Source organism: Photobacterium galatheae (assembly GCF_000695255.1).
GTDB classification, from domain to species: Bacteria; Pseudomonadota; Gammaproteobacteria; order Enterobacterales; family Vibrionaceae; genus Photobacterium; species Photobacterium galatheae.
Genome location: NZ_JMIB01000009.1, coordinates 1 through 57,671, shown reverse-complemented (window position 1 = coordinate 57,671; position 57,671 = coordinate 1). Strand labels below are relative to the sequence as shown.

Below are 57,671 nucleotides of genomic sequence, written 5' to 3'. Positions count from 1 at the left end.
AAATTAAATGAAATCTTTGCAGTGGATCAGTTGCTCTCTGCGCGCACGGATAATGCTGCAAGAAGTGCTGCCTTTGTGCAGTCTTACGCCAGAAGAGACTGGTTTGCCGCGGATGCGCGTTTTCAGCAGTTTGAACAACAATATCTGGCAGACATGAAGGTGATTGTCTCCAGTCCGCTGGATGGGAGCCTGAAACAGCCGGGCATTGATTTTCTGAACGACCGATACCAGCAAGCGAAATCTCAGCTGGAGATGAACCGGGTTCGTGCAAATTCACACCTGTATAAAAAGTATATGGATACGCTCAATCTTTATGTTGGTCAGTGTAAAGATGAAGCGAACTACCAAAAATATAATTGCGCGTTATTGAAGACATTGATCGGGCTTGATTTAAATACGATCAGTCAGATGACACTTGAACAGCAGCGTTATTTATATACGCAATTAGTGAGAGTTCCTCAGGCGCCATATACGGAGATAAGCCAGTGAATAAGTTAATAAGATACGGACTATTTTTATTCTATGTCTTGAGCTGTCTCTCGATTCCTCAGGCATTGGCTGAAACGTCAAAGGTTGAGGATGGCGATGATATCATTCGATTGGTTCTGGGTGATCGGACACCGCTGACTTATCAGCCATTTACCGTCGCTGAAGTGAAAGGCATGGCAGATGAAGATCCGGATGATGCTGTCTCTGTCATCACAGAAGGCGGAGTCACCTATTTATTATTTGATTTAAGTATCAAGGGGGATGACCCGCTTGAAGTTGAAGTTAAAGAGCCATTTAAAATTGAAATCAATGAATATGTGAAAACGGCAAATCAGCTGGAGCAGCAGATTACACCTTACGGTTATTCATTGCGGGATGAAAGTTTTGAGCAGTTGCCGGTTGATATTTATGCGCTGTTTAACGACCCGGAAACCATGAGAAAACGTTTGCTGGAGGCTCTTGAGCTCTACGCAAAAGAAGAACTGTTGCGCCGTTTAGATGCGATTGATCCGGGCCAGTGTCCACAGATTGATGTGGATAAACTGGTCACCAAAATCAACCTGCGGGCAGATGACATTGCCGACAAACATGGTTTAAAAATCGATCATAAATACCGGCTGAACAGCGGTGATTTGACCAAGTTTGATGACTATATCCGAGGTATCAACAATACCAGTAAGATCCTCTGCGCGCTGGGCTATAACCTGCCAGGCGCAATGGGACTGAAAGTTGTTGATGAGAATGGCGTGGCGAAAATTGATGAAGACAGCATCCTGGCCATACTCGGCAACGGTTCTGATCTTCAGGCGATTGTCAGTTATCTGGAGTCCAAAATATCAGATGCTTTCCAGGGACTGGGTTTGCCAATCCCCGGCAGTGACAGCATTTTATCCTGGGCGCCTTTACAGGAGGCGATGAGCTGGGCATCTGAATTGCTGGAAATCGATGACTTTGAAGTGAAGCTGAAGATGCCGTCACCTGAATTCATCAAAGCAAAGATCAGCGAACTGGGTTTAGATCTGCCACAAAATCTGGATATGCCTGATTTTCCCGTCATTAGCTTCAATAAGTCTTTTGAACCGCCTACGCGTGAAGATTTAGTGCTGAAGAAACGTAAAGACTGGAATGGGTTTGATCTGGGCAACCGCAAAGTGATTGGTGCACAGGCGAAAGCTTACTATGAAATTCGTGGTTCGGAAGAGGTTCAGTGGGGGGTAGCCGTTGGACGTGCCGATGTATTTTTGCTGGGGCAGACGAAAAACGCGATTGGCGCTTATGCACAGGCTGAGGCCGGTCCGAACTTGCTGGAGTTCAACACCGATATTCAAGTTTTAGGGATGCAGCTTGCCAAATTTAACCAGCGCAAAACCACGGATGTTCTGAAATATGAAAAAGAGCTGTTAGGCTCTGGGGATGGCTATAGCTATAACTATGCTTACACTCAGCAATTTGCAATTGGCCCCATTCCTGTTTATGTCTCGATCGGTGTTTATGCCAGTGCCAATGCGAAGTTCGGTGCGGGCCTGACATTTACTCAGGTTTATGCTGAGCTGGTTCCGATGGCAAAAGCCGGTGCTTTTGGTGAAGGAGCTGTAGGCGTGAAGAAAGTACTTTCTGTCGGGGTGAAGGGCGATGTTGATGTGTTGAATCTCAGTGCGCCACTTCGTGGTAAAGCCGGTCTGTTTTTCGCTCAGAATGGTGAACCTTTCTTAAAACTTGCACTGACTTCAGATGCCTTCGTTCGGGCGCTGAATGGGAAAATCAGCGCCTTCGTTGAGTATCCCTGGCTGAGTATTTGTAAGAAGAAGATCCTGGGTGTCAAAATTCCATACCCGTGTATTAAGGCGAAGAAAAAATCGAAGACTTTATTCAGTTATGGCGGATATGTCTGGAATAAGTCGATTATGAACTGGGGACTGACATACGGTTACCAGGGGGTTCATATCAGCGGCTCCATGTTGGATCAAACCGATCGGAAAGAGGCGGCTGCCCTGCAAGGGAAGGTTGATTTGTATCAGCGTCATCTGGCTCTGGAAGACTATAGCCAGAAAACGGAAGCCCGAATCAATGAGGTCTTTAATCTGGTCAAAAATACCTTAACTGAAGAAGCAACGACCTTGCTGCCGCAAAAGGATGCTGCGTTGAGAGTTCAGTTTAAAAACGCGCAAGACAATATTGAACAATATGAGTCCTGGCTGTTGTCATCGATTGAAAACAGTACTCAGCGAACCATAGTGGCTGAGCAAAAGAGCAGGGTCACCAAGGAATGGTTGGCAGAATCCAGTGTCGATACGTCACCTGCTGTTTCTTCGGAACAACAGGCAGCGCAAAATGATGCCGCAGTGCTGAGAAGCCTGCATGGATTCTTGTTTTAGTTGTCATTGTTCATTCTGAAAATGTAGGTAACACATGAAAAACAGAGCTGCCGTACTGATTTTGAGTACCATGATTCTTGCAGGCATCATTTTGCTTGTGTTGTTCAAGATAAAAGGTGACCCGTATGTGATTCAATATGAGCCCGGCAGCTCTTATCACTATGAGGTGAACTATCAGAACCATGCGACTGGCGTCACGAATCTTGTGGGGCAAGGGCGTTCTTATCGGCCCGACTTAAAGGTGAACTACAGCTATACCGGGCAGATGTTTATCGATGTGCTTGAGGAAACGGATCAGGGGTATACGCTGGCATTCAGATTTCAGCCTGAATCATTTCTTGCTGAGATGAATGGCCGTACCAGCAGCCGCTGGCCGCAGGATATGGTTGTTTATGCCAATCTGAATCGCGATGGTTTATTCAATGAATTGAAGTTTCCGGAGGCAGACTACGAAGAATTTTCGCCGCTGTTAAAAGACATGATTGCGCAGTTCCAGATTTCACTGTCCAATCAGGGTAAATCTAACTGGCAAACCATCGAGGCAGATTTCTCATCTGCCTATGATGTGTATTATGACATTGGCAAGGCGCTAATTCCGGGCTGGGACATCCATGTGAACAAATCTTATCGTCCCAGAAATGCTTTATTGCGCTTAGAGCAGGCGGTTGACATTGATGTCAGTCGTTTCTCAAAGCGCATCAACCAAATTGCAATGGACAGAAAGAAAGAAACATTTTCGGCCGGCGGGAAGCTGGCGGAAGAAGCAGCACACTTCTCGGCGGTGTTTCTGTCTGTTGCTGAGGTGTCTGAAATTGACCGTCAAATAGACACTGCGCTCATCCGCGATACGCTCAATGGCGATTATCAACGGAAGTTGCTGGAAAATCAGATGTATGTGCAGACAGTAGGGACCGAAAATGTCACTACCTTGAGTACCCGGCTCCGGCAGGTATCGTCGCTGGATAACCGGGGCAAGGCGAACCTGTTCTATCAGTTAAGGGCATGGCTTGCGCTGGACCCTTCCCGTCTGGAACAGGTGAAACTTTGGCTGAGCCTTTATCAGGCTGATCATCCCGCTTTTCAGATGCTGAGTACCTTACTGGTCTCGATTGGAAGTCCTGAAGCACAGAATATTTTGCTGGATGTGATGGCTTCATCTTCACCAGAAAAGCAAAAAGCCATCATGCTGAAAATGATTTTTCTGGATTATCCGACACTGGAAAGTGAAACGGCTGTGCGTGATCTGGCCAACTCACTTCCTTCTGAAGAGGAAAGGCTGCAAGCCCAGTTAGTACTGGGAGGCATGGCCCGCTTTTTACAGGATGATGATCGCGCGAGAAGTCTGGCCATTTTTGATGAAGTGAAAGGGCGGCTCACCACAAGCAGTGATGCACAGCATATTGAAGATGCGTTGAGTGTGATCGGAAATATGGGGTTGGCGGAGCAAACGGAAGTTGTCACTGGGTATTTAACGCATGAAAACAAACAGGTACGCTATTCTGCTTTGGATGCGCTGCGTTTCGTGAATACACCGGCGGCGCAGGGCGTATTGTTGAAGCATCTTTCGGATGATGATGGCCGGATGAGAGAAATCTCTTCAACCAGCCTGAGCTTCACAACACCAGGTCCTGAATTTGTCGATGTCTACAGAGACAGACTGAAGGTTGAAAACAATGAGTATGTGATCCGGCAGGTCATTGATAATCTGGGCCAGATGTCTGTGCAGTATCCAGAGGCGATTCAGGTCCTGAAAGATTATATTCCCCGCATTGGTGTGACGAGTCTGAAAAACTATGCTGAAAGTGTATTAAACAATGTTCAATCAAATGATGAATAAGTTCAGAGACTAATTTTTTATCGTATTTCAAGGAGGAGTCAGTGATGAGACTTGTATTGTTTTTTGTGTTCTTTTTAGCCCCATCTGCATGGGCTGGTTGTAACAACATTGCTTGTTATGGTGTCGGAAAGGAAGTATTGACGAAGACTTACTTATCAGCCAGTGGTCATATTTATATTGGCGCTCCAGCTGAAAAAAGCAAACTGAATTGTCAGCTATTTCAAGGGAAATACATGACTTTGAAAATGAATCACCTGTTATATAAGGAGATTTATTCAACCATTTTGACAGGAATTGCAGCACAGAAACATTTGCAGATTCGAATTGTTGAAGGCTCACCTGTGTGTGAAGTCTCTTATGTCACGATGAATTCTTAATGATGTATCTTTGGTGAAATATGAAATACATGATTCTGATGCTGTTTCTATTCAGTTCGACAACCTGGGCAGCATGTTCTCCAAATCAATGTCATGGTATTGGCAAAGATGTTTTGGTTTCAGTTTATCCTAGTGGTACGGGTCATATTTATTTGGAAGCTCCGGCGGATAAAGGGAAATTGAACTGTCAGTTAGTCGAAGGTCATTACATGACGCTGAAGAATACGCATCCAGTTTTTGAAGCCATGTATTCGACAATACTGACAGCGCTGTCGACGCAGAAGAAACTGACGGTTCGTATTGTTGAAAATTCTGAAGGTTGTGAAGTGATGTATGTTCGTATGTTTACGTAATTGGAGATCATCGTGAAAAAAGTCATGAAAGTTGCAATAGCATTCGTGTTTTCTTTGTCAGCCTGTTTTGCAAATGCTGCCAGCCACTACATTTCTGGAAAAATCACCAATATTACTGCCATCGAAGGTGCGCTGTTAATTATGGTAGATAACGGTAATATTCCTGACCACTGCAAAGGCACGCCCTATAACTGGCTCAAAATAAAGCAGGAAAACACCACCATGGTTTCTGTGGTGCTGACGCAGTGGGCTTCGAACAATCGGACGGCTACGGTATACACATCAGGGATTGAAAACGCTGGAAGCTATTGCCTGGTCACTCAAGTCGATCCTTTAGGATAAAAAGTAAGGGTTATATATCAATGAAGAAATTATTCACCACTGTGTTGGTATCTTGTTTGTTTACTTCAGCCGCCTATGCAGGCTATGTGAAAGGTACGGTCACCCGGCTGATTGTCCGGGATGATGGGCTGCATTATGTTCATATTGACGGCCAGATGAAGGATCGTCCTGCATGTGCTCAAAATCATACTTACTGGATGATTAAAGATGAAAACAGCGCTTACGGTAAGTCGCAGTACAGTATGTTGCTGGCGGCGAAAGCCAGTGGAAAAGTGGTAACTGTTGCAGGGACGGGAACTTGCACGCGCTGGAAAGATGGTGAAGATATCGAATACGTTTCGATGGATTAAATCGACGTAAAATGATGAAGCCCGTATATTCACGGGCTTTTTGATCAGTTCAGGTAAATATCTTTTACTTTAAACCAATCTCCTTCGCAGCCTTCAATTGTGACCATTACTCGAAGGTTGGCTGTTTTTGCTGCCAGGATTGCTGATTTAATGACATTGTCTGCCATTTTAAGCCCGGCCCATCCATTGGCGTTCGGGCATTGATTATCCCCTTTGGCTTTTGGAAATCCATCTTGCAATTTTAAAGCGATTGCTCCTTCAGGATTGACGTATACGGTGCTAATTATCCCACGATCTTGAGAATAGGTTGCAGCAAAAGTATTCAGGCTAAATAGTGCGCATAAAATAAGGGGGAGTTTTTTCATGAAGTTATCCTGTAGTTTCAATCCGTTTATGTCAGGTCAACGTTTTGGATGTTTATGGTAATCATCCATACTTACCAGAACTAAGGCAGATAAACACCAATAATATTGCCTTGGTTTTGTGGGTTACAGCCCTCATAACGAATGATAACGGGTTTACTGGCTGTTTGGGCAGTTAATAAAATAGACGTAATGGCATCATATTTCGGATGGGTTGGAGATAAATAGTATCTGGTATTTGAACAGCCGTGTGCCTTGAGATCGACATAAGTGTTGCCCTGTAAATCATAGACGTGAAGGTTTTTTGGGACTGCTGTTGGTGTGGTCATGGGTTCAGCAGAGACTTTGAAAGCACTCAACAGAAGCATTGTCATCAATGCGATTCTTTTCATGATAATTTTCTCAAAATAAATTTTTAAAAATGAATAATTTGAATATTATTATTCATATGAAGAGGGTGTATGAGGAATAAATTATATCAGGTGGCATGATAAAAAGAATGACGGATGTTCCATTTATCTTTTTACCTAAATGTTCATGTGGTGTGATTCAATGAGTGTTTCCTGTGTTTGAAACATCGAATGTCAGTCTGTATTTCACCCAGAAATAGGGCCAGCCTCGAATGTATTATTGCCTGAATAATGAAAGAAATTCGCATCATGAATTTTGTGATTCTGATCAACGATGCGCCATCCCATACCACAGTATGTCAAAGGCTGCCTGCTGATAGGTGGGATCTTTGGCCAGTTCGGGTTGTTCAGTGAACAGGCTGACGGTAGATAAAAACTGGCTGTGGCAGGTATTGAGGATTAATGCCTGCGGCCAGTCGGCCAGAATTCCGGCTTTTTGTCCCTGCTTAATGAGCTGTGGCAATAAGGGCAGGGCCAGACTGAGCATGGCATGTTGCTGGCTGAGAGGATATTGGGGATCGTTCGCGAGCTGGCGCAGAAACTGAAACTTCTGTGGATGGCTCAGCCCCCAGCGAATGGCAGCCTGCCAGAGGTGAATCATCTGCTCACGGAGGGGAAGGTTTGGGTCTGGTGGCGTCATTGCCTGTGCCATTTCTTCTTTAATGTTCAGATGCAGCGCTTCGACCAGTGCTTGCTTGCTGGCAAAGTGATGGAACAGAGTACCATTAGCAACCCCGGCCGCTTTGGCAATCTTTGCGGTTGCGGTGGCCTGAATGCCTTGTTGGATGAATAAGTTCAGGGCGGCGTCTAGCAGTTGCTGTTTCTTGGTCAGGCTCATGTGGTGCTTGTCATCGGAATGCTGGCTCAATGGAAGAGCCAGCATAATACAGGTTCAGCGCAGGAAGAAAGCCATCATGGCTTTTTGCAACATGGTTTTCCAGCCGGTGTAGGGGGGCGTGACCAGTTTCGCCGTATTGATTTTCCCCCGGGTCAGCACAGTTTTCGCTTTCGAAAAAGTCAGAAAACCTTCTTTGCCATGATAGTGGCCCATACCAGAGGGACCGATCCCGCCAAAAGGCGCATCATCGGCCGCGACATGAAAGACGGTGTCATTGATGGCCATGCCACCGGCATGAATGTTGTTTTTGACCTGTGCCTGGAGGGCTGCGTCGTCTGTCATCAGATAGAGTGCCAGCGGGCGAGGCCGTTGCTGAATATACGAAAGCGCTTCATCCAGGCTGTTGTAGGTGATCACAGGGAGCAGTGGGCCGAAGATCTCTTGCTGCATCAGGGTCAGGTTGTGATCCGGATTCAGCAGCAAATGCGGCACCATGCGGTGTGCTGTGTCGTCCATTGATTCCGGGTGAGCCGGTTCGATGGGAACACCGTGCTGACGGGCTTCTTCCAGCCACTGGCTCAGACGTTCAAACTGGCGTTGATTGACGACAGAGGTGAAATCCGGACTGTGAACCCCTTGTGGGTACATGGTCGTAAACTGTTGCTTAAATTCCGCGATGAAGTCCTGTGCTTTGTCTTCGGGAACCAAGACATAGTCGGGTGCCACGCAGATCTGGCCGGCATTGAGGCACTTGCCGAAAATCGTTCGCTGCACCGCTTGTGTGATCTCAGCATCCGGCGCGATCAGGGTGGGAGATTTGCCACCCAGCTCCAGTGTGACCGGGGTGAGATTCTCGGCAGCCGCACGCATGACATGGTGTCCGACAGCAGTGGAGCCAGTGAACAGCAGGTGATCAAAAGGCAGTCGGGTAAAGGCAGCTGCCACATCGGCTTCCCCTTCAATCACGGCTACCTGGCTGTCTTCAAACAGGCTGGCCAGCAGAGAGCAGAGGAGCTTGTTGGTGATTGGGGTAAATTCGCTGAGTTTGAGCATCGCCCGGTTCCCGGCAGCCAGCGCGGTAATCAGCGGGCCGAGACTGAGCATGACCGGGAAGTTCCAGGGCACGACAATGCCGACCACCCCTAACGGTTGGTAAACCACTTCCACTTTGGCTGGCATCAGCAGGAGTCCGGCATGGCGGCGCGACGGTCTCATCCATTTTTTCAGACGCTTGAGGGTATAGTTGATTTGCATCACGCAAGGCAGGATGTCGCTGATGAGTGTGTCCTGATGGCTGCGGTGACCGTAATCTTGCGCTAAAGCCTCGCACAGCGCTTCTTTGTTCTTTAGTAGCGCAGTTTTGAGTTGTTTGAGGGTGGTGACCCGGCTGGCATAGTCTGGCATCGGTTGAGCCAGAGAAGCATTGCGCTGGTGATTGAAAATGTGCTGCAGCGTGAAGATAGGCTGACTTTCCTTTGAAGCGGTGGCTGCGGTCATCGTGATCTCCTGTGGGCACAGGCCCTGTTTCATCTGGCTGTATTCGATGTGTTTGTTCCGGTCGGTATTTGAAATCAGGAAAAACAGACTGACTAGTCGGTTAAATGTAGGGAGCTTTACCAGAAAGCGCAAGAAGTGAACAAAAATAAGCGCAAAAAATTAGCGGGTATGACCACTTTTTTCGGCCTGAAAGACGTGCAGAAAGGTCTCGAAATAGTGCTGTAAGGCTTGGGCATCTTCATGTGCTTTCAGTAAGTTCAGCAGAGCAATCCCGGTTTCACAGGTACACAGATTGCCTGATTGCTGGTTGCGGCGCAGCGCATAAGCTGAAAGTTGATCCGGGGTCAGCCTCAGCCGGGGTAACGTGGCCAGCCAGGGGCTTTTTCGCAACATTTTCCGCGCTTCCTGCCAGGTTGCATCCAGCAGAATGAAGAGCGGTGTTTTGCCTGTGACGGGATAAAAATCGCAGGCCGGGTGCTGGTCATCGGCAGGAAATAATAACCATGGCTGAAACTGCGGATCGGCGATTTGCTTCAGCAGCTCCTGAGGTGGTTCGGTACGCGACCAGCAGATTCGCTGACAATCGGGCAGGCTGCGTGCCATGAGTACACCGGTATTGCTGTCTTTGTCGAACTCTTTACTGTGGGTCAGCAGGACAAAACGCGCCTGACAATGGAGCTTTGGCTCTGCATGGCAGATACAGTTGTAACGGAAACCGCAGCGCGGGCAGGTGTCTGGAGATTCAATAGTCATGGTGAGTGATCGCTTGTGTTATTCTGACGTTATGGTACTGCCCTGATTCAATAAAATCACTCAACAGGATGCGCTATGGCTTACTGGCTATTTAAAACAGAACCGGACACGTTTTCTATCGATACCCTCAAGCAGATGAATGTTGCCTGCTGGGAGGGGGTGCGGAATTATCAGGCCCGCAATATGATGCGCGATGAGGTGAAAGTCGGGGATGAGGTCTTTATCTATCACTCATCGTGTAAGGATATCGGTGTGGTCGGGATTGCAAAAGTTGTTCGGGAAGCCTATCCGGATCACTTTCAGTTTGATCCGGATAGCCCGTATTTCGACCCGAAATCGGATCCGGCGAATCCGCGCTGGGTGATGGTGGATATTGAATATGTTCGCCATCTGCGTCTGGTCTCGCTGAAGAGAATCAAAGCCAATGATGCCCTGCATGAAATGCCTTTGGTGCAGCGAGGCAACCGCCTCAGCATCATGCCGGTGACGGCGCAGCAGTGGCAGGAAATTCTGCGGATGACCGGGCAGTTTTAGGTTTCCAGCAAAAAAACGCCGTCAGAGGGGGAATGCTGGCGGCGTTTGTATAGAGGCTTTGTCGCTAGATTACAGCAGATTGTCTGCCAGATAATGCGCCACGGCTTCGTCGGCACAGGAGCCGATGACCCCGTTTTCTGGCAGGGCGGCCATCACTTTATGGTGGGCGGTGCCCATCACCAGACCTTTCCCCGCCATAGTCAGCATTTCCACATCGTTCATGCCGTCCCCAAAAGCGATACAGTCTTTCAGTTCATAGCCTTTGGCCAGCGCTACGGCTGCCAGTGCATGGCCTTTCGACACACCCATATCCATCACTTCCAGACACCAGGGAGTCGAGAAGGCAATATTGGCGCGGTCACCGAATGCGGCCCTGAATCTGTCTTCCAGCACCACCAGTTTGTCGTGATCTTTATCGTCACGGGTAAAGAAAACCTTGGCAACCCCTTCCAGCGGCGGATTGTCGACGTCAAACAACTGATAAGTGAAAGCTTTGTGGAAATCGCGCAGGTACGGATCTTCCACATTCAGCAGCCAATCATCATTCCGGTAAAGGTGAATGCGCAGATCGGGCTCGTCTCTGGTGAGGGCCATCAGTGCCAGAATGATGTCTGGCTGGACGTCCTGGCGGAAGACTTCCTCTCCGTCACAGGTATGGACCCGGGCACCGTTCGACGTGATCATGTAGGCTGGAATCCCTAACTGCTCACGCATTTCGGCCACATCGACATGATGGCGGCCGGTCGCAAAGACAAAATCTGTTCCCTGATGATGAAGCTGCTGAAGCACCTCTTTGGTGAAAGGGGCAATCTGGTGGTCCGGGGTCAGCAGTGTACCGTCGAGATCGGAAGCAACAATTTTATACATGGCACGTCTCTGTTTGATGGTGTCCGGCTTCGCACACGCGCAGCCGGTTGATTGATATCAGCAGTGTAAACCAGAATGAGCGGCAGAAAAGAGGCTAATCTGCGGCTGTGCTTTTTTCCGCTATTTTTGTCGTGCTGTGTCTGGATATCGATTGGCTCAGATCATCATCCCGCCTGGCTGTTGGCTGCCAGCGGTGGTTCTGCGTTGCCCATACTTTCGTGGGTAAAATGCGTCAGAATGGCTTCAATAGCGGGGCTTCTGAAGCGATCCTGTTCGAACAGAACTTCGTGTCGTGCCCCCTGAATCACTTTGAGATGGCAGTGGCCGCCGCCTTGCTGGACACGCTGACAGAAAACATTTTGCGCCCGGTTATCAACGATGGTGTCTTCGCTGTTTTGCAGCAGCAAAATCGGGCAGTGAATTTGACTCGCCAGTTCGACCGTCTGTCGTGCTGCTGCCAGTGCTTGCCAGACCCAGCGGGAGCTTGGCCCGCCGAGTTTGAAATTCGGATTTTCTTCGTAGAGCTGCCGGAACCAGTCATAACGACATCGACTCTGGCTGAGCGGGTTATCGGCAAAAGGCTTGGGGTAATAAGGCACCTGACCCGGTGCGTAGCTGGGCTGGCGTTGTAACTGCTCCGCCACCCGAGCCAGCGGTGAAGCGATCGGCTTCATCCAGTGGCTGATCTTGATGCCGTGCATCGGGGCGCTCAGGGCTGCAGCATCAAAAAAATCCGGATGTTGCGCCAGATACAGACTGACGACAGTGCCACCCATGGAATGACCCAGAATGAAATGCTGACGGTAGCCGGCTGGTTTGACGACGGTCTCGACAAAAGTGTGCAAATCGGCCACATAATCGGAAAACTCTTCGACATGGCCCAGCTGAGTATCCGGGGTCATCCGGCCTGAACAGCCCTGACCGCGGTGATCCAGGGTAAACACATCGTAGCCTTGTCGGGTCAGCTCCCAGCACAGCTCCTGATATTTGTGGAAGGTTTCAATGCGGCCGTTGACCAGCACAATGGCTTTGTCTGGGTTGAATCCGGTCAGGCTCATCCAGGCAATGGGCACGCCTGAGACCCCTTCAAATTGTCCCTGATGCCTTTGCGCCCAGCATTCTGCCACCGGGCCTGCCATGTTCTCGGAGAAGTTGGGTTCCATGCTAAATACCTCATGGTTGAGGGAAAATTTTTTACCTTGCGTCATGGGAAGCGTGTCCAACATTTATTAGCTATGCCTGGCGGCATATAGGAATTCGTAATATGTTCCAGTATAACGTAAAGTGTTGATGGTTTTGGATGCGACATCCAAACGGATGTCTTTCTATTCTTGTTATTGTCATCCATCTGGCAGGGTCATGACTATTTCGGATATGTACGCCTACGTAGCTCGTCAGCCGATTCTGAACCGCCAGCAGCGCACGGTGGGATATGAGCTGTTGTTCCGTGACGGGGAGCAGAATGCATTTCCCCAGATCGAAGCGAACACGGCGACCAGTCGGTTGCTGGTGGAAAATTATATGGCTGTTGGTGATGATCTGGCGACGGCCAGTCAGCGAACCTTTATTAATTTTCCCCACGACAGCCTGATCAAACTGATGCCTTTGTTGCTGCCAAGGCAGAAAGTCGTGATTGAAGTGCTGGAAACCTGTACCCCGGACGACGAATTGCTGGCGGCAGTCCGTCATCTGCACAAACAGGGTTACACCATCGCACTGGATGATTTCGAACTGGAGCCTGCCTGGCAGCGTTTTATGCCGTTTGTTCATCTGATTAAGCTGGATTTCATTAAGCTGGGCTGCGAGCAGGCATGTGCATTTGTCGCCAGTCAGAAAAGCCGGCGACTGAAGTTTCTTGCTGAGAAGGTGGAAACCCGGGAAGAGTTCGAAGCAGCAAAAACTGCAGGTTTTCATTTGTTCCAGGGTTACTACTTCAGTAAGCCCGAATTACTGAAAAACCGGCAGGTGACTCCGGAAACACTGACGACACTGCGATTGCTGCGGGAGATCAGCCGCACACCGGTGGATTTCAAGCGAGTCGAGCGAATTATTACCAGCGATGTCTCACTGTCTTATCTGCTGCTGCGTTATGTGAATTCGGCAGCGCATCGCACGCTGTCGCCCATTGGCAATTTTAAACAGGCACTGGTGTATCTGGGAGAAGAGAAAATCAAACTCTTTGTGTCTGTGGTGGCAGCCGCGCATGCGTCGATCCGCAAACCCCGAGAACTGTATATTTTGTCGTTGCAACGGGCGCGGATGTGTGAGGAACTGGCGCGGGGCAGCGGGATCAGCCTCAACAGCGATCAGGCTTTTCTGGCCGGTATTTTTTCTCTGCTGGATGCGTTGCTGGACAAACCTCTGCCGAAGCTTTTGGAATTGTTACCATTGTCGGAAGAAGTCCACAGTGCGCTGCTGTATCGGGAAGGAGATCTGGGAGACATTCTGAACCTGCTGGATGCGTATGATAATGCGGACTGGGAGATGACGGCCCGTTATTGCGAGAAGCTGGGTGTGAAAGAAACGCAGGTCGCGAATGTATACCATCAAACACTGCACTGGCTGACCAGTTACCAGATCCCTTATCAGAAATAGTCTCCGGTCTCACCGGAAATGAGGAAAAAATAAACCGGGCACTTGGCCCGGTTTGTTGTTTCTGGGAGATTAACCGCCGACGGTGTAATAGGTCGCAGCACCCGGACCAACCGGGATCCCCAGGACGAAGACCCAGATGTAGAACATCAGGCTCCAGCCCACGATGAAGACCATGGAGTACGGCAGCATGGTGGCAATCAGAGTGCCCAGCCCCAGATTCTTCTGGTAGCGGGTGGCAACGGCCAGAATCATGCCGAAGTAGCTCATCATCGGGGTAATGATGTTGGTCACTGAGTCACCAATCCGGTAGGCCGCCTGAATAGTTTCCGGCGCGTAGCCGACCAGCATCAGCATCGGAACGAAAATAGGCGCCGTGACAGCCCACTGCGCTGAGGCAGAACCGATCATCAGGTTGATGAAGCCACACATCAGGATAAAGGCAAAGAACAGCATCGGGCCGGTCAGTCCAATCGACTGCAGGAAGTCTGCACCAGCAACGGCAAAGACCTGACCAAAATTGGTCCACTTGAAGAAAGCAACAAACTGAGCCGCGAAGAACACCAGCACGATGTACATGCCCATGGAGGACATCGACTTCGACATCGCATCGATGACGTCGCGATCGGTTTTCATGGTGCCGACGACTTTACCGTAGGCAAAGCCTGGAATGGCAAAGAAGACAAAAATGAACGCCACAATGCCTTTCAGGAACGGCGAACCGGCGATCAGGCCAGTTTCCGGGTGACGTAAAATGCCGTTTTCCGGCACGATGGTCAGTGCCAGCAGGGCAGAAACAGCCAGTGCTGCCAGACCGGCGATTTTCAGTCCCTTTTTCTCCAGTGCTGTCAGCTTGCCCATCTTGTCCTGACCCAGATCGTCGCTGGCTTCCTCGGCATTGTAGCTGCCCAGTTTCGGCTCAACGATTTTCTCGGTTACAAAGGCACCCATGAGGGTGATCGCGAAGGTGGACGCGAACATAAAGTACCAGTTGACCTCCGGACCCACTTCATAGGTCGGATCGATCATCTGTGCGGCTGTTTGGGTGATCCCGGACAGTAACGGGTCTACGGTGCCCAGCAGCAGGTTGGCACTATAGCCCCCGGAGACACCGGCAAAAGCAGCTGCCAGACCGGCCAGCGGGTGACGGCCCAGCGAGTGGAACAGCATCGCGGCCAGTGGGATCAGGACGACATAGCCTAATTCTGATGCGGTGTTCGAGATGATACCAGCGAAGACGACCACCAGGGTCACCATGCGGCGGGACGCACCCATAACCAGACCACGCATTGCAGCAGAAAGTAAGCCAGAATGTTCTGCAATGGCGACACCCAGCATGGCAACCAACACGGTGCCCAGTGGGGCGAAGCCAGTGAAATTTTTCACCAGATTGGCCACAATCATTTGCAGACCGTCCGCATTGAACAGGCTGACTACATAAATCATACCATCAGCGGAGCGGCCCGGTGCACCTTCAGGACGCGGATCAGGAACTGACACACCGAAGTAGCCGGCAATTCCTGAAGCGACCAGAATCGCCAGGCTGAACAGGGCAAACAAAGTGATCGGGTGAGGCAGCAGGTTACCCAGCCATTCAACCGTGTCTAAAAAGCGCGTAAACAGCGTTTTTTTTGGATTTACTTGATTTTGTGAAGCACTTGAATGCATCACGACCTCCTTATTCGTCGTGTACCCGTCAATGGGTCTCTTGTTGTCGGGGCGGGAGGTTACGCTATTGTTAATAGACTCAACAAAACAAAAGTGTGTCAAAATATTTCATTTGTATAATTTATGACTAATGAATCATTTGTTTATTGGTTTTTTATTCCTTATTTTGTGTGAATTTTGAATCAATTTGCTTTCTTCTATGTGTGTTGTTGTCTATTTGTAACGAAGTCAAGACGATTCAGGACGGGAGATCATTGTGATGTATGAAGAACAAAATGATATTTTTTGTGATATAGATCACCATTCTGGGTTGAAACTAATAAAACACCATTCAAGTTAGCATTCTGTTAACATTAAAGCAGGCGCAGGTGCCTAATCTGGATCAAAAGTATCGAATGGGCGATGGGCCATCGCAAAGGGGATCTATGCGGGAAAAGGTTATCTTCATTGATCTATTGCGCTGTGTTGCGGCAACAGCGGTGGTGGTGATTCATGTGCTCGGCCCCTATCGTGAATTACTGGGTCAGATCCCGGACCATGCCTGGATGACGGCTGTCAGCTATAACAGCTTCAGTCGCTGGGCTGTACCTGTCTTTATTATGATCACCGGGGCACTGATGTTGAGTGATACCCGGCCATTTGACTTGAGCTATTATCTGAGACGTCGGTTGGGCAAGGTGCTGGTGCCTTTTCTGGTCTGGTCGCTGTTTTACGCTTTCTTGTCGGGTGCAACGCCAGAGGGTTATCACACAGAGACCGCGCTGCATACCCTGGCTGAGATGCCGGCGCACGAAACCTATTACCATCTGGGCTTCTTTTATTACTTTATTCCGCTGTATCTGGTGATCCCCTTTTTTCAGGCATGGGTGAAGCGGGCTGATCCCACTGCCATCAAAGGTGTGACTTTACTGTGGATGACGGTGACAGGCTTGTTTCTGCTCCATATTGATGGCCCCTGGAGCCATCAGTTGGTGCTCTATAGTGGTTATTTGCTGCTGGGGTACAGCCTTTTCTGTTTTTCATGGCCGACGTTGACCTGGTTGTTGCCGCTGGGCATTGCTGCGTTATTACTGACGGATTATATGGTGATCAGCCACAGCTTTTTGCTGGGGGAATATACGGTTGGCCGCTGGCTGTCTTATAAGACGCTGAATACTGTGGTGATAGCCGCCATGGTATTTTCATTGTGTCGTTATCTGGCTGATCGGCTGAGTGAGCAGACACTCGCAAGGCTGGCTTTTGTCAGCCGTTACAGCCTGGGGATTTATCTGCTGCATCCGTTGTTTCTGTGGCCGGTCAGAGCGTTTGATTTGTATTTTATCCACCCGGCATTGATGATTCCTTTCTGGACGTTGATCGCGGGTGGTTTGGCGTTGCTGGCCAGCTGGTGGCTCAGTCGAAGTCGCTTCACGGCCTGGCTGGTGCCCTGAAGGTCATGGCAGTTCAGCGTTTCAGCGCAAAATGGATAAACTGCCGGCCCCGATAGGTCAGGGTACCGCAGTCCCCGGGAGTCAGGGCATGATAAAAATGTACCCCGACCTGAAATTCACGCTTCGGGCCGCCACTGAGGGGCTGAACATAGAGCCAGTATTGCTCGCTGTCATCTCCTGGCTGGTGTTCATCGGCGGATAAGCTCTGCTTATCAAGGATCTGTACGTCAATTTGTTTGTCGGTGGCATGACGGCTTGTCCAGTGGCGGCGGTAGATAAAGATAAAGCTGGCAATTGCCAGACACAGTAATACAGCCAGGATCAGAAACGGAAAAAATGGCATGTCGGACTCCTTCATTCTCAGGGGGCATTATGCTTGAGTCATGGTTCGATTGTCAGTGACGGCGTCCGGTGTTTGTGACCGGCATGCTGACCCAGTGGTTTGCAACGGGCTGATCTGCCTGTAAGGTTAAAAAAGAAGGTTTGTGTAGGGAGTAGGGGCTGGTGACGGATATTGAGCTAGTGGTGAGCCGCAGCCGTCGGCTTGAATATTTACTAAAACATCATTACCACGCGGAAGGAAAAGGCCTGCATCAGTTGATCACCAGCTGTGAAGAGCGACTGCCGCACGAGATTATTCCCTCGTTGCGTTATGTTGCGACCATCCGTAATAAAGTGGTGCACGAAGATGGGTTTGTTCTGGATGATAGCCGGGGTTTTCGTAAAGCCTGCCGTGCATGTGAAAAAGAGCTGACTCCTCGGAGTGGCCGCCGTGTTTGGGCTGTTGTTTTATTTTTGGTGGTTGGGATGACAGCACTGGCGCTATGGTTTTACTCCAGCAACTGGCATCTGATCAAACTTCGCCTTTAATGGTAAAGGGAATGTAGTGTCAGTCTGGAACAAAAAAAGGTGCCTGTGGCACCTTTTTTTGTTTGGTAATCTTTGGTTATTGCTTATTAAAGCACAGGCAGCAACATGAGACCGGCGACGACGGCGATCATGACAAGCCCTTGTTTTTGAGAGGAAGATAACATAGAGGTAGGCTCCTTACTGTTGCTGCTGAGTTGATGAATTCAAGAATAGCACTTTTTTTACGGTTTGATCAAAGTGAAGGTGTGATATTTAGCAATAAATTTACTTTTAGTGGCCATAAAATCCCTTTATTGACCGAGCTAAACTATGAAAAATGACCTGAGTAAAAAGCAATCAAAAATGAAGTTGCTTTTGTTTTGTTGCATAACTAACTGATTTATATTTCATTTTATGTTCTCGCTTGTTTTTTTGAAGTGTTGTTTTTCAGGTTTTTTGTTTTTATCGTTTGGTTTTTGATGGTGTCGCATTTTGGATGGTTTTCTGTAGTTTAGGGATTGTTGATGAACGCTGGTATACACTGGCTGTGCCTTTTGCATACGCTTTCTGTCTTCGGGGACGCATTTTCTTGTAAATTCTATGGTAACCGTGACAAAAATAAGCGCTCGTCTTCGTGTAATGTTTTTTAGGGGAAGTTTACTAATAAGTGATTGTTTTATATTTGTTTTAATTTTTATTTTGAACGTAATTTCTTTCTTGAATTGCCGTGCTTTATGGATGGTAGAGGTACATTTTTTCAGTGAGTTCCTGCAGGCTGATTTTGTCGTCATGACATCAAATCAAAGTGGTACAACCCCGTACTGTTTATGAAGCGGGGGAGAACGAGTCACGCCAGATTAATCCTGAGAAGAATGAGTTATGTGAAAGTGTGATAGATCACAGAGGTGAGAATTGGCCGGGTGAAAGCGCTTTCCGGGCTAGACAATCTTATCGGGCTTTTTACACTGTCACAGCTTTGATAACTCTGGTGGACATATGTGGGTCTGGTTAGCCGTCTCTTTTTCAGCTTTGCTGCATATCAATGCCGCTTATCGCGGTCCTCAGTGGCAGTTTTATCTCTTTAAACCGTTGACCATCGTCCTTTTGCTGGCAACGGCATTTCAGTTTGGCAGCGGTGATTTCTATCAGCAGGTCATTGTTGCCGGGCTGGTGTGTTCTGTGGTGGGCGATATCTTTCTGATGCTGCCCAAAGACAGGTTTGTTGCCGGTTTGGCGAGTTTCCTGCTGGCGCACGTCGTGTATTCTTTTGCATTCTGGGGCGAACTGGCAGCCCCGATTGTCTGGTGGCTGCCGGCGTTGCTGGGCGGTGCCGGGATTATTGTGTATCTGTTGCTGTTGCCCTCACTGGGTCGACTGGCGATTCCTGTGGCGGTTTATGTCGCCGTCATTCTGCAAATGACCTGGGCGGCGGGAGAATACTGGCTTACCACGCGGACGGGTGCCGGACTGGCAGCTTTTGCCGGAGCGCTGATGTTTCTGGTGTCTGATACTTTGCTGGCGCTGGATCGTTTTCGGGGTAATTTCCGGGCGGCGACAGGGAGTATTATGACCACTTATTATCTGTCCCAGTCATTGTTGGTCATCAGCGTTTTGCTACGCTAATCCTGAACAGCAGAAGGAGAGGGTATGGCATTCACCTGGCAGTCGATTTACCGTGCTGGCAACAGTCTGGAAGCACATACGCTCAAAGGTTTGCTGGAACATGCCGGCTTGCGTGTTCGATTGACGGGTGAAAACCTCGGTTCAGCGGCGGGTGAGCTACCGGCCGATGTGGTGGAAGTGATGCTTTGGGTTCCGGCGGAAGAAACGGCTCAGGCGCAACAGTTGATCGCCAGTTATGAAAAGGGAAATCTGCAGGGATGGCGATGCCGGGGGTGCGGAGAACTGAATGAAGGTCCGTTTGACTGGTGCTGGCAGTGCGGGGCGGACAGGCCAGATGACTGAAGCGTGATGACAGCTTTTCAAGCTTGAGATAACTTGATGCCAGTGAAGAGAAGCAGGGTGCCCGGATGGCACCCTGTGTGCTTTTTACATCATGTGCTTGCGGCGGATATCCAGCAGGGCAAAGATCCCAAAGGCCAGAATAGACCACTTTTCCCATCGCCCTAAGGTCAGCTTATCGCCGAAGGCACCGAGGAAAATCAGCATTTGCAGGCCATGCATCGCCAGCAGAAACGCCGTCATAATATAAAGTGCAATCGCAGCCACGCCTGGGAACGGATAGAACAGGTTGAGCAGTAGAACGGCCCAGACAAAGCCAATGGCAATTTTAGCCAGTAGAATCAGCGTTTTCATAGTTCCTCTCTTTGATACAAGCGGTAGCTGACCTGACCTGCCGTTTTCTCTTTCAGCAGTTGCCAGTGCTCCGGGGTGTCAGGTAATCCGAGCTCTTTCTCGGCTTCCAGATAAATCAGGGCTTCAGGGGCCAGCCAACCATTGGTTTCGAGCAGGCGGAAGACATCCGTCAGCATGTCACGGCGAAAAGGCGGGTCGATAAACACCAGATCAAACGCGGTGCCGGGTTGGGCCAGAAACGTCAGGCTATCGGTCTGGTGGAGCATGGCCTGCGTGGTGCCCAGCGTGTCCAGATTGCGCTTCAGTTGCCCGGCGGCTTTGCTATCCAGTTCCAGCAGTGTCAGGTGGTCGGCACCGCGGGACAGCGCTTCCAGCCCCAGGCTGCCGCTGCCGGCAAACAGATCCAGGCATCTGGCACCGTGGATGTCCGGTGCCAGCCAGTTGAAAACTGTTTCTTTGACACGGTCGGTGGTAGGGCGTAGCCCGGCGACATCATGGACTGGCAGTTTACGCCCCCGCCAGCGGCCACTGATGATACGTACAAAGCCTCCCGGGCTGGGTTTGTTAGCCTTGTGTCCGGATTGTGTCTTACGTCTTGTCATACATTTCTTCGACCGTAGAGAAAGTGATAGTATACATGGGCCTGATTATCTTTGTGTTTGTGAACTGTAACAGCAAATGCAAGCCCAAAGATAAACAGGCCACTTGTTTTCAGGCCGCAAATTGTACCAATCAATTTCCAGGATTTGCCAATGGCAGAAAAAAAGAAGCGCGGATTATTTTCATGGCTGGGGTTTGGCGCGGAAGAGCAAACCGAGCAACAGGAACAACAAAAACAGCAGCAAGATGCTACTGAGGCAGAGCAAGCTCAGGACGTTGCGACAGCGCCTGAGGCCCAGGAGGTCGTCGCTCCGGATGCGGAGGCGGTAGAAGAAGCGCCGGCACCACGCGAGGAAGCCCCGGAATTGCCGGAGCAGAGTGCGCATCTGGATGTGGAAGCCGAAGCGCTGCGCCATCCGGTGACGGAAGATGAAACTCCGGTTGAGGCTGTGGTTGAGGAACAGCCGGAAGCGCAGCCAGAAGCGGAGATTCCTGTCGTTGTTTCAGAACCCGCGGTGCAGGAAAAACCTCAGCGCGAAGGTTTCTTCAGTCGTTTGATGAAAGGATTGAAGAAAACCCGGAATCAACTGGGTTCGGGGTTCTTCGGTCTGTTCCGTGGCAAGCAGATTGATGATGATCTGTTTGAAGAACTGGAAGAGCAGTTGCTGGTGGCCGATGTCGGGATGGATACGACGCTTAAAATCATCGAAAACCTGACAGAAAAAGCGGATCGCAAGCAACTGAAAGATGGAGAGGCACTGTACGGCCTGCTGAAAGATGAGCTGAGCGACATGCTGGCGAAAGTCGAGCAGCCGCTGGTGATTGATACCAGCCGTCAGCCTTATGTCATTTTGATGGTCGGTGTGAACGGCGTGGGTAAAACCACCACGATCGGTAAGCTGGCGAAGCAATTCCAGAGCCAGGGATTATCTGTCATGCTGGCTGCCGGTGATACTTTCCGTGCAGCTGCCGTTGAACAGCTGCAGGTGTGGGGGGAGCGAAACAACGTCCCTGTAGTCGCGCAGCACACCGGTGCAGACAGTGCTTCCGTGATCTACGATGCCATTGAGTCTGCCAAGGCTCGCAAAGTGGATGTGGTGATTGCAGATACCGCGGGCCGTTTGCAAAACAAAGGCAATCTGATGGAAGAGTTACGTAAGATTGTTCGGGTGATGCAGAAAATCGATCCGCAGGCGCCGCATGAAATCATGCTGACCGTTGATGCCGGTACGGGTCAGAATGCGATCAGTCAGGCCAAGTTGTTCAGCGAAGTGGCACCAGTCTCTGGTATTACACTGACCAAGCTGGATGGGACAGCCAAAGGTGGGGTAATTTTCGCCATTGCCGATCAGTTCAACATTCCGATTCGTTACATTGGAATTGGGGAAGGCATTGAAGATTTGCGTCCATTTGCCGCCCAGGAATTTATTGAGGCACTGTTTAGCGACGAGGAATAAGTGTGATTCAGTTTCAGCAGGTCAGTAAAGCATATCGGGGTGGCCGACAAGCCCTGCAAAAAGTGAATTTTCATCTGGGTAAAGGTGAGATGGCCTTTCTGACCGGTCATTCCGGAGCGGGAAAGAGCACGTTGTTGAAACTGATTGCAGCAATAGAGCGGCCAAGTGATGGCCGCATTTTCTTTAATGAACATGACATCACCCGAATTGACAGTCATCAGATCCCTTTTCTGCGACGTCATATCGGGATGATTTTTCAGGATCACCGACTGCTGATGGACAGAACTGTGTTTGAGAATGTCGCACTGCCGCTGCAGATCGCACAGTCTCCAGCCGGGGATGTGAAACGCCGGGTGTCTGCGGCGCTGGATAAAGTCGGCCTGCTGGATAAGGCGCAATGTCTGCCGATCCAGCTTTCCGGGGGGGAACAGCAGCGCGTGGGGATTGCCCGTGCCGTGGTGAATAAGCCGCTGGTGGTGCTGGCAGATGAACCGACCGGTAACCTGGATGCAGATTTGTCTCAGCAAATGATGGCCCTGTTCGCCGAATTTAACCGAGTGGGCGTCAGCGTACTGATGGCCACTCATGACACGTCTTTGCTGAGCCGACACGCTTACCGTCGTCTGGATCTGCACAACGGTATGATGCGCGAGGTCGCTTATGGCGCGTGAATCCCAAAGCTGGCTGGCGATGCAACGGCAGGTTTGTAAGCAGGCACTCACCGATATGTGGCGTCGTCCGCTGGGGAATGTCCTGACTCTGGCCGTATTGACCGTGGCTCTGACGTTGCCGACTTGTTTTTACATCGCAGCGAAAAATATCAGTCTGGTCAGTCAGGCGTGGCAAAACCCGACACAGTTGACCGTGTATCTGGCTTCCGGCACTGGTGACCGTGAAGCCCGCCAGCTGCTTGAGCGGGTTTCTGGCTGGCAGGAAGTGGCTCAGACAGACTATATTTCTCCTCAGCAGGGGCTGGAGGAATTTCGAAACCATGCCGGCTTTGCCAAGGCATTAAGTTTGCTGGATGAAAATCCGCTGCCTGCCGTTCTGGTGATAAAACCGGCCGCACAGTGGCAGACCAGTGAAGCGGCTGCCGGGCTGGCAGATAAGCTCAGAGCGCAGGCGGGTGTGGATGATGTCAGACTCGACAGTGACTGGCTCCAGCGGCTGGAGGCAATCAAGCAACTGAGTGTGACGCTGGCGATGTTGATGGCCGGGTTGATGTTGCTGGCCGTGTTCCTGATTGTGGGTAATACGCTGCGGCTGCAATTGCAAAACCAGAAAGAGGCGGTGCAGGTGATGAAGCTGGTTGGCGCAACCAATACCTACATTCTGAGGCCGTTTTTGTATACGGGCGCTTGGTATGGCTTACTGGCATCGGCCTTGGCGTTAGTGCTCACTACGCTGGTATGCTTGATGATTGAAAGTGCAGTGGATAAACTGGCACTGTTATATGGCAGTGATTTTCACTTGACGGGTCTGGCCTGGGACGAAGGCCTGTTGCTGCTCATGCTGTCGTCACTGCTTGGGGTGCTGGCAGCACGCCTCAGTGCTGGGAGGCACTTAAAAGAAATTGAACCAATCTGATGTAACGCACTCTATCTAGAGGATGTGCGCTTGCATTTTGCGCAGTATTACAGGCATTATTGTCGGTCAGGCAGCATAATCACTGCCTGATTTACGTGAAAGTCCAGAGTAAAAGGCTCTGGCAATGAATCCACAGGGGTTGCTTGAATGACAAAAGAGATGACTTCATTAGCTTTAGTTTCTGCCGACAGTCTGGAAGGTTATATCCAGTCTGTGAACAGCTATCCGATGCTGACAGCCGAGCAGGAACGTGAGTTAGCTGAGCGTCTGCATTATGAAGGCGATATCGAGGCTGCACGCGGTCTGGTATTGTCCCACCTGCGTTTTGTAGTCCATGTCGCCCGCGGTTATTCCGGTTATGGTTTGCCGATGGCTGATCTGGTGCAGGAAGGCAATATTGGTCTGATGAAGGCCGTGAAGCGTTTTAACCCGGAAGTCGGGGTGCGCTTGGTGTCTTTTGCTGTTCACTGGATTAAAGCTGAGATTCATGAATATGTGCTGCGGAACTGGCGGATTGTCAAAGTGGCGACGACCAAGGCTCAGCGCAAACTCTTCTTCAACCTGCGTAAAGCCAAAAAGCGTCTGGGCTGGTTCAATAATGAAGAAGTCGAAATGGTGGCAGAACAGCTGGGTGTAGAGACCAGCGAAGTGCGCGAGATGGAATCTCGTCTTGCCGCGCAGGATGCAACGTTCGATATGCCCGTCGACGAAGACGAACGCGACAGCAGCTATGCGGCACCGGTGTATTTCCTGGAAGATAAATCTTCTGATGTGGCACTCAGTTATGAGGAAAATAACTGGGAAAGCCATGCGAATAACCGTTTGTCACTGGCACTGTCAAATCTGGATGATCGAAGCCAGCATATTGTCCGTTCCCGCTGGCTGGATGATGACAAAGCAACATTGCAGGATTTGGCGGATCATTATGGTGTTTCGGCTGAGCGTATTCGTCAGCTGGAGAAAAATGCCATGCGTAAATTGAAAGAGGCTGTGGGCGAAGCCCTGTAAAGATCCAGAAAGCGTCCTGATCTTGAGGGCTCAGGATCTTCACGGTCACAGGAATTTCTATCCACAGTGTTATTGAATGAAAAAACCGGCTGCTGGCCGGTTTTTTTGTGCCTGGAGTCAAGTGAGACGGCGGTTTGCTGATCTCGGGAATGGCATGCGGTTGCACACTCAAAAAATTATCCACAGTGTTTGCCATGATCCTTACTACATCTAGTGGATCTTCTTTGCTCCCAACACATTATCAACGCTATTCACAGTTTTTTCCACAGATGGCGAAAGGATGATCAGTCAAAGTGAAGCATGAAAAACGGGTCGGGCTAAATATTGAGTTTTTAAGGCATATTCAGCCTTGTCAGGGAGCCGCGATCACGGCGGATTTTTTCAAAGCTGTGAGTAACTGAGTGAGGTATACTGGCGAACAGCCATTTGGCTGAGGTTTCTCCGGGAAATGAATCGGGTTGACCTTGTCTAATTTTGATCGATCCCCGCAAAGGATCGTGCATTTTTCTGGTGAACAGCGGCGTGATCCTGGCTGTTGCCGATGATAAACACTGAATGAGGCTTTCATGGAGCAGTTTGAACATATTTCTGTTGAGCAGGCGTACTCTTTAATTCAGCAGCCGGAGAGCCGTGCTGTGCTGGTGGATATTCGCGACCCTCAGTCCCATGCGTTATCCCGTCCTGATGCAGCCTTTCACCTGACGAATGATTCCATTGTTCAGTTCATGGACGAAGTCGATTTCGATCAGCCCGTGATCGTCATGTGCTACCATGGGATTAGTTCACAGGGTGCTGCGCAGTATCTGATCAATCAAGGGTATGAGACGGTCTACAGTATGGATGGCGGATTTGAGGCCTGGCGTCGTGAATCATACCCTTGTGTGGGGCAGTGATCAGATCCTGAGTTTCGGTTTACCGAGCCCCTGAAACCTGAAGGTTGAAATGGGAGTCGGAGATGCTGCGAATTGCCGTTCATGATGATCCGATGATAGCGCTGGCTTTTATTGATTATATGGCTATGCGTGGTATCGAACTGGTCCTCGCGGTGGAACCCGGTGACCATTTTGTCATTTTTCTGGCTGATCAACGGTATCAGGCGGACACTGAATCGGAATGGCAGCAGTTTCTCTCTCACCCGGGTGATCCCAAGTATCGGGCAGCTTTTGAGCAAGCGGCTCAGCGGAAGACCTTCAAGGTGTGGTACAACAGCCCCAGCTTGCTGTCGATGCTCAAGCAGGGTGCCGGGCCGGTCAGCCTGAGTGTGATGATCGTGGCCATCGCGATTTATATCGGTTGGATTTTCGGCTGGCAGCGGTTCTTATTTGACTGGCTGCATTTTCCGCTGATGCAGGGGGATACATGGGAGCTGTGGCGCTATGTATCGCACAGCCTGCTGCATTTCTCATTGCTTCATCTTGTCTTTAACTGTCTGTGGTGGTGGATCCTGGGCGGGCAGTTAGAGCGGCACAGTGGCAGCGGTAAGCTGTTGGAAATCTTTCTTCTGTCAGCGCTGGTCTCTGGTCTGGCGCAGTTCTGGGTTGGCGGCCCTAACTTTGGTGGTCTGTCCGGGGTTGTGTACGCACTAATGGGCTATCTCTGGTGGCTGGGATGGCTGGCACCGTCACGGGGACTCAATATCCCAAACGGCATTGTTGTGTTCATGTTGGTGTGGCTGATCCTGGGATTTGCAGACATCCTCGGTATCAAAATCGCGAATATGGCGCATTTATTCGGGTTAGTGACCGGCTGTTTCCTGGCATTTGTGGATGCACGTCTGCGGCACCCTGAGAAAAAAGCACATTGAGCTTTGCGTCAGGAGTGGGATCCCCTCTCTGGCAAGATGCAGCATTGCCCAGTAAGATGAGCAGCCATGGATACCGGGCCATTACGGTTATTTGATCTTCGTTTATCAGGAGCAGTTACAGCAGTGAAGCAAAGCAAACGTCATCAGGAGATCGTCGATCTCGTGAAAACCCAGGGCTATGTCAGTACTGACGATCTGGTTGCCCGCTTTCATGTCAGCCCGCAGACCATCCGCCGTGATCTGAATGAACTGGCAGAAGAGAATAAAATTCGCCGTCATCATGGTGGCGCAACAGTGCCTTCCAGTTCGGTGAATACCTCTTATACGACCCGAAAAGTCATGCAATTGGCTGAGAAAGACCGCATTGCTCAGGCAATGGCCAGACATATTCCAGACGGTGCGACCCTGTTCATTGATATTGGGACAACCCCGGAAGCGGTGGCGCGTGCACTGCTGAACCATACCGATTTGAGGGTGGTGACAAACAACCTGAATGTTGCCGGTATCCTGACCGGTAAGGATGACTGCCGGGTGATTCTGGCCGGTGGCGAGGTACGCAACCGTGATGGTGGGATTGTCGGTGAAGCCACACTGGATTTTATCTCACAGTTCCGGCTCGATTTTGGGATCATTGGGATCAGCGGGATTGAGCTGGACGGCTCCTTACTGGACTTTGACTATCATGAAGTTCGGGTCAAGCAAGCGATTATCGAAAATAGCCGCTGTGTCATGCTGGGTGTGGATCATACCAAATTCGGTCGAAACGCCATGGTGAACCTCGGTGATATCAGCCAGATCGACATGCTGTTCACCAATAAAACGCCCCCAGAACCCCTGGCAAAGCGGATGGCAGAACTGGAAACACATCTAGAAATTGTTTCTGACTGAGGACTTTTCATTTGAGCGTTTTCGCTCATTTATGTCCTGACTGATTATCAATTTAGCCCGGAATACGCATAAAGCTGCCAAAAAGGCAGCTTTTTTTGTGCGTATGATCATATTGGTGTCATGTTTCGAGCATAAAAAGGATGATGTTCGCGCTGGATTTGTCTATATTGAGCGATATCGAACATAAAATCGAAATGATGACTTTCGAATGCATGTCCTAATATAAAGCAGAGAGGAATGCAGACGAGTCGGTCAACGAAGGGTACAGGTGAAAGGCATGACAGCAGCAAATGAGATTCTGGATATCATCGTCGTCGGCGGTGGAATTAATGGTGCCGGTATCGCGGCCGATGCGGCAGGACGTGGTCTTAAGGTAGCATTGTTCGAAGCAGAGGACTTTGCTTCGGCAACGTCATCGGCCAGCTCTAAACTGATCCACGGTGGTTTACGTTATCTGGAGCATTACGAGTTCCGCCTGGTGGGCGAAGCCCTGGCTGAGCGTGAAGTCTTGCTGCGAAAAATCCCGCATATTGCGAAGCCAATGCGATTCCGTCTGCCGCATCGTCCTCACCTGCGACCAGCCTGGATGATTCGCGCCGGCCTGTTCCTTTACGATCACTTGGGCAAGCGCACGACACTGCCGGGCAGTGCAGGGCTGCGTTTTGGCAATGACTCTGCACTGGTGCCGGAAATTACCCGTGGTTTTGAATATTCTGACTGCTGGGTGGACGACGCCCGCCTGGTGGTACTCAATGCCATGGAAACCGCAGCCCGTGGGGGGGAAGTTCGGAATCGTTGCCGGGTTGAAAAAGCCGAACGGGATGGCGATATCTGGCAGGTGACGGTGCTTGACGGCCTGACGGGGGAGCGGTTTGTACGCCGGTCTCATGCGCTGGTCAATGCAGCTGGCCCTTGGGTGAAAACCTTCTATGACACCAGCCTGGATACCCCATCACCGCGCAATATCCGTCTGATCAAAGGCTCACACATTGTTGTGCCCCGTGTGCATGATGAACCGCAGGCTTACATTTTGCAGAACGAAGACCAGCGTATTGTGTTCGTGATCCCTTATCTGGACCGCTTCTCAATCATTGGCACCACCGATGTGGAATACCACGGTGATCCGCGTCAGGTGGCGATTGATGAAGACGAAATCCGTTACCTGCTCAAAGTGTATAACGCGCACTTCAAACACCAGCTGCAACGGACCGATGTGGTGTGGACTTACTCAGGCGTTCGCCCGCTGTGTGATGATGAGTCCGATTCACCGCAAGCTGTGACCCGGGATTACACGCTGGAATTGGAGCAGGAAGGTTCGCAGCCGCCGCTACTGTCGATCTTTGGCGGTAAGCTGACCACCTATCGTAAACTGGCCGAGGCGGCATTGCATAAACTGGCACCATTCTTCCCGAATATGGGCACAGCCTGGACCGCTGATGCCTGTCTGCCGGGTGGAGAAGCTGGTTTTGATCTGTCACGTTTAAGCCGCGAGTTGCAGACTCGTTATGACTGGCTGAATGCATTCACGGCCGAGCGGCTGGCGACTAACTACGGTACCCTGTGCTGGCAGGTGCTTGATGGCGTAAACAGCGAAGCAGAAATGGGACAGCATTTCGGCGAGGGTTTTTACGCCCGTGAGCTGGATTACCTGATGAATCATGAGTTTGTGAGCAGTGCAGAAGATGCGCTGTGGCGACGCAGTAAGCTGGGTCTGTACCTGAACAGCGACCAGCAGCAGGCGGTGGCTGAATATATCGCGGCAAAGCGTGATGGTGCCCATGCTGCGGCATAAAGTATTTCCGGGAAACGAAGAATAAAGGCGCTCATTGAGCGCCTTTTCTTTTTCGGGAAGCGGGGGATTACTGATACAGATATTTGGTAAAGAGCAGTTCAGTCAGTAATTTTTGGTTGGTCTCGGCAATCAGCAAATCATTGACTTTAGTCAGGCACTGCTGACGAATGGCTTCACGGCCAGCCAGAGACTTGATTTTGACTTCCGGTTGCTCGCTGATGATCTGAATAATCGCATCACGGATCAGTGGGGCATGGTGCTCGACCAGCGGCAAATAATCGGGATCGGCAACCATCAGATCGACTTGCAAACGCAGATAACCCAGCTTGTTGCCTTGGGTGGTGTAATTGGTGGTGATATCCGGTGTCAGCGTGAAATAGCTGTACTGCGGTGTGCCTTGTGCTGCTTGTGCAAAAGCGGGCTGGTTCAGGGTCAACAGCAGCACCGCAAAAGTCAGGAGTAGAGATTTCATCTTGCTATCCATCTGTATCTGGGAAAAATCTGTTACCCAAGTGCCTACTTTGGCGAGGAATGATATTCCTGTCCGCGACGGCTTGCTACAATAGGGCATCATTCAATGTGATTGATTGAACACATTCTATCACCCTTTACAGGGGCTGTTGATCTTTTGGTCGCCAAATCCGTGTCGGATCATGCCGTTTTTGCAGCAGGTTATGATAACGCGCTGTTGTCGATACCTGGGTGTGTAGCGCACACAATGTGCCTTAAACAGAAGGCGGTAAAAGTTGGCCCGGGATGAACCCAAAGGACAAGAGTTCCAGGAATTGAATTGGGAAGATGTCGAAATTCAAGCAGATTTATCAGCCTGCGCTGGATAGTGTTGACTGGCAGATGGCGGCGGCACTGACGCCGGCACAGGCCGGGCTGGAAAGCTGGCTACATGAGCAGGGTTCGTTGTCGCGCCGTTTTGCCCGTTATTGTCATCAGTTCAGTGTTCGCCTGCTGGGGCAACACCCGTTACGCGCTCAGGCGTTAAAGCCGGGAGAGCGGCAAATGCTGGGCGATGTGGATTGCCTGGAACGCTGTGTGTTACTGGAGGGAGACGGGGTGCCTTGGGTGTTTGCCCGAACCCTGATCCCGCTGCCAACCCTGACCGGGGATGAACATGATCTGGCACAGTTGGGCGACTTGCCGCTGGGTTATCGGGTGTTTACCGATCAGAGTGCCCGTCGGGATGCGCTGCAACTCGCGCAAACCAGTCTGGAAGGGAAGCGCTTGTGGGCGCGCCGTTCCCGTTTATGGGTGAAGGAAAAACCCATGCTGGTCGCGGAACTGTTTTTGGCCCCGGCCCCTGTCTATCACGATGGCAGTGAGCAGGTTTCGCCGCTGAATCATCTGTCTGTTGTTCATCATCAGAAGCCGGCGACAGGCTTTGAGCAAAAATAGGAGAATCTGGGTTTGGAGATGACCAAGGCAAGGGCATACTGGCAACTGGCTCGTATGGACCGCCCGATCGGTAGTTTACTGTTGATGTGGCCAACGTTATGGGCGTTGTTTCTCGCCGCAGATGGCATGCCGGATTTCAACGTGTTACTGGTATTTATTCTTGGTGTTTTCAGTATGCGGGCGGCCGGCTGCGTCATTAATGATTACGCCGATCGTCACTTTGACGGGCACGTTAAACGGACCGCGCAGCGGCCTTTGCCGTCTGGCCTGATCAGTGCGCGGGAAGCGCTGGTCTTTTTTGCTTGTTTATCCCTGCTTTCCTTCGGCCTGGTGCTGACCATGAATGCATTAACCATTCAGTTGTCGGTCATCGGGCTGGTCTTAGCCGCCGCCTATCCGTTCATGAAGCGTTATACCCATTTACCACAACTGGTGCTGGGCATGGCGTTTGGCTGGGCGATTCCCATGGCGTATGCTGCTCAGTCCGGGGGCTTGCCGCCTGTGGCCTGGCTGCTCTTTGCCGCCAATATCCTGTGGACCATTGCTTACGATACACAATACGCCATGGTTGACCGGGATGATGACCTCAAGGTCGGTATTAAATCGACGGCAATTTTGTTTGGCCGATATGACAAGCGCATCATTGGTTTGTTGCAATTGGGTACTTTAGGCTTGCTGATCCAGGTGGGGATGCAACTGGGGCTGTCACAGGTGTATTACTGGGGACTGCTCGGTGCGGCGGCGTTATTTGTTTACCAGCAGATGCTGATTCGGGGCCGGGAACGTGAACCATGCTTTCAGGCTTTTCTGAATAACAATTATGCCGGTATGCTGATTTGGCTGGGTATTGCTGCCAGTTTATTATTCTGAGTTTGCTGAGTACAAAACGCTGAATACAAAACAACGCCCGCATAGTTGCGGGCGTTTTTGTGTCCGACGGATGCATTATGCGTCCGTTGTTTCCGGACTCGGTTCCTTCTTCTCTTCGCGGTTCATCACCGCCTGAATGGTCAGTTTCACTGATGGTGAAACCAGATCAGCCAGCAGATCAGCCAACTCGGCCACCGGACGGGAGACCGCATGATTGTCTTCATTGAGATAGCCTTGCTGACGCAGGGTTTTCACCAGCGAGGAGAACACGCCTTTGTCGAAGAACTCCGGTGCGTTGATCCCGTGCAAACGGCTCAGACGCTGGGCCATCATCTGGCTTTGCTGTTCCAGATCGCTTTTCATCAGTTGCGGTTCGCTGCGCAGCAATGTCAGTGTAATTGCATAGCGTTGCAGGGTTTCACTGATGGTGTTCCCCAGCAATTGTAACGGCGCGATACGGGCACTGTTGAGTGACAGTTCATCACCGTCGCTCAGGATCAGGCGTTGACGGACCAGTTCATCAATCAGAATATCAATCGCATCCGGGAGGTCGGCTTCGTCAAAACGCAGGTACAGCTCAGCCTTGAGGAAAGGGTACAGCAGGCTGATCTGACGGTGCATTTCCGCCCGGCTCAGGCGCTGGTGATACACCACAATGTGGGCAATCAGGGACGGCAGCGCGAACAGGTGGATGATGTTGTTCCGGTAGTAAGTCATCAGCAGCGACTGTTTGCGATCCAGTGAGACGATGTCGCCCAGAGTGTCACGTTCTACCAGGAACTTATCCATGCTGATGGCATGTTCTACCAGTGCCGCTGCATCGTCGGATGGCAGCGTACAGTCTGGTGAATACGGGGTATTGCGCAGCAGTTGCAGGTAGCAGTCGATTTGCTGCTCCAGTTCTTCCCGGCTCAGGGCGCGTTGACGTGATGCCAGCAGCGCCAGTGCGCAGAGTGTCAGGCCATTGGTGGCTGCCGCATCGTTGATATGGGTCATCATCTTGTCGGCCAGACGGTTGACCACAGGGTTCAGCCATTGCGGACGCTGTGGTTCGATCGGGTCGACATCCTGACGCCATTCCGGCACCTGCTCATTCAGATACTGGTTGAGTGGGATTGGCTCGCCAAAGTTGACATAGCCCTGCCCGAAGTTACGCAGTTTGCGCAGGGTACGCAGGACCTGGCCCAGATTTTCCTTTTCTTTGCGCTTGCCGCGCAGTTCTTTGGCGTAGGTCGCGACTTCCATCACATGTTCGTAGCCGATATAGACCGGAACCAGAGTCACCGGACGGTTCAGACCACGTAGCATGGCCTGAATGGTCATCGACAGCATGCCGGTTTTCGGGGCCAGCAAACGACCGGTGCGGGAGCGGCCGCCCTCACTGAAGTATTCTACTGAATACCCTTTGGCAAACAGTTCGCCGAGATATTCGCGGAAGACCGTTGAATACAGACGATTGCCCTTGAAGCTGCGACGGATAAAGAATGCGCCGCCACGGCGGAAAATCGGCCCGGCCGGAAAGAAATTCAGGTTGATCCCGGCAGCAATGTGCGGTGGCACCATCCCTTCCTGATACAGCACATAAGAAAGCAGCAGGTAGTCCATGTGGCTTCGGTGGCAGGGAACATAGACAATTTCGTGACCGTCTTGTGCCAGCTGTCGGACACGCTGGGCATTGGTAACGTTAATGCCCTGATAGAGACGGTTCCATAGCCAGCTCAGGAAGCGATCCCCGTGACGAACCAGACTGTAGGAGAAATCTGCGGCAATTTCTTCCATCATGTCGATGGCTTCTTTGCGGACTTTCTCCAGTGGAACATCGCGGCTGATCGCTTCTTCCTGAACCACCTTTTCAATGGCTTTGGACGCCAGCAGCCGGTTAAACAGAGCTTGTCGCTGAGGCAGACGCGGGCCTGCCGCGGCCAGTTTCTGGCGGGAGAAGTGGATTTTCGCCACGCGGGCCAGCTTATTGGCGATGGTGTCATCGGCACCGTATTTATCTGCCATAAAACGCAATGAGACTGTCGGGCTTAATCGCACCAGACAATCACGCCCCTGCGCCAGAATTGCGAAACATTTTTCCGGGCCATTCAGCGCTTTCAGAATGGGTTTGCCTTCACCCTCAGTCCCCGGTTTTCGGCCCCAGAGTACAGACGCAGGCAATAGCTGGACATCCAGCTCGTCATCGTTTTTGTGGGCGGTCAGTAAATCGGTGAACAGCGCCAGCGATGTTGCCGGGATCTGACCATTGCTGCCAAAGATGCTCGGGCTGTCTGCCACGAACACAAATCGGGGAAACTCACGACCGTGAATGACCATGGGTTCCAGCGGGTCAGGTAATCCGATGGCCTTGGCGGCAGCACTCAGCGTCAGCAAATCGGTTTGCGAGCTGAAAGGCAAGGTGTAAATAATGGGACGGTTGAGATCCAGTGCCAGTTCTGCCACGGGATCAGATGGAATTGTGCGGGTCTTCACCAGTAAAGAAAGCGGCAAATTCAGTAAACTTTGCGTAATTTTCTGCCAACTTGACATGTTTATAACTAGCCTCGAAAACTTAATGCGAGCCAAGGATAGCAGAAAACGCGCAGGGTTTTGCTGTGAAAAAATCAATACAGCGAGGGAAAAGATGAATTTTTTGTCTTTCCTGGCTCCGTCCGGGCTTCGGGACGTATGGTCTTGATTCTGCCCTGAATCTTGCGGTGACATCGGGATATAGCCTTTTCAAATCAGTGAACACTGGATATACTCACAGTGAACTGTATAAAAAGACAGGGTATGTCATGAAGCCGCTAACGCCACGCCAACAAGAAGTCTTTGATTTGATCAAAGCAAAAATTGAAGAAACCGGGATGCCGCCGACGCGTGCGGAGATTGCCCGTGAACTGGGGTTCCGTTCTGCCAATGCGGCAGAAGAGCACTTAAAAGCGCTGGCCCGGAAACAGGTCATTGAAATTGTCCCGGGTGCCTCACGCGGGATCCGCCTGCTGGTCAACGAAGATGCCGCCGAAGAACACGGTCTGCCGTTGATTGGCCGGGTTGCTGCAGGAGAGCCGATTCTGGCTCAGGAGCATGTGGAAACCCACTATGATGTCGATCCGTCCATGTTTAAACCTCAGGCAGATTTTCTGTTGAGAGTGAATGGCATGAGCATGAAAGATATCGGGATTCTCGATGGGGATCTGCTCGCGGTGCACAAAACGCAGGATGTTCGTAACGGACAGGTTGTGGTTGCCCGGGTGGATGATGATGTCACCGTGAAGCGTCTGGAGAAAAAAGGTGCTCAGGTGCTGTTGCATGCTGAGAATGAAGCCTTTGAACCCATTGTGGTTGACCTGGCCCATCAACAGCTGACCATTGAAGGGATCGCCGTGGGTGTGATCCGCAATGGTGACTGGAGTTAATTGCACCGGCCACGCAAAGGGCAGATGATTTCTTTGCAATAACAAATGAGAGTCATTATCATTCAAGTGTTGCTTTGGAGACGATAATGACAAAATCTGCCCGCTACCATATCCCGGCTGCATTATTACAGCCGCTTTGGCTGCGCAGCCGTGAGAGTCTGGTTGACAATGGGTTGATCTATGACCCTCTCGCTGCTGCGGCCTGCCAGCAATGCCATCTGGCACCGGATTGTCTGACCGGCAATGTGGACCGGCATCAATTGTTACACGCCACGCTCACTCTGCTGGTGGATCAGCGCGTGCGTGATTTTCTGCGTCGCTTTCCGAATGGTCATGTGGTGAATGTCGGGGCAGGGCTGGATACCCGTTTTTATCGTCTGGACAACGGCCGCTGTCGCTGGCTGGAGCTGGATTGTGATGAAACGCTGCTGTGGCGTCAGCGCCTGTTCCACCGGAGTGAGCGTTACCGGATGCGTTCCGGTTCGGTGACGGATCTCAGTTGGTTATCCCAATTGCCGACATCGTTTTCTTCTCCTGTGATGCTGGTGTGTGATCAGGCATTGTTGCAGGCAACAGAAACTGAGGTCGCCCGCTTTGTCCAGCGTATGGGCTGTCATTTCAATCAGCTGGAGCTTTGTCTGGTGCTGGCTGGGGATCGCTGTGGCAGTACGCTGGGGCAGAATCTTGGGAGTCAGACTTATGCCCATGGGTTTGACGATCCGGCACGCCAGTTGCTGCAGTGGTTGCCTTGGGCAGACGTGGTGGCCAGTCATTCCCCGCTGGATGTGTCCTGCCCGCGCTGGCGTCTCTGGCACCGCTGGTTGTCTCGTTTATCCGCGTTTCGCCATCGTCTGACCCCTGTGGTGACCCATCTGCGTTTTTAAGTCAGGCCAAGAGCCAGCAGATTCCCTTTCTGAGAAAATGGTCATCATAATGATGAGGTGACCATCAATTATCTTTTCCTAAATTTCTCCATCTGATACCGGAGTCGCAGTTCTTCGGGTCTTGACTCTTTCTGACGTAAATTTTTGTTCATTCTCCAAAATCTGTCCTAAGTTAAATGTAAACAAGCTGTTAAGGCTACTTGCGCTGATGAGGGCATTCTGGCGGGCGGGCTATCGGTCAACACTGACGTGATAGGGCGGTTGTCGCTCAGAATGACCGTAGGAGGGATCCGGAGAATGATGCGGCAATTGTTTTATGGATTACTGGGCGGATTTGTGTTGCCAGTGATGGCAGAAACCAAATCGATGCCGCTGAATATGACTCAGGGCGTCACAGGGATCAGTCAGCAGGTGTATTCACTGCACATGACGATTTTCTATATCTGTGTGGCCATCGGATTGGTGGTCTTCGGCGTGATGTTCTGGGCCATTATCCACCACCGTAAATCCCGGGGTGCTGTGGCAGCCTCGTTTCATGAAAGTACCCGGGTTGAGTTGCTCTGGACCTTGATCCCCTTTGTGATTCTGATTCTGATGGCGATTCCGGCGACCAAGACCCTGCTGGCAATGGAAGACACGACGCAGCCTGATCTGACCATTCAAATTACCGGCTCTCAGTGGAAGTGGCATTACCGCTATTTCGACGAAGATGTCGCATTTTATTCCAACTTAGCTACCTCAGACGCACAAATTAACAACGAACGCCAGAAGCGTGAAAACTATCTGCTGGAAGTGGATCATCCTCTTGTCGTGCCTATCGGACAGAAAATCCGCTTCCTGATGACCTCGCAGGATGTGATCCATTCCTGGTGGGTGCCGGCGTTTGCTGTGAAGAAAGATGCGAACCCGGGCTTTATCAACGAAGCCTGGACCAAAATTGACGAACCCGGAATTTACCGCGGTCAGTGTGCCGAACTGTGTGGAAAAAACCATGGCTTTATGCCAATCGTGGTGATCGCCAAGCCGCAGGCGGAATATGAAGAATGGCTGCAATCGATCAAGGTGGCTCAGCGGGAAGCGCGTGAGGAAGAGCAGCGTCTGCTGGATATGGAAATGCCGATGGACGAGCTGATGGCCATGGGTGAGAAGGTTTACAACACCCGTTGTGCGGTGTGCCATCAGGTAAACGGTCAGGGCTTACCCGGCGCATTTCCGGCGCTGGCAGGTCAGGGCGTTGCTGTTGATCCGGGCAAGAAACTGGAACATATCAGCGTGGTGGTTCATGGCCGGAACGGGACGGCCATGCAGGCATTCGGGCCGCAACTTAGTCTGAAAGAGCTGGCCGCTGTGATTACATATGAGCGGAATGCCTGGGGAAATGACACCGGCGACACCGTACAGGCGGCTGAAGTTCAGGCGGTCCTGAAAGGCGAAGCGCTTTAGAGTTGAGGGAGTGACGAATCATGACGGACATGTTGCGTGAGCAGGCGGTGGACGAGACCACCCATACTGAACATGGCGCGCATCACCACAGTGGAATCAAGCGCTGGCTATTTACCACCAATCATAAAGATATCGGCACTTTGTATCTGCTGTTCAGCTTTGCCATGTTCCTGACCGGTGGTGCGATGGCGATGGTGATCCGGGCAGAGTTGTTCCAGCCGGGATTGCAGCTGGTGGAGCCGAACTTTTTTAACCAGATGACGACCGTTCATGGCCTGATTATGGTGTTTGGTGCCGTGATGCCAGCATTTACCGGGTTGGCAAACTGGATGGTGCCCATGATGATTGGTGCGCCGGATATGGCCTTACCGCGGATGAACAACTGGAGCTTCTGGATCCTGCCTTTTGCCTTCACCATGCTGCTGGCTTCCCTGTTTATGGAAGGGGGCGGCCCGAATTTTGGCTGGACCTTCTATGCCCCCTTATCAACCACCTTTAGCCCGCAAAGTACCGGTTTGTTCGTGTTTGCGATTCACATTATGGGGATCAGTTCGATCATGGGGGCGATTAACGTCATCGTCACCATTATTAACCTGCGCGCACCGGGCATGACTTACATGAAAATGCCGCTCTTCGCCTGGACCTGGTTGATTACGGCATTTCTGCTGATTGCCGTGATGCCGGTACTTGCCGGGGCGGTCACCATGGTGTTGACCGATAAATACTTTGGGACCAGTTTCTTTGATGCGGCCGGCGGCGGTGATCCCGTGATGTTCCAGCACATCTTCTGGTTTTTTGGCCATCCTGAAGTTTACATCATGATTTTGCCGAGTTTCGGGATTATTTCGGCGATAGTGCCGACCTTTTCCCGTAAGAAGCTCTTTGGCTACAGTTCTATGGTGTACGCGACAGCTTCAATCGCGGGCCTGAGTTTTCTGGTGTGGGCACACCACATGTTCACAACCGGGATGCCGGTGGCGGCTGAGCTGTTTTTCATGTATTGCACCATGCTGATCTCGGTGCCGACCGGGGTAAAAGTTTTTAACTGGGTCGCGACCATGTGGCGGGGCTCCCTGACCTTTGAAGTGCCGATGCTGTTTGCGATTGCGTTCATCATTCTGTTCACCATCGGCGGTTTTTCAGGACTGATGCTGGCAATCACTCCGGCGGACTTCCAGTACCACGATACCTATTTTGTGGTGGCGCACTTCCACTATGTGCTGGTCTCCGGGGCGATCTTCTCCATTATGGCCGCGGCCTATTACTGGTTACCAAAATGGACCGGCCACATGTTCGATGAACGTCTGGCGAAGTGGCATTTCTGGTGTTCGGTGATTTCCGTGAACATTCTGTTCTTCCCCATGCATTTTCTGGGATTGGCGGGCATGCCACGTCGGATCCCGGACTATGCGCTGCAGTTTGCCGATGTGAATGCCATTGTCAGTATCGGTGGTTTTCTGTTTGGCCTGTCGCAGCTGATTTTCCTGGCGGTACTGATTAAGTGTATTCGCGGTGGTGAGCCTGCAGGCGCGAAACCCTGGGATGGTGCGGAAGGGCTGGAGTGGACAGTTCCGTCACCTGCGCCTCACCATACATTTTCAACCCCACCCAAAGTGGATTAAGGAGGCCATATGGCTGACTCAGCAAAAGGCAAGAAGAAGTCATTGTTGCTCCTGATTGTGCTGTCACTGGGGATGTTCGGCTTCGCATTCGCTTTGGTGCCCTTGTACAACGTGTTCTGTGAGGTCACCGGCATTAACGGCAAAACCTCGGCTCAGGCGGCGGTTGCCAGTGAACTGGTTGATGAGAAACGCAGTATCACGGTGGAGTTTATCGCCTATGTGAATCCGGGCATGGCCTGGCGGTTTGAGCCGGAAGTCCGCCGTATGGTGGTGCACCCGGGTGAAACACACAAGATCATGTTTTCAGCAGAGAATCTGACCCAGAAAGATACCGTGGGGCAGGCTGTCCCTTCGGTGTCACCGGGAATGGGCGCGCTGTACTTCAATAAAATCGAATGTTTTTGCTTTAACCGTCAGCCACTGGCGGCCGGGGCGTCGGCAGAACTGCCTTTGCTGTTCTATATCGACCCTGAGCTGCCAGAGGATATCCATACGCTGACACTGGCTTACACCTTGTTTAACGCTCAGCCGGATGCTGAAGCACAGACACAATGAGGTCGACCATGGCAAACCCTTATTCAGAACATGATCAGTCCCTGACACCGCCGCAGGAACCCTATTATGTCCCGGCTGCCAGTGCCTGGCCGATTGTCGGTGCCTTGGCGCTGTTTTTGATTGCCATGGGCGCAGGTGCCACCGTGGGCGGGCTGTTCGGCGGGAATGGCCCCTGGATCCTGATGTCCGGCGTGGGTCTGCTGTTGCTCATGCTGGTGGGCTGGTTCCGCGATGTGATCCGTGAATCAATGACCGGCCTGTACAGTGCCCAGATGGATCGTTCTTTCCGGCAGGGCATGAGCTGGTTCATTTTCTCGGAAATCATGTTTTTTGGCGCTTTTTTCGGCGCACTATTTTATGCCCGAATGATTGCGGTGCCCTGGCTGGGTGGGGCGGGTAACAATGCCATGACTCAAGCTGTGCTGTGGCCTGAATTTGTTGCCCACTGGCCGTTGGTGCAAACGCCGGGAGGCACGGAAACGGAGGCGATGGGAGCGCTTGGCCTGCCGTTTTATAACACCCTGATCCTATTGACTTCATCTGTCACCGTGCATCTGGCGCACACGGCACTGGAGAAAGATAACCGACCGCGCCTGACGCTATTTCTGCTGCTGACGGTGCTGCTCGGCGGCCTCTTCGTGTACTTGCAGGGAGTGGAGTACATCCATGCATATGAAGAGATGGGGCTGACGCTGGATTCCGGCATCTATGGCAATACCTTCTTTATGCTGACCGGCTTCCACGGCATGCACGTGACGCTGGGTACCCTGATTTTGTTTATCGTCTGGCTGCGGGTGCTGAAGGGCCACTTTTCTCCAGAGCACCATTTCGCTTTTCAGGCAGGAGCCTGGTACTGGCACTTCGTGGATGTGGTCTGGCTGGGGCTGTTTATTTTTGTGTATATCCTTTAGCCGCATCAGTAAGGACGCGGATTTGGCTCGATGACTCCGGTGACGACCGCCAGTAGTAAGAGGGCGAATAACAGGACAGAAAACAGCACCCGGCGACCCAGATAGTGCGACATCGGTTTTCCTTGTTTACCTTTGAGCATGGCAGGCAAGGCCCGGAACAGGTTCAACAGGATAAAAATCAGCAGGCAGACGATCAGGGCTTTCAGCAGCATGGCATCTCCGTGTTTGGCTGAATCTGGCGGCTGAAACGGGGTTCAGGGCGCGATGAGACGGACAGGATTTGTTTTATTTACTTTGGTGGTCTTCGCCGGGTTGGTCAAGCTGGGAATGTGGCAGCTCTCACGGGGTCAGGAAAAAGAAGTGCTGACGGCAGCGCTCAAACTCAGAGGGGAACAGACCTACTTCAGTGTGGCCAGTCTGCCGGCGGATCCGCTTTGGTATCGGGTGAAATTCAGCGGCGAGTTTGATCACAGCAAAGCCATTTTGCTGGATAACCAGTTGGATCAGGGTCAGCCGGGTTATCACCTGTTTTATCCGTTCCGAACTGAAAATGGTGCCTGGCTGCTGGTGAATCTGGGATGGATTGCTGCGCCGAAGTATCGGGAACAACTGCCAATTCTGCCGGAACATCACGGACTGGTGCGACTATCCGGCACCATTGCGCCGCCATCACAGCTGCCGGAACTGAGTCATGCCGCAGATGAAAACGGTTGGCCTCGAAGGGTCCAGAATATCAAGCCTGCATCATTGGCGATTGCTACCGGATTGCCATTGCCAGACTGGGTGGTGCAAGTTGCTCCCGATGATCCACTGGCGCTGAAGCAAAATTGGCAGCCTGTGGTGATGGGACCGCAGAAACACTACGCCTATGCGGCTCAGTGGTTTCTGTTGGCGGTGGCAATCGCCGGACTGGCCTGGTGGTGGCTGAAGCGCGATCCAACCAGAAAGAAGGGGAACCCGGGATGAAAAAACACCTGAATCTCATGTTGCTGCTGTTTGCCTTTGTTCTACCGGTCGTTGTCGCCAAGTTGGTACTGGAGAATCACTGGTATCAGGGCGGTGTGACAAACCGGGGACAACTGCTGGCACAGCCGATGGCGTCTGACTGGCTGGCGAAGCCAGGGAAATGGCAACTGATTTACCTGCTGCCGGACGTGTGCGACACCCGCTGTCAGGGCGCGTTGTTTAACCTGCGTCAGGTGCCGCTGGCCATGGGGGCTGAGCTGGATCGTCTCTCCACTCTGGTGCTGGTGTCTGCTGAAAGCCGTACTGAGCTGCCGGATGCCAGCAATCTGGTTGCTGAAGGTGGGAAGGTTCTGGCTGCACCGGAACCGGTGCTTCAGGAACTGGGTCGGCTGGAGCATGGCATTGAGGCGATCTATATCGCCGATCCCCAGGGGAATGTGATGCTGGCTTATCCGCTGGCTGAGGGCAAAACGCAGGTGCTGGCGCAGGGCAAGGATATCCTTCTTGATCTCAAGCGTTTACTCAAGGTTTCCAAGATTGGCTGATGCAGCACATCTCATGCGCTCAGTCTCAGCAATTTAAGCTCAGTAATCAAAGCTCAGCAATTTAAGTTTCATACGCGAAGGAGTAGCGATGGTTCCGACGGTTTCCTCTCAATCCAGTCAACCGGATCGGCTATTTCGCGGGCTGGTTGGCCTGACATTTCTGCTCGCAGTGACCGTGATTGCGCTGGGGGCTTATACCCGGCTGACCGAAGCCGGATTAGGCTGCCCGGACTGGCCCGGTTGCTACGGTTTTCTGAGTGTGCCCCAAACCGATGCCCAACACGCGATTGCCCAGCAAGTGTTTCCTGATCATCCGGTAGAAGTTCATAAAGCCTGGAATGAGATGCTGCACCGTTATGTTGCGGGATCTCTGGGGCTGCTGATCCTGACGATTAATCTGATGGCGTGGCGTCGTCGCGACAGGCCGCGCCGGCTGCCTCTGGTGTTACTGGGGATGGTGATTGGTCAGGCCATGCTGGGGATGTGGACAGTGACTATGGCCCTGAAACCTGTGGTGGTCATGGGACATTTGCTGGGCGGTTTTACGACGGCCAGCCTGTTGCTGCTGCTCTGGTTGCGGCTGGCGAACCACAACCGGGAAACAGGCCAAAGACAAGCGTATCCTGCACCGCCAGCGGCGGGTGTTCGACGGTTGGCGGTGGCTGCACTGGTGGTGGTAGCGTTGCAAATTGCACTCGGTGGCTGGACGGCGGCCAACTATGCGGCCGTGGTCTGTACCCAGTTGCCGGTCTGTGAAGTGGATTGGGTCAGTAAGTTTGATATCACCGCGTTTGAGCCCTGGCAGCCGGGTTTTCAGACCTATCAGTATGGTGTGCTGAATTTTGATCAGCGGGTGTCCATTCATGCAGCACACCGCATCGGGGCCATGATCACCACGTTTGTCGTGCTGCTGCTGGTCTGGCGGTTGTGGCGGATTGGCTGGCGTCGCCATGCATGGGCTGTGATGGCGCTGCTGGCGGTGCAAATCGGACTGGGCGTGACGAATGTGCTGGCCAGCCTGCCGTTACCGGTTGCGGTCGGCCATAACCTCGGTGGCTTGTGTCTGCTGCTGGGCACGTTGGTGACTTGCCGGGCATTGTACCGTGCGCGTTCGGCTGCAGGTGCGGTTGAGGATCACATCGCAGCATTGCCTCAGACGGGGTTCTCTCAGACATGCATGAAGCATGACAGATCCACCGCTTCAAGGCCCGGACAGGAAACTTTGGGTGGTATGACGCCGAAATCGGGCTGACACCCGCAGGTTGATTCAGGGAGGAAAGGAATATGGCGAAATCACAGTTACTGGAACAGCGTCAGATTGCGCTGTCAGGCCGTCACTGGCGCCAGCTTGGCAGCGACTACCTGATCATGACCAAGCCGAAAGTTGTGGCCATGTTATTGCTGACTGCGTTGGTGGGGATGTGTCTGGCAGTGCCCGGTATTCCGCCGTTGAAGGCGGTGCTGCTGGGGTTGCTCGGTATTGGTTTTCAGTCGGCTGCTGCTGCGGCACTGAATCATGTGCTGGACCGGCAGATTGATGCAAAAATGGCGCGCACGCATCATCGTCCGCTGGCCCGGGGACGGGTGCCGACGATCAACGCCGTGGTGTTTGCAACCCTGTTGATGGTGATTGGTTTTGTGTTGCTCTGGCAGTTGAATGCTCTGACGGCCTGGCTGACCTTCGCCAGTCTGGTGGGCTATGCGCTGGTTTATACCGTCTGGCTCAAGCACGCCACGCCCCAGAATATCGTTATTGGTGGTCTGGCGGGCGCGGCGCCGCCGTTGCTGGGCTGGGCGGCGGTGACCGGGCAGTTTGATCCGCATGCGCTGCTGCTGGTGATGCTGGTGTTTGCCTGGACGCCACCGCATTTCTGGGCGCTGGCAATTCATCGTCGGGATGATTACGCCAAGGCTGATGTTCCCATGCTGCCGGTGACTCATGGCATCGCTTTCACCAAAACGATGGTGCTGCTCTATACCCTGTTGCTGACGCTGACCGGTCTGCTGCCCTGGCTGACCGGCATGAGCGGCCTGTTGTATTTGATCGGCAGTCTGGCCCTGAACCTCGGATTTGTCGGTTATGCCGTGAAGCTGAAGTTTGCCGATGAGCCCGGTCATGCCTGGGCGACATTCAAGTACTCCATCTGGCATCTGCTGGGTCTGTTTCTGGTGCTGCTGGCCGATCACTGGCTGATGGTGATCCTGAATTAATCAGGCAATTGTCAGCAGTGAATCGGCGGCATTGAATTGTCTCGCTGCCGGCGAACCTTTACACTCTGCGGCTGAAGTATTTGAAGAATCAGGGAGTTCCCGTGCTGGCCGCATTAAAAGATGTCACCCTCCACCGTCAGGTTTTCGCGCTGGCGCTTCCTATGGTTTTATCCAATATCACGGTGCCGTTGCTCGGGTTGGTCGACGCGGCGGTGATTGGCCATCTGGAGCACGCCTGGTTTTTAGGCGGGGTTGCGGTGGGCGGCATGATGATCAGCGTGACTTTCTGGCTGCTGGGCTTTCTGCGGATGGCGACGACCGGGTTGTGTGCTCAGGCGTATGGGGCCAGCAATAAAAAGGCACAGGCGATGGTGCTGTTACAGGGGCTGGCCCTGGCCTGGGGGCTGGCGCTGCTGCTGATTCTTGGTCATCGCCTGATCGCCGGGATTGTGTTTGAGTTCAGTGATGCCAGCGACGCCGTGAAAACCTATGCTGACCAGTATTTCTCCATCCGGATTTGGGGCGCGCCGGCGGCACTGGCAAATTTTGTCATCATGGGCTGGCTGCTGGGCAGTCAGAACGCGCGTTTGCCGATGTGGCTGCTGATTATTACCAACACCATCAATATTCTGCTGGATGTGGTGTTTGTGCTTGGACTGGGCTGGCAGGTCAAAGGGGCGGCGGCGGCGTCGGTGATTGCAGAGTACAGCGGAATGATGCTGGGACTCTATTTCGTTTCTCGCCAGTGGCTTGCTCAGGCGTTACCGGCATGGCGTTCTTTGTTGAGCAAGGTTAGGCAGGGCGTCGGCCGATTACTTCGTCTCAACCGGGACATTTTCCTGCGAAGCCTGTGTCTGCAACTGGCTTTCAGCTTCATGACCTTTCAGGGCGCGAGTCTGGGTGACAATGTTGTGGCCGCCAATGCTGTGCTGATGAGTTTTCTGATGCTGGTCTCCTACGGCATGGACGGTTTTGCCTATGCGATGGAGGCCATGGTCGGCAAAGCGATTGGTGCGAAGAATCGCGAGGCACTTGGGCGAACCCTGATCAGCACGACATTCTGGAGTCTGGTGATCGCCTTGCTGATGACACTGGCCTTTCTCGGTTTTGGTCCGCAGATTATCAGCCTGATTTCCGATATCCCTGCGGTTCAGGCGGAAGCAGTGCGTTATCTACCCTGGCTGGCGGCTGTACCCCTGGTTTCGATGTGGTGTTTTCTGCTGGACGGTATATTTATTGGCGCGACCCGGGGGCGGGAAATGCGTAACAGTATGTTTGTGGCGACCTGTACATTCTTTCTGATCTGGCAAGTATTCCACAGCTTCGGGAATCATGCGCTGTGGGCAGCGATGCTGGCTTTTCTGGGGATGCGGGGCCTGTCGCTGGCGGCTATTTTTGTCTATCAGTGGCAAAAAAATATTTTTCTTGAAGAGGTCAGTGCCAACAAATAGTTAGCATATTTTATGCTGTTAAATTCACCATATTTTGTTTAATCATCTGTCCTTTCTTATTGAAAGTGTTTAAAATATAGCCTGATTTTTGATTTGACAGGTTGAAAATGAAACAAAAAATCGGTGTTTTTTTATTGCTTATTATGAGCTTAGGCTGGTGTTTTCATGCGAGTGCCATGCCATCTGGTTCCAAGATTACAGTGACGGCAACGGCCTATAATTCACTTGCTTCCCAGACAGACGGCAACCCTTCGATTGCTGCCTGGGGAGACCGACTTAAACCGGGAATGAAAGCGATTGCTGTGTCCCGGGATCTGTTGAGAATGGGTCTGAAGCACGGCTCTAAAGTGAAAATTTCCGGTTTACCGGGTGAATATGTGGTTTTGGATAAAATGCACCGACGTTGGTCAAAGAAGATTGATATCTACATGGGACGCGATGTGAGAGCGGCCAAAAACTGGGGCCGACGAAAGGTGACTATCACAGTGGTTGAAGCCTGATACCGCAAAATACCTAGCCGAATAATCAACGATATTATTCTGATAGGCATTCAGCGAAGCACAAAGCAGACAGACATCAAAAAAGCCGCTATTGCGGCTTTTTGCTTTTCTGTTGTTGAGCGGGTCAGTGTAGGGCGCTGACCCGAATCAACTCAGTAGTAAGAGTGGTCGCCGCGTGCGTGTTCTGTCACGTCGCGAACACCCGTCAGCTCACCGCTGAATTCAGCCAGCAGCTGCTTTTCAATCCCTTCTTTCAGGGTCACGTCAACCATGGAGCAGCCGTTACAGCCACCACCGAATTGCAGGATTGCTACGCCATCTTCAGTGATTTCAGACAGAGAGACATGGCCGCCGTGACCCGCCAGCTGCGGGTTGACCTGAGTCTGGATCACATAGTCGACGCGCTCCATCAGCGGTGCGTCGTTGGACACTTTGCGGACTTTCGCGTTGGGTGCTTTCAGGGTCAGCTGAGAGCCCATTTTGTCGGTGACAAAATCGATCTCGGCATCTTCCAGAAATGGCAGGCTCAGCTCATCGATATAGGCAGAGAACATGCTGAATTTCAGTTCGGTGTCGCTGGCTTCAATGGCTTCCGGCGGACAGTAAGACACGCCGCATTCAGCGTTCGGAGTACCCGGGTTGACCACGAAGACACGGATATTGGTGCCTTCCGGCTGCTGGGCCAGCAGCTTAACGAAATGCTGTTGCGCAGTTTCTGAAATAGTAATCTTAGACACGACGTTATACCTGACTTAGTAAGCGTAAAACCTATTCTACTCTCTGGCGCGGGAACACGCACCCATGAATCTTGTGTGGTTTTTTTGAACAGAGCACTGCACATCGGACTGATCAGTGCTGCTTGGGGGTGAACCCCAGGCAGTACACATCAATTCGGCGTACATGCTGTTGCCTGAGCAATTGGGACAGGACGGAAACCGTACTGCCAGTCGTGACCACATCGTCAACCAGGGCAACATGTGACGGCCATGCTCTTTTCTTCAGTATAAATGCCTGCCGGAGATTCTGCAGACGGGCCTGCCGGGTCAGCTGATGCTGGTGGCGGGCCCATTGTGTCCGTTGAATCGCCCGACAGTCGGTCTGCCCTCCAGTCAGGGCAGCAAGCGCATCCGCCAGTAAGGCGCTCTGGTTGAACCCGCGAATCAGACGTCGCCAGGGGTGCATGGGGACAGGCAGCAGCAGGGGGGCAGGATCGGTGATTTGTGTGGCCAGGAGCCGGGCCAGTGGCTGACTGAGCCAGAACTTGCGCTGAAACTTGTACTGCTGGATCAGACGATTGAGCGGAAATGCGTATTCGCCCAGCCGAACCAGACGATCCCAGGGCGGCGGCTGGCGCAGGCAGTGACCGCAATGTGGAACCGGCTTTGGCGTTGTGGCGCCGCAGTGGTGGCAGTATGGCGGCTGAGGCAGGCTGGTCAGACAGGGCTGACACCAGAAGTGATCGCCATCACGCAGTGGTAAATGGCAGAGCGCGCATTGCTGGTTTGGCCAGCGAAAGATTGATCTTACAGCCACAGGGGATAACATCCTTGCCATCCGGTTTTTTGGTGAAGGAAGTGTACATGGCGGCATCGGTCTACTGGCAAACATTTGGCCCGGATTCGGGACAGGGTTCCGATCTGGTTCTCATTCATGGCTGGGGGATGAACGGCGCCGTGTGGCAACATCTGATCCCGCAGCTTGAAAACCACTACCGGATTCACGTCGTGGACATGCCGGGCTATGGCCACAGTACTTCGGTTGCTGCCGGGACGGTTGAGGCGATGGCGGAAGCGTTGTTGCACGGTGCGCCGGAAGAAGCGGTCTGGCTGGGCTGGTCACTTGGCGGTCTGGTCGCGAAACAAGCGGCACTGCTGGCACCGGCCCGGATTAGCAAGCTGATCACGGTCGCAAGCTCACCCTGTTTTGCTGCCGGTGACGACTGGCGCGGGATCAAACCTCAGGTGCTGCGTGATTTTCAGCAGCAGCTCAGCGATGATTTTGCCCTGACGGTCGAGCGTTTTATGGCACTGCAAGCCATGGGAAGCCCGACGGCCCGTCAGGATATCAAACAGCTCAGACAGGCGGTGTTGTCCCGCCCGCAGCCGTCACCGGATGCGCTGGCACAGGGGCTGGAGATACTGGCTGAAGTGGATTTACGGACACAACTGGCTCAGATTCGCCAGCCTTGGTTACGCTTGTATGGTCGCCTCGATGGTCTGGTGCCAGCGAAAGTGGCTGCGGATATGGATCATCTGGTCCCCGATTCCCCAAAAGTGATGTTTACCAAGGCTTCTCATGCGCCTTTTATTTCTCATCCGGAAGATTTCATCAGCGCGTTGCATGCATTCATTGAAGCAGCTCAATCAGAGGGTGTCGCGACCAGTCCGGTATAGAGATTAAAGTCTTAAATAAATTGGCCGATAATCTTTGAATACTGACAGTGTTGTCTGTCATGATAACCATTATCAGTAAGGCGCACGGCGGCATGGGCTTGAGTGCGCAGGATGCGTGACAGCGTTGCAGTCTGAAGGAGTCACCAAAACATGATCGTGTCGCCCCTGAATGCCGGTATTCCGACACTGGCGCCGTCGGTGAATCCGATGACCGAGCAGGCTGCGCGGGACAACAAGGTCCGCGAGAAAGTCCGTCCGGCCACTGCCAGCCTGGCCTCAGGCAGCGAGCCATCCCTGAAAGGGGATGAGAAGCAGATGAAGCGCCCCGGTTGGGATCCCAGTGAGCATCCGGATTACGAATCGCAGGATGTTGCTCATCATCAAGGCTATGGCTATCAGCAGGATTTCGAACAATTGGTGCTGGCGCTGTCGGCCGACAGCTATCTGAAAGATGTCAGTGAATTGGGGTATAGCATGCATATTCGTCTGCCCCGGGCATTGCTTGAAGAGCTGGGGAAAATCAGCCAGATGGAACGCGTTCGCAGCGTGATCCGGTATAAATACGCGCAGTCCACAGTGCCAAATCCGCCGACGGAAATGCTGAAGATCGTCTGAACGCAGACAGAAACAGAAATAAAAAAGGCGGGTCGAAACCCGCCTTTGTTGTATTGCACAGTATGAGTGTTACTTCTTCGCCTTGGCAAACGCCGCCGCAAAGGCACCACCCATGGCGCTGTTGCCCGGCTGGTTGTCACGCTGCTGGCGTGGCGCACGTCGTTGGTCGTTCTGACGCTGTCCGCCTTTTGGTTTGCGCTCGGCTTCCTGTCCCGGCTCATCGCTCAGGCGCATCGACATACCAATACGCTTGCGCTGCAGATCGACTTCCATCACCTTCACTTTCACGACGTCACCGGCTTTGACCACTTCGCGCGGATCGGAAACAAACTTGTCCGACAGCGCTGAAATATGGACCAGACCATCTTGGTGAACGCCGACATCGACGAATGCACCGAAGTTGGTCACGTTGGTGATCACGCCTTCCAGCACCATGCCCGGTACCAGATCTTTGACCTCATGGATGCCTTCGGCAAAAGTCGCGGTTTTGAACTCAGGACGCGGATCACGGCCCGGTTTGTCCAGCTCGCGGATGATGTCGGTCACCGTCGGCAGACCGACGTCTTCTGTGGTGTAGTCGGCCGCTTTGAGGCCACGCAGGAATTCACTGTTGCCAATTAAGGCATCCAGTGGCTTGCTGTTTTTGGCCGCAATGCTTTTGACCACATCATAGGATTCCGGGTGGACCGCAGAGGCATCCAGCGGGTTCTTGCCATTCATGATGCGCAGGAAACCGGCACACTGTTCGAATGCTTTTGGCCCCAGACGTGGCACTTTTTTCAGCGTGGTCCGGGCATCAAAACGGCCATGCTCGTCACGGTAAGCCACGATATTGCTGGCAATGGTCGATGACAGACCGGCGACACGGGTCAGCAGGGCAGGTGAGGCCGTATTCACATCCACACCGACGGCGTTCACACAGTCTTCGACCACGGCATCCAGACGTTTCGCAAGATTACTCTGGCTGACATCGTGCTGGTACTGGCCTACACCGATGGATTTCGGATCGATTTTCACCAGCTCTGCCAGCGGATCCTGCAAACGGCGGCCAATGGAAACCGCGCCGCGCAGTGACACATCCAGATTCGGGAATTCATTGGCGGCCAGTTCAGAGGCGGAGTACACCGATGCACCGGCTTCGCTGACCATGACGCTCTGAACCTTCAGGTTGTTGTCTTTCAGCAGTTGGGCAACAAAGCTGTCTGTTTCACGTGAAGCAGTGCCGTTTCCGATCGCAATCAGATCGACGTTGTGCTTGGTGATCAGGGCCAGCACCGTCGCTGCCGACTGGGCCACCTGTTTTTGCGGTTGATGCGGATAGATGGTGGCGGTATCGACCAGCTTACCCGTGTTGTCGACGACGGCCACTTTACACCCGGTCCGCAGACCCGGGTCGAGCGCCAGTGTCATGCGCGGACCGGCAGGTGCCGCCATCAGCAGATCTTTCAGGTTGTCGGCAAACACCTGCATTGCACCGTCTTCGGCTTTTTCACGCAGTGCCGCCATCAGTTCGGTTTCCATGTGCATCAGAATTTTGATGCGCCACGCCCAGCTGATGACCTGCTTGCGCCAGCTGTCAGCGGGCTGGCTGCCCAGACTGACGCCATAGTGATCGGCAATGATGACTTCACAGTAAGAGCCGCGAACCCCTTCTTCCTGATTCGGATCGGCGTTCAGTGCCAGTTGCAGGATGCCTTCATTGCGGCCGCGGAACATGGCCAGCGCGCGGTGAGAAGGCACCTGAGTCAGCTTTTCATTGTGCTCGAAGTAGTCTTTGAACTTCGCGCCTTCCTGTTCCTTGCCTTCCACCACACGGGCGGTCAGCTCTGCATTGGACTGTAAGTGGCGACGGATTTTATCCAGCAGGGCGGCGTCTTCTGCAAAACGTTCCATCAGAATGGCACGTGCGCCGTCCAGTGCAGCTTTGGTATCGGCGACACCTTTATCCGCAGACACATAACTTGCGGCTGTGGCTTCCGGGTCGTGATCCGGCTGTGACCACAGCAGGTCAGCCAGCGGTTCCAGACCGGCTTCAATTGCGATCTGGCCCTTGGTGCGGCGCTTCGGTTTATACGGCAGGTACAAATCTTCCAGACGGGTTTTGCTGTCGGCAGACAGGATTTCGGCTTCCAGTGCCGGAGTCAGTTTGTCCTGCTCAGAAATCGATTTGAGGATCACCTGACGGCGGTCTTCCAGCTCACGTAAATAGCCCAGACGGGAGTCCAGATTACGCAACTGGGTATCATCCAGCCCGCCGGTGACTTCTTTCCGGTACCGGGCGATGAAAGGGACGGTATTGCCGTCATCGAGTAGCGCCACGGCTGCGGCAACCTGCTGCGTGTTGACATTCAGCTCAGACGCAATCAGGTGATTGATACTCGCGGTCATAGAATTCCTTTGGCTACAGTTTTTCTCAGGTGGCCCATCTAACCACAATTCCGCACGTCCGTCAGCGTTCTTGCGCCCGCAAAATGTCAGGAGTTTGCCAGCTTCGCGGGCAGGTGTGATCTTTGTGCAGGAGTGAACGGCAGTCTATTCATAAAAAGTGCGAAGATATTTCATCTGTCGGGTCTCTGGTCAGAAGAATAATGGCGGACGTGACAGTTTATTTTTGAAAGCGGGGCGAAGTCTCATCAGGAATTTAGGTCAGAAGAATATTTATTTTAGATTTTTCTTAACTATTGCTGTTATTTTTATTCCGTGAATATTATTTCATTTTATTTTTGATTTTTAATGTAAATTATATTTCTAGTTTACCCCGATGGTTTTTGATTGTTCTATAATTATCGACGACTTGTCTATATTTACAGATATGACAATAACAATATTGATTTTATTCATGGGTTGGGCTGAAGTTCATTCAAAAAAAATAAATGGTTTATAACAGCAACGTTATGCTCTCTGAAGTCTGTCGCGCTTGTTGAAACAGGGTGGGATTTATTTCAGCTCTGAGTTGAATAATTGAAGTGTGCTGAGATGATCAGTCTTTGAAAATGTGGTGTCCTAATTTGTTCTTTGTAAATAAACGCTTACTTGGTGAACCTTGAAAGATAACTTGTGCTTCAGAGTGTTGATATTTTTTTGGGGATGAAATGCGACTCACTTCATTGAATTTATTAAATGTGTTTTTCCATTATTGACAGAATGTCTGGCAAAAGGCATTTCTTTCTCGCACAGATGTAGCACCAGAAATATCGAACTTCCAATAAAGTAATCACAGTAAATAATTAATTTGAGCAAATCTGAAGCCTGATTGGTTTTCGGAATGTTGTACTTTTCAGTTGTTCTGGTGTTGCTTTGTCACCCTGTATTCCAGACTCAATGCAGAGATGAAAATGATCAACCGGATGCTTCCGCTGTGATGGCAGCTGTCCTGGAATTGTGGCGTTTCATCTGCATAGCCATGGCTGCAGTCTCAATATTTATTCGCCCCGCTGATGAAAACCAGTGCGCAATGAATGATTCATGTATTAGAAGGATATTATTTTGTTTCCTCAGACTTTTTCTTTGCACCCAACTCAAGAAAACATCTTTTACGATCAGGCGCTGACTCCATTGAGTACTCGGTACAATGTCGGGGCTTATACGTTAGCAACTCATATTGATCCTCTGATTCTGCAGCGAGTCTGGTCACTGTTGGTGGCGAATCTGGACGCACTGCGTCTCACCTTCAGTGTTTCTCCTGATGGTGAGGTGCGGCAAACCCTGTCGCCTGAGACCGGGAACGATACAGTTCGTATCGTGGATTTCAGTGCCAGCCCGACGCCTAAAGCGGATGCGGAGCTTTGGTTGAGCCAGGATATGGCGCAGTCGTTCGATTATCTGAGCGAACGCCTTCATCAGCTGACGTTGATCAAGTTGAACAATCAAACCTGCTATCTCTTTATTAAGCTGCATCACTTAATTTGTGACGGTCTGGGGATGTATCAGCTTCAGCAGTATGTGCATCGCCTCTATCAAGATCTTACAACGCAGCAGAGTTACGAATGGCTGGCCGATCTTCCCCAGTATCAACTCGCTGTTGAGCGAGCCAGGCAATATCAGAGTTCATCCCGATATCAAAAAGATCATGATTATTGGTTGGCATTTCTTCAGCAGCATGACATGACTTTCCTTCCCCCCCGATATTCAGAAAAAGGCAGCCACTACGCGATTCAGGCTTTGCCAGAGACGTTAAAGCAAGCCATGCAGGATTACTGCGAACATCACGGCGTGACGATGCAGGCAATGTTATTTAGCGCGGTGAGTATAGTACTGTCGCGCCTGCTCGGACCAACCGATGTCTGTTTCAGTACGGTGACACATGGCCGGCAAGGGCGTCAGGGCATGCAGGTCGTCGGGATGCATTCAAATGATTACCCGGTTGCGATGACAGTAACACCGGAGGCGGCTAGCCTTGATTACATCAAAGATTGCATGCGAACACTGAACGGTGCTTTACGCCATTGCCGTTTTCCGGCAGCCCACCTGAGCCGGCTTGCGCGTGAGCATGGGTCGGCACTGCCGAATGTGACCGTGAATTATGAAGCTTTTGGTCAAGAAAGTACGGGGCATCAATTAACGCGAGTCTATGAGCAAGACATCAGTCAGGCGCTTTTACTGAGGCTGAAAGATTATGGTTGTGACAGCCCGTTAATCATATCAGCGCACGTTCAGGATGCTTTTTTCACACCAGAAGAAAGTCAGGCGTTTATCGGGCGGGTTGTGAAAGTGTTAATGACTTTTGTTGAGAAGCACGATACTCGTATCCGTGAGATTGATTTTGTTTCCGATGAAGAAAGGCACACCCTGCTGACCACCTTCAACCAGACCGAGGCCCCGTACCCGCAGGACCAGAGTCTGGCGGCACTGTTTGAGGCGCAGGCAGCAAGAACGCCGGACAACATTGCGCTGGTGTTTGAGGGGCAGTCCCTGACCTACCGTGAACTGAACGCCAAAGCCAATCAGCTGGCGCGGCAAATCCGGCAGACGTACCGGGCGTCTCATCAGGCAGAACTGCCAGCCGATACCTTGGTGGCGCTGTATCTGGATCGAAGCCCGGAGATGGTCATCAGCATTCTGGCGGTTCTGAAAGCGGGAGCGGCCTACGTGCCCATCTCGCCGGAGTATCCGACCGAGCGCAGTGCGTTCATTTTAGAAGATACCTGTGCTTCGCTGATCATGACTCATTTGCCGCAGCAGGCGAGCGTCGATGCGCTCCTGTCGGATGGACATGAGGCGCAGATGATTCTGGCCGACAGTGACACATTGACAGAGTTTTCGGACAGCAATCTGGACAACGGCCCGTCGCCGGACGATCTGGCGTATGTCATTTATACCTCGGGCACCACAGGTCAGCCGAAAGGGGTGATGGTGGCGCATCAGAGTGCCGCACATTTGATTGCGGCGCAGCAATCGCTGTTTCAGACGGCACAACGCCAGTATGTCCTGTGGTTTGCATCCTATGTGTTTGATGCCTCGGTGTGGGAGCTGTTTGTGAGCCTGACAAGCGGACTGACAGGCTATCTGTGCGCCGAGCATGAGCGGAGTGCCACGCAGGTGGCCGAGGTGATTGAGCGGGAAGGTATTGATTTTGCCACCCTGCCGCCGGTTGTCCTGTCCCTGCTGACAGAGCGAACTTTCCCGTCATTAGCAGTGCTTGTGACGGCCGGTGAGTCTCCTTCGGAGGCCCTGCTGACACACTTCAGTCAGCACAGTCAGGTCTTTAATGCTTACGGGCCGACCGAAAGCACCGTGTGTGCGAGCGCCAGATTATATCAGCCGGGGGATATCGCCAATAATATCGGTGCCCCCATCAGCAATACCCAACTGTATGTGCTGGATGAGCATCAGCAGCTGCTGCCGCTGGGTGCAGTCGGCGAGCTGTACATCGGCGGGGCCGGTCTGGCCCGGGGCTACCTCAACCGGCCTGAGCTGACGGCGGAGCGCTTCATTGCCAACTCGTTTGCCACAGACACCGACAAGGCGAAAGGGTATACCCGACTGTACCGCACCGGAGATCTGGTGCGCTGGCTGCCGGACGGCAATCTGGCATATCTGGGCCGGAATGACCAGCAGGTGAAGATCCGGGGCTACCGGATTGAGCTGGGCGAGATTGCCAGTGTGCTCAGTGCTGAGCCTAGTGTACAGCAGGCGGTGGTCGTTGATCTGGACCGGGAAGAAGGCAGCAAGGTACTGGCGGCTTATGTGGTGCCGGCTGATGGCGATGTGGATACTGAATCATTGCGTCAGAGTCTGTCGGCACAGCTGCCGGATTATATGGTGCCGGGCAGTATCACGGTCATAGAGAAACTGCCGCTGACGATTAACGGCAAGCTGGACCGTCGGGCGCTACCGGCACCGGTGTGGGTGAGCGAAGACAGTTACCGGGCGCCGCGCAATCCGCTGGAAACCCAACTGTGTCAGGTGTGGCAGCAGGTGCTCGGGGTTGAACGGGTTGGCATCGACGACAACTTCTTCCGGCTGGGCGGGGATTCGATTCAGGCCATCAAGCTGACCGCGGCCATGCGTGCCCGACTGGATGTTGATGTGCCGCTGGCGACACTCTTTGAGCAGCCAACGGTGGCGGGGTTAAGTGTGTCGTTGGATGCTCTGGCTGAGACGATTGATATTCCGGCGCTGGCACAGGAGGTTTATCCACTGTCCTTTGCTCAGGAGCGGATGCTGTTTATTGAGGACTTTGAACAGGGAACATCCGCCTATCACATTCCGCAGCTGTTCCAGTTAGCGAGCGCAGATGTATTACCGGCACTGAGTCAGGCACTGAACATCGTGGCAGACCGCCATCCGGTTCTGAAGAGCACCTATGGCTACGATGAGCAGGGAGTGGGGTATCAGCGTGTTGTGTCAGATGCACTGGCTGTTTCAACCCTGGTTCTGGCCGACGATACCGGGCTGGAGGCGGCCGTTCGCGCCGACATCGCGACGCCTTTTGTTTTGCGGGAAGCACCGGGGATGCGTGTGCATCATTACGTGGTGGACGTCCAATCGGGTCAGGAAGCGCAGCATTTCCTGCTGATCCTCTGGCACCACATCGCGATGGATGGCTGGTCGATGGAGGTCTTCTTTCGTGAGCTGAGTGAAACCTATCAGGCGCTGCGGGAACATCGTGCCCCAAGCCTGCCTGTACTGCCGATCAGTTACGGTGACTATGCCCACTGGCAGCGGGATTACCTGCAGGGGCCGGTGCGGGAGCAACAGCTGAGTTACTGGCAGGACGCGCTCAGCGGCTATGAGACCCTGAACCTGCCGACGGACAAGCCAAGGCCCGCAGCACTGGATTATACCGGGCAGAACCTTGACTTCAGTCTGCCTGTCGAAGTTTCTACAGCACTGAAAGCGCTGGCGAAAGCCCGGGGAACGACCCTGTATACGGTGCTGCTGAGTGCCTTTAGTGTCTTGTTGTCGAAGTACAGTCATCAGGAAGACATTCTGTTGGGAACCCCGACGGACAACCGCCATCACAGCCAGACCCAGGGGCTGATTGGGATGTTCGTGAATTCGCTGGTGCTCCGCACACAGGTGAAACCGGACGAGACCATCGCTGCGCTGATTGACGGGACACATGCTGTGGTGACCGGAGCCAAAGCCCATCAGGACCTGCCGTTCGAGCAGTTGGTGGATGCGCTGGGCGTGGCGCGGGATCCAAGCCGTCATCCGCTGTTTCAGGTGATGTTCAGTGTGCAGTCCTTTGGTGAGACGGCACTCAGCGACAGCACCTTGCCGCTGCGTCCGGCCACCGTGACGGCCGTTGACTTCAGCCCGGCGAAGTATGATCTCAGCCTGTTCCTGGAAGAAGGTGAGGATGCGGGGCAGTCAGTGATCCGTGGTTCTCTGAACTTCGCGACCAGTCTTTTCACAGAAGTGAGTATGTCCCGCCTGCTCAACGGTTATCAAACCCTGCTGACGGTGTTCGCGAAGGCATCGGAGACCCGGATCAGCGAGATTGACCTGCTCTCCACGGAGGAAAAACACACTCTGCTGACCACCTTCAACCAGACCGCAGCGCCATACCCGCAGGATCAGAGTTTGGTGGCACTGTTCGAAGCGCAGGTGGCAAGGACGCCGGATAACATCGCGCTGGTGTTTGAGGGACAGTCTCTGACCTACCGTGAACTGAATAGCAGGGCCAATCAGCTGGCGCGGCAGATCCGGCAGACATATCGGACGTCTCATCAGGCAGAACTGCCAGCCGACACTCTGGTGGCGCTGTATCTGGATCGAAGTCCGGAGATGGTGGTCAGTATTCTGGCGGTGCTGAAGGCGGGGGCGGCTTATGTGCCCATCTCGCCGGATTATCCGGCAGAGCGCAGTGCGTTTATTTTAGAAGATACCTGTGCGCCGCTGGTGATCACCCATGCACCGCAGCGGGCACAAGTTGAATCACTCCTGTCGGCAGCGCAGTCGGTAGCCATGATTTTGGCCGACAGTGAGGCGTTGACAGAGTTGCCGGACAGTAATCTGGATGGCGGCCCGTCACCGGAAGATCTGGCCTATGTGATTTACACCTCGGGAACCACAGG

General features: G+C 52.3%; 55 protein-coding genes (1 of these 55 running past the window's edge). 38 read left to right on the top strand and 17 right to left on the bottom strand.

Annotated elements, in window-relative coordinates:
* The 7 genes in view from EA58_RS06295 to EA58_RS06265 are tightly spaced (at most 41 nt apart) and all read left to right on the top strand, a layout consistent with a single transcriptional unit that may run on beyond the window.
* On the top strand, positions 1–489 hold the final stretch of the coding sequence (locus EA58_RS06295; protein ID WP_036750421.1) for a hypothetical protein. The gene continues 645 nt to the left of window position 1, outside the view; 489 of the gene's 1,134 nt are visible here — the last part of the coding sequence; the start codon falls outside the window, past its left edge; its stop codon occupies positions 487–489.
* Positions 486–2,864, top strand: coding sequence for a hypothetical protein (locus EA58_RS06290; RefSeq protein ID WP_152547952.1), 2,379 nt, complete (start codon positions 486–488; stop codon positions 2,862–2,864). The genes EA58_RS06295 and EA58_RS06290 overlap by 4 nt, the downstream gene beginning before the upstream one ends.
* 34 nt (positions 2,865–2,898) lie before the next feature.
* Positions 2,899–4,701 (top strand): HEAT repeat domain-containing protein, encoded by a 1,803-nt coding sequence (locus EA58_RS06285; RefSeq protein ID WP_036750418.1) that lies wholly within the window; start codon positions 2,899–2,901, stop codon positions 4,699–4,701.
* A 41-nt stretch (positions 4,702–4,742) separates the two neighbouring features.
* Positions 4,743–5,078 carry a hypothetical protein gene (locus EA58_RS06280; RefSeq protein ID WP_152547951.1) on the top strand — a complete coding sequence of 112 codons (336 nt, stop codon included), beginning with the start codon at positions 4,743–4,745 and terminating at the stop codon, positions 5,076–5,078.
* Between the two features lie 29 nt (positions 5,079–5,107).
* A complete protein-coding gene (locus EA58_RS06275; RefSeq protein WP_152547950.1) occupies positions 5,108–5,431 on the top strand; it encodes a hypothetical protein in 324 nt (107 codons plus the stop codon).
* A gap of 12 nt (positions 5,432–5,443) precedes the next feature.
* On the top strand, positions 5,444–5,773 hold the full coding sequence (locus EA58_RS06270) for a hypothetical protein (protein ID WP_036750537.1): 330 nt from the start codon (positions 5,444–5,446) through the stop codon (positions 5,771–5,773).
* Positions 5,774–5,793: 20 nt separating this feature from the next.
* The gene (locus tag EA58_RS06265) at positions 5,794–6,123 is read left to right on the top strand and encodes a hypothetical protein (protein WP_036750413.1); all 330 of its coding nucleotides are present in this window, start codon (positions 5,794–5,796) and stop codon (positions 6,121–6,123) included.
* 44 nt (positions 6,124–6,167) lie between these two features.
* Here EA58_RS06265 and EA58_RS06260 read toward each other — a convergent pair whose 3' ends face one another.
* The 5 genes from EA58_RS06260 to EA58_RS06240 form a co-directional block, all read right to left on the bottom strand.
* On the bottom strand, positions 6,168–6,488 hold the full coding sequence (locus tag EA58_RS06260; RefSeq protein WP_036750411.1) for a hypothetical protein: 321 nt from the start codon (positions 6,486–6,488) through the stop codon (positions 6,168–6,170).
* 80 nt (positions 6,489–6,568) lie between these two features.
* Positions 6,569–6,877 (bottom strand): hypothetical protein, encoded by a 309-nt coding sequence (locus EA58_RS06255; RefSeq protein WP_152547949.1) that lies wholly within the window; start codon positions 6,875–6,877, stop codon positions 6,569–6,571.
* Positions 6,878–7,163: 286 nt separating this feature from the next.
* Complete coding sequence (locus tag EA58_RS06250; protein ID WP_081819571.1) at positions 7,164–7,778, bottom strand: TetR/AcrR family transcriptional regulator; 615 nt, start codon at positions 7,776–7,778, stop codon at positions 7,164–7,166.
* Positions 7,779–7,787: 9 nt separating this feature from the next.
* Positions 7,788–9,230 (bottom strand): coniferyl aldehyde dehydrogenase, encoded by a 1,443-nt coding sequence (locus tag EA58_RS06245; protein ID WP_051641923.1) that lies wholly within the window; start codon positions 9,228–9,230, stop codon positions 7,788–7,790.
* Between the two features lie 159 nt (positions 9,231–9,389).
* On the bottom strand, positions 9,390–9,983 hold the full coding sequence (locus tag EA58_RS06240) for a tRNA-uridine aminocarboxypropyltransferase (RefSeq protein WP_036750408.1): 594 nt from the start codon (positions 9,981–9,983) through the stop codon (positions 9,390–9,392).
* Between the two features lie 75 nt (positions 9,984–10,058).
* Here EA58_RS06240 and EA58_RS06235 point away from each other — a divergent pair, with 75 nt between their 5' ends.
* Positions 10,059–10,517 carry an EVE domain-containing protein gene (locus EA58_RS06235; protein WP_036750406.1) on the top strand — a complete coding sequence of 153 codons (459 nt, stop codon included), beginning with the start codon at positions 10,059–10,061 and terminating at the stop codon, positions 10,515–10,517.
* A 69-nt stretch (positions 10,518–10,586) separates the two neighbouring features.
* On the opposite strand, the gene EA58_RS06230 is transcribed toward EA58_RS06235, so the two are convergent.
* On the bottom strand, positions 10,587–11,384 hold the full coding sequence (locus EA58_RS06230) for a Cof-type HAD-IIB family hydrolase (protein WP_036750404.1): 798 nt from the start codon (positions 11,382–11,384) through the stop codon (positions 10,587–10,589).
* A 164-nt stretch (positions 11,385–11,548) separates the two neighbouring features.
* Positions 11,549–12,547 (bottom strand): alpha/beta fold hydrolase, encoded by a 999-nt coding sequence (locus EA58_RS06225; protein WP_235199567.1) that lies wholly within the window; start codon positions 12,545–12,547, stop codon positions 11,549–11,551.
* Between the two features lie 211 nt (positions 12,548–12,758).
* Between EA58_RS06225 and EA58_RS06220 the strand changes: the two genes are divergently transcribed.
* Positions 12,759–13,979: an EAL and HDOD domain-containing protein gene (locus EA58_RS06220; protein ID WP_036750402.1), complete on the top strand. Its 1,221-nt coding sequence runs from the start codon at positions 12,759–12,761 to the stop codon at positions 13,977–13,979.
* A gap of 69 nt (positions 13,980–14,048) precedes the next feature.
* On the opposite strand, the gene EA58_RS06215 is transcribed toward EA58_RS06220, so the two are convergent.
* The gene (locus tag EA58_RS06215; protein WP_036750401.1) at positions 14,049–15,644 is read right to left on the bottom strand and encodes an AbgT family transporter; all 1,596 of its coding nucleotides are present in this window, start codon (positions 15,642–15,644) and stop codon (positions 14,049–14,051) included.
* Positions 15,645–16,069: 425 nt separating this feature from the next.
* On the opposite strand from EA58_RS06215, the gene EA58_RS06210 reads away from it, so the two are divergent.
* Positions 16,070–17,074 (top strand): acyltransferase, encoded by a 1,005-nt coding sequence (locus EA58_RS06210; protein ID WP_036750399.1) that lies wholly within the window; start codon positions 16,070–16,072, stop codon positions 17,072–17,074.
* A 13-nt stretch (positions 17,075–17,087) separates the two neighbouring features.
* On the opposite strand, the gene EA58_RS06205 is transcribed toward EA58_RS06210, so the two are convergent.
* The gene (locus EA58_RS06205) at positions 17,088–17,417 is read right to left on the bottom strand and encodes a DUF2500 domain-containing protein (RefSeq protein ID WP_036750398.1); all 330 of its coding nucleotides are present in this window, start codon (positions 17,415–17,417) and stop codon (positions 17,088–17,090) included.
* Between the two features lie 161 nt (positions 17,418–17,578).
* On the opposite strand from EA58_RS06205, the gene EA58_RS06200 reads away from it, so the two are divergent.
* From EA58_RS06200 to EA58_RS06185, 3 genes are all read left to right on the top strand, one after another.
* Complete coding sequence (locus tag EA58_RS06200; protein WP_036750396.1) at positions 17,579–17,944, top strand: hypothetical protein; 366 nt, start codon at positions 17,579–17,581, stop codon at positions 17,942–17,944.
* A gap of 975 nt (positions 17,945–18,919) precedes the next feature.
* Positions 18,920–19,546 carry a lysoplasmalogenase gene (locus EA58_RS06190; protein ID WP_036750390.1) on the top strand — a complete coding sequence of 209 codons (627 nt, stop codon included), beginning with the start codon at positions 18,920–18,922 and terminating at the stop codon, positions 19,544–19,546.
* A 24-nt stretch (positions 19,547–19,570) separates the two neighbouring features.
* Positions 19,571–19,888 carry a putative signal transducing protein gene (locus tag EA58_RS06185; RefSeq protein ID WP_036750388.1) on the top strand — a complete coding sequence of 106 codons (318 nt, stop codon included), beginning with the start codon at positions 19,571–19,573 and terminating at the stop codon, positions 19,886–19,888.
* A gap of 84 nt (positions 19,889–19,972) precedes the next feature.
* Here EA58_RS06185 and EA58_RS06180 read toward each other — a convergent pair whose 3' ends face one another.
* On the bottom strand, positions 19,973–20,239 hold the full coding sequence (locus EA58_RS06180) for a DUF1145 domain-containing protein (protein ID WP_036750385.1): 267 nt from the start codon (positions 20,237–20,239) through the stop codon (positions 19,973–19,975).
* Positions 20,236–20,841, bottom strand: coding sequence for a 16S rRNA (guanine(966)-N(2))-methyltransferase RsmD (gene rsmD, locus EA58_RS06175; protein ID WP_036750383.1), 606 nt, complete (start codon positions 20,839–20,841; stop codon positions 20,236–20,238). The genes EA58_RS06180 and rsmD overlap by 4 nt, the downstream gene beginning before the upstream one ends.
* 150 nt (positions 20,842–20,991) lie before the next feature.
* Between rsmD and ftsY the strand changes: the two genes are divergently transcribed.
* From ftsY to glpD, 8 genes are all read left to right on the top strand, one after another.
* Positions 20,992–22,296, top strand: a complete 1,305-nt coding sequence (gene ftsY / locus EA58_RS06170; protein WP_036750381.1) for a signal recognition particle-docking protein FtsY — start codon at positions 20,992–20,994, stop codon at positions 22,294–22,296.
* Between the two features lie 2 nt (positions 22,297–22,298).
* Entirely contained in the window at positions 22,299–22,967 is a 669-nt protein-coding gene (gene ftsE / locus EA58_RS06165) for a cell division ATP-binding protein FtsE (protein WP_036750378.1), read from the top strand.
* Entirely contained in the window at positions 22,957–23,883 is a 927-nt protein-coding gene (gene ftsX, locus EA58_RS06160; RefSeq protein WP_036750376.1) for a permease-like cell division protein FtsX, read from the top strand. Before ftsE ends, ftsX begins: the two co-directional genes overlap by 11 nt.
* A 147-nt stretch (positions 23,884–24,030) precedes the next feature.
* Positions 24,031–24,891: an RNA polymerase sigma factor RpoH gene (rpoH, locus tag EA58_RS06155; RefSeq protein WP_036750374.1), complete on the top strand. Its 861-nt coding sequence runs from the start codon at positions 24,031–24,033 to the stop codon at positions 24,889–24,891.
* Positions 24,892–25,457: 566 nt separating this feature from the next.
* Positions 25,458–25,784, top strand: coding sequence for a thiosulfate sulfurtransferase GlpE (gene glpE / locus EA58_RS06145; protein WP_036750369.1), 327 nt, complete (start codon positions 25,458–25,460; stop codon positions 25,782–25,784).
* A gap of 62 nt (positions 25,785–25,846) precedes the next feature.
* Positions 25,847–26,695 (top strand): rhomboid family intramembrane serine protease GlpG, encoded by an 849-nt coding sequence (glpG, locus tag EA58_RS06140; protein ID WP_036750367.1) that lies wholly within the window; start codon positions 25,847–25,849, stop codon positions 26,693–26,695.
* A 123-nt stretch (positions 26,696–26,818) separates the two neighbouring features.
* Positions 26,819–27,583 carry a DeoR/GlpR family transcriptional regulator gene (locus EA58_RS06135; protein ID WP_036750526.1) on the top strand — a complete coding sequence of 255 codons (765 nt, stop codon included), beginning with the start codon at positions 26,819–26,821 and terminating at the stop codon, positions 27,581–27,583.
* A gap of 277 nt (positions 27,584–27,860) precedes the next feature.
* A complete protein-coding gene (gene glpD / locus EA58_RS06130; RefSeq protein WP_036750523.1) occupies positions 27,861–29,375 on the top strand; it encodes a glycerol-3-phosphate dehydrogenase in 1,515 nt (504 codons plus the stop codon).
* A gap of 67 nt (positions 29,376–29,442) precedes the next feature.
* On the opposite strand, the gene EA58_RS06125 is transcribed toward glpD, so the two are convergent.
* Positions 29,443–29,847: a flagellar basal body-associated protein FliL gene (locus tag EA58_RS06125; RefSeq protein ID WP_036750366.1), complete on the bottom strand. Its 405-nt coding sequence runs from the start codon at positions 29,845–29,847 to the stop codon at positions 29,443–29,445.
* Between the two features lie 326 nt (positions 29,848–30,173).
* Here EA58_RS06125 and EA58_RS06120 point away from each other — a divergent pair, with 326 nt between their 5' ends.
* Both EA58_RS06120 and ubiA read left to right on the top strand, forming a co-directional pair.
* A complete protein-coding gene (locus EA58_RS06120) occupies positions 30,174–30,782 on the top strand; it encodes a chorismate--pyruvate lyase family protein (protein ID WP_081819569.1) in 609 nt (202 codons plus the stop codon).
* 12 nt (positions 30,783–30,794) lie between these two features.
* Positions 30,795–31,652, top strand: coding sequence for a 4-hydroxybenzoate octaprenyltransferase (gene ubiA, locus EA58_RS06115; protein ID WP_200872162.1), 858 nt, complete (start codon positions 30,795–30,797; stop codon positions 31,650–31,652).
* A 75-nt stretch (positions 31,653–31,727) separates the two neighbouring features.
* Here the strand turns inward: ubiA and plsB are convergent, their stop codons facing one another.
* Positions 31,728–34,184 (bottom strand): glycerol-3-phosphate 1-O-acyltransferase PlsB, encoded by a 2,457-nt coding sequence (plsB, locus tag EA58_RS06110; RefSeq protein WP_036750360.1) that lies wholly within the window; start codon positions 34,182–34,184, stop codon positions 31,728–31,730.
* Between the two features lie 248 nt (positions 34,185–34,432).
* Here plsB and lexA point away from each other — a divergent pair, with 248 nt between their 5' ends.
* From lexA to EA58_RS06080, 6 genes are all read left to right on the top strand, one after another.
* On the top strand, positions 34,433–35,053 hold the full coding sequence (gene lexA, locus EA58_RS06105) for a transcriptional repressor LexA (RefSeq protein WP_036750357.1): 621 nt from the start codon (positions 34,433–34,435) through the stop codon (positions 35,051–35,053).
* A gap of 86 nt (positions 35,054–35,139) precedes the next feature.
* Positions 35,140–35,937, top strand: a complete 798-nt coding sequence (locus EA58_RS06100; protein ID WP_036750354.1) for a class I SAM-dependent methyltransferase — start codon at positions 35,140–35,142, stop codon at positions 35,935–35,937.
* 297 nt (positions 35,938–36,234) lie between these two features.
* Positions 36,235–37,380: a cytochrome c oxidase subunit II gene (coxB, locus tag EA58_RS06095; RefSeq protein ID WP_051641922.1), complete on the top strand. Its 1,146-nt coding sequence runs from the start codon at positions 36,235–36,237 to the stop codon at positions 37,378–37,380.
* 20 nt (positions 37,381–37,400) lie between these two features.
* Positions 37,401–39,002: a cytochrome c oxidase subunit I gene (gene ctaD / locus EA58_RS06090; RefSeq protein ID WP_036750347.1), complete on the top strand. Its 1,602-nt coding sequence runs from the start codon at positions 37,401–37,403 to the stop codon at positions 39,000–39,002.
* A gap of 9 nt (positions 39,003–39,011) precedes the next feature.
* Positions 39,012–39,557 (top strand): cytochrome c oxidase assembly protein, encoded by a 546-nt coding sequence (locus EA58_RS06085; RefSeq protein WP_036750345.1) that lies wholly within the window; start codon positions 39,012–39,014, stop codon positions 39,555–39,557.
* Between the two features lie 8 nt (positions 39,558–39,565).
* Positions 39,566–40,468, top strand: a complete 903-nt coding sequence (locus EA58_RS06080; protein ID WP_036750344.1) for a cytochrome c oxidase subunit 3 — start codon at positions 39,566–39,568, stop codon at positions 40,466–40,468.
* A gap of 5 nt (positions 40,469–40,473) precedes the next feature.
* Here EA58_RS06080 and EA58_RS06075 read toward each other — a convergent pair whose 3' ends face one another.
* Entirely contained in the window at positions 40,474–40,680 is a 207-nt protein-coding gene (locus EA58_RS06075; protein ID WP_036750342.1) for a DUF2909 family protein, read from the bottom strand.
* Between the two features lie 52 nt (positions 40,681–40,732).
* Here EA58_RS06075 and EA58_RS06070 point away from each other — a divergent pair, with 52 nt between their 5' ends.
* From EA58_RS06070 to EA58_RS06045, 6 genes are all read left to right on the top strand, one after another.
* A complete protein-coding gene (locus tag EA58_RS06070) occupies positions 40,733–41,434 on the top strand; it encodes an SURF1 family protein (RefSeq protein ID WP_036750339.1) in 702 nt (233 codons plus the stop codon).
* Complete coding sequence (locus EA58_RS06065; protein ID WP_036750336.1) at positions 41,431–41,979, top strand: hypothetical protein; 549 nt, start codon at positions 41,431–41,433, stop codon at positions 41,977–41,979. Before EA58_RS06070 ends, EA58_RS06065 begins: the two co-directional genes overlap by 4 nt.
* An 88-nt stretch (positions 41,980–42,067) precedes the next feature.
* A complete protein-coding gene (locus EA58_RS06060) occupies positions 42,068–43,231 on the top strand; it encodes a COX15/CtaA family protein (protein WP_081819568.1) in 1,164 nt (387 codons plus the stop codon).
* Positions 43,232–43,263: 32 nt separating this feature from the next.
* Positions 43,264–44,190 (top strand): heme o synthase, encoded by a 927-nt coding sequence (cyoE, locus tag EA58_RS06055; RefSeq protein WP_036750334.1) that lies wholly within the window; start codon positions 43,264–43,266, stop codon positions 44,188–44,190.
* A 101-nt stretch (positions 44,191–44,291) separates the two neighbouring features.
* Positions 44,292–45,641: an MATE family efflux transporter DinF gene (dinF, locus tag EA58_RS06050; protein WP_036750332.1), complete on the top strand. Its 1,350-nt coding sequence runs from the start codon at positions 44,292–44,294 to the stop codon at positions 45,639–45,641.
* A 107-nt stretch (positions 45,642–45,748) separates the two neighbouring features.
* On the top strand, positions 45,749–46,141 hold the full coding sequence (locus tag EA58_RS06045; protein ID WP_036750329.1) for a 3D domain-containing protein: 393 nt from the start codon (positions 45,749–45,751) through the stop codon (positions 46,139–46,141).
* A gap of 152 nt (positions 46,142–46,293) precedes the next feature.
* Here the strand turns inward: EA58_RS06045 and nfuA are convergent, their stop codons facing one another.
* Both nfuA and EA58_RS06035 read right to left on the bottom strand, forming a co-directional pair.
* Entirely contained in the window at positions 46,294–46,878 is a 585-nt protein-coding gene (gene nfuA / locus EA58_RS06040; RefSeq protein WP_036750327.1) for a Fe-S biogenesis protein NfuA, read from the bottom strand.
* Between the two features lie 112 nt (positions 46,879–46,990).
* The gene (locus EA58_RS06035; RefSeq protein WP_235199566.1) at positions 46,991–47,674 is read right to left on the bottom strand and encodes a ComF family protein; all 684 of its coding nucleotides are present in this window, start codon (positions 47,672–47,674) and stop codon (positions 46,991–46,993) included.
* Positions 47,675–47,721: 47 nt separating this feature from the next.
* Between EA58_RS06035 and bioH the strand changes: the two genes are divergently transcribed.
* Entirely contained in the window at positions 47,722–48,534 is an 813-nt protein-coding gene (bioH, locus tag EA58_RS06030) for a pimeloyl-ACP methyl ester esterase BioH (protein WP_036750320.1), read from the top strand.
* 150 nt (positions 48,535–48,684) lie between these two features.
* Complete coding sequence (locus tag EA58_RS06025; RefSeq protein ID WP_036750317.1) at positions 48,685–49,149, top strand: hypothetical protein; 465 nt, start codon at positions 48,685–48,687, stop codon at positions 49,147–49,149.
* Positions 49,150–49,218: 69 nt separating this feature from the next.
* On the opposite strand, the gene EA58_RS06020 is transcribed toward EA58_RS06025, so the two are convergent.
* On the bottom strand, positions 49,219–51,537 hold the full coding sequence (locus EA58_RS06020; RefSeq protein WP_036750314.1) for a Tex family protein: 2,319 nt from the start codon (positions 51,535–51,537) through the stop codon (positions 49,219–49,221).
* A gap of 1,167 nt (positions 51,538–52,704) precedes the next feature.
* On the opposite strand from EA58_RS06020, the gene EA58_RS06015 reads away from it, so the two are divergent.
* The coding region (locus tag EA58_RS06015; RefSeq protein ID WP_152547948.1) for a non-ribosomal peptide synthetase at positions 52,705–57,671 on the top strand (4,967 nt) is incomplete at its 3' end.

Excerpts from the sequence above, each read along its gene's own strand:
- EA58_RS06285 (WP_036750418.1), top strand. The coding sequence starts at position 2,899 with ATGAAAAACAGAGCTGCCGTACTGATTTTGAGTACCATGATTCTTGCA.
- EA58_RS06275 (WP_152547950.1), top strand. The coding sequence starts at position 5,108 with ATGATTCTGATGCTGTTTCTATTCAGTTCGACAACCTGGGCAGCATGT.
- EA58_RS06265 (WP_036750413.1), top strand. The coding sequence starts at position 5,794 with ATGAAGAAATTATTCACCACTGTGTTGGTATCTTGTTTGTTTACTTCA.
- EA58_RS06260 (WP_036750411.1), bottom strand. The coding sequence starts at position 6,488 with ATGAAAAAACTCCCCCTTATTTTATGCGCACTATTTAGCCTGAATACT.
- EA58_RS06255 (WP_152547949.1), bottom strand. The coding sequence starts at position 6,877 with ATGAAAAGAATCGCATTGATGACAATGCTTCTGTTGAGTGCTTTCAAA.
- EA58_RS06250 (WP_081819571.1), bottom strand. The coding sequence starts at position 7,778 with ATGCTGGCTCTTCCATTGAGCCAGCATTCCGATGACAAGCACCACATG.
- EA58_RS06245 (WP_051641923.1), bottom strand. The coding sequence starts at position 9,230 with ATGACCGCAGCCACCGCTTCAAAGGAAAGTCAGCCTATCTTCACGCTG.
- EA58_RS06240 (WP_036750408.1), bottom strand. The coding sequence starts at position 9,983 with ATGACTATTGAATCTCCAGACACCTGCCCGCGCTGCGGTTTCCGTTAC.
- EA58_RS06235 (WP_036750406.1), top strand. The coding sequence starts at position 10,059 with ATGGCTTACTGGCTATTTAAAACAGAACCGGACACGTTTTCTATCGAT.
- EA58_RS06230 (WP_036750404.1), bottom strand. The coding sequence starts at position 11,384 with ATGTATAAAATTGTTGCTTCCGATCTCGACGGTACACTGCTGACCCCG.
- EA58_RS06225 (WP_235199567.1), bottom strand. The coding sequence starts at position 12,547 with ATGGAACCCAACTTCTCCGAGAACATGGCAGGCCCGGTGGCAGAATGC.
- EA58_RS06220 (WP_036750402.1), top strand. The coding sequence starts at position 12,759 with ATGTACGCCTACGTAGCTCGTCAGCCGATTCTGAACCGCCAGCAGCGC.
- EA58_RS06215 (WP_036750401.1), bottom strand. The coding sequence starts at position 15,644 with ATGCATTCAAGTGCTTCACAAAATCAAGTAAATCCAAAAAAAACGCTG.
- EA58_RS06210 (WP_036750399.1), top strand. The coding sequence starts at position 16,070 with ATGCGGGAAAAGGTTATCTTCATTGATCTATTGCGCTGTGTTGCGGCA.
- EA58_RS06205 (WP_036750398.1), bottom strand. The coding sequence starts at position 17,417 with ATGCCATTTTTTCCGTTTCTGATCCTGGCTGTATTACTGTGTCTGGCA.
- EA58_RS06190 (WP_036750390.1), top strand. The coding sequence starts at position 18,920 with ATGTGGGTCTGGTTAGCCGTCTCTTTTTCAGCTTTGCTGCATATCAAT.
- EA58_RS06185 (WP_036750388.1), top strand. The coding sequence starts at position 19,571 with ATGGCATTCACCTGGCAGTCGATTTACCGTGCTGGCAACAGTCTGGAA.
- EA58_RS06180 (WP_036750385.1), bottom strand. The coding sequence starts at position 20,239 with ATGAAAACGCTGATTCTACTGGCTAAAATTGCCATTGGCTTTGTCTGG.
- rsmD (WP_036750383.1), bottom strand. The coding sequence starts at position 20,841 with ATGACAAGACGTAAGACACAATCCGGACACAAGGCTAACAAACCCAGC.
- ftsY (WP_036750381.1), top strand. The coding sequence starts at position 20,992 with ATGGCAGAAAAAAAGAAGCGCGGATTATTTTCATGGCTGGGGTTTGGC.
- ftsX (WP_036750376.1), top strand. The coding sequence starts at position 22,957 with ATGGCGCGTGAATCCCAAAGCTGGCTGGCGATGCAACGGCAGGTTTGT.
- rpoH (WP_036750374.1), top strand. The coding sequence starts at position 24,031 with ATGACAAAAGAGATGACTTCATTAGCTTTAGTTTCTGCCGACAGTCTG.
- glpE (WP_036750369.1), top strand. The coding sequence starts at position 25,458 with ATGGAGCAGTTTGAACATATTTCTGTTGAGCAGGCGTACTCTTTAATT.
- glpG (WP_036750367.1), top strand. The coding sequence starts at position 25,847 with ATGCTGCGAATTGCCGTTCATGATGATCCGATGATAGCGCTGGCTTTT.
- glpD (WP_036750523.1), top strand. The coding sequence starts at position 27,861 with ATGACAGCAGCAAATGAGATTCTGGATATCATCGTCGTCGGCGGTGGA.
- EA58_RS06125 (WP_036750366.1), bottom strand. The coding sequence starts at position 29,847 with ATGAAATCTCTACTCCTGACTTTTGCGGTGCTGCTGTTGACCCTGAAC.
- EA58_RS06120 (WP_081819569.1), top strand. The coding sequence starts at position 30,174 with ATGTCGAAATTCAAGCAGATTTATCAGCCTGCGCTGGATAGTGTTGAC.
- plsB (WP_036750360.1), bottom strand. The coding sequence starts at position 34,184 with ATGTCAAGTTGGCAGAAAATTACGCAAAGTTTACTGAATTTGCCGCTT.
- lexA (WP_036750357.1), top strand. The coding sequence starts at position 34,433 with ATGAAGCCGCTAACGCCACGCCAACAAGAAGTCTTTGATTTGATCAAA.
- EA58_RS06100 (WP_036750354.1), top strand. The coding sequence starts at position 35,140 with ATGACAAAATCTGCCCGCTACCATATCCCGGCTGCATTATTACAGCCG.
- coxB (WP_051641922.1), top strand. The coding sequence starts at position 36,235 with ATGATGCGGCAATTGTTTTATGGATTACTGGGCGGATTTGTGTTGCCA.
- ctaD (WP_036750347.1), top strand. The coding sequence starts at position 37,401 with ATGACGGACATGTTGCGTGAGCAGGCGGTGGACGAGACCACCCATACT.
- EA58_RS06085 (WP_036750345.1), top strand. The coding sequence starts at position 39,012 with ATGGCTGACTCAGCAAAAGGCAAGAAGAAGTCATTGTTGCTCCTGATT.
- EA58_RS06080 (WP_036750344.1), top strand. The coding sequence starts at position 39,566 with ATGGCAAACCCTTATTCAGAACATGATCAGTCCCTGACACCGCCGCAG.
- EA58_RS06075 (WP_036750342.1), bottom strand. The coding sequence starts at position 40,680 with ATGCTGCTGAAAGCCCTGATCGTCTGCCTGCTGATTTTTATCCTGTTG.
- EA58_RS06070 (WP_036750339.1), top strand. The coding sequence starts at position 40,733 with ATGAGACGGACAGGATTTGTTTTATTTACTTTGGTGGTCTTCGCCGGG.
- EA58_RS06065 (WP_036750336.1), top strand. The coding sequence starts at position 41,431 with ATGAAAAAACACCTGAATCTCATGTTGCTGCTGTTTGCCTTTGTTCTA.
- EA58_RS06060 (WP_081819568.1), top strand. The coding sequence starts at position 42,068 with ATGGTTCCGACGGTTTCCTCTCAATCCAGTCAACCGGATCGGCTATTT.
- cyoE (WP_036750334.1), top strand. The coding sequence starts at position 43,264 with ATGGCGAAATCACAGTTACTGGAACAGCGTCAGATTGCGCTGTCAGGC.
- EA58_RS06045 (WP_036750329.1), top strand. The coding sequence starts at position 45,749 with ATGAAACAAAAAATCGGTGTTTTTTTATTGCTTATTATGAGCTTAGGC.
- bioH (WP_036750320.1), top strand. The coding sequence starts at position 47,722 with ATGGCGGCATCGGTCTACTGGCAAACATTTGGCCCGGATTCGGGACAG.
- EA58_RS06025 (WP_036750317.1), top strand. The coding sequence starts at position 48,685 with ATGATCGTGTCGCCCCTGAATGCCGGTATTCCGACACTGGCGCCGTCG.
- EA58_RS06020 (WP_036750314.1), bottom strand. The coding sequence starts at position 51,537 with ATGACCGCGAGTATCAATCACCTGATTGCGTCTGAGCTGAATGTCAAC.